We start from the raw sequence: 55,445 nt of genomic DNA on the forward strand, positions 1-55,445 counted from the left end.
GGTCCGTATCAACGGACTCGGGGCCCTTTTCAATATCGCGGACGATGCCGTAGAAGCTGTACTGGTTATCCGGGTGGACGGTGACTTCGAGCTCACCGGCGTTCGCTGCGGCAACGACCTCCTCCCAGGTGGAAACCTTTGCTAGGTCGTGGTCATCGTTTTCCATGATCCAGCGCACCAGCACCTTGGAGCTGGGGAAGGTGAAGATTTCGCCCCACTTACCCAAGAAAACCGGCTTGCCGTCGAGGTAGGTGCGCAGAGTGTAGACCGTCCTTTGATCAGCGGTGATCTTTACCGGGTCGATGCCCGCGGCGGCCCAGGGGGAGCTGTCATAAGGATCGGCGGATTCCGCGGCGGCCTTGCGCTCTTCCTCGGCCTTCTTGCGTGCTTCCTCCGCTGCTTCGCTGGCGGCGGAGATGCGGGTGGCGGCGTTCGTGGTTGCATCCTGGGTGAAGTCAGAGGAAGGAACGACCTTGACCACCTTGTCGAGGTCTTCGATGACCGAGCGCCAGTTGCTGTGGATAACGCGGCCCACGCCGGACCACTCGCTCATGCCCTGTTCACCGGCGTAGTGATCGGCTCCGCGGGCTGGGTTGCGCAGGATGGAATGCGATGCGAAGAAGATGACGGTGTGCTCTGCGGCGCTGACCTCTGCCAGCGCCTGCGCAATCTCGAGGCAGCGTGCGACGGTGGACACGTTCTCGTGGCTGGGACGGCCGGCCAGGTGCTTCGGCATCCCGATGAGGTCGTAGACGTGCTTCTTTTCTGGCACGACGCGGTCTGCCGCCTGGGAGTTGAAGACCTCCCACTTCGGGTGATCGAGCAAGTCATGCTTCGTGCCAGATTCGAGGAAGCAGAGCATCTCGGCTTCGGTGTTAAAAAGCAGGACCGACTCATCATCACCGAGAAAAGCCTGCCACTCGGAACCGTTTTGGCGCCACTTTGGCGCCCACAGGGTATAGAAATCGCCCTCAGAAAGGGAGAGCTTGATGGGGACAATAGCGCGGGTGTTCATGGGCAAATAGTCTACCCTGTAGGCCTCCAGAAGCCTTTGAAAGCCATCCCCATGTTGTTGGTGCGCAGCGGATTGGTTTGTACGGGGCTACCGGCTTCCACCATCTGCCCGTCACCGGAGTACATGGCCACGTGCCCATCCCACACGACGAGGTCGCCGGGCTGCAGCTCATCCGCGCTCACCTGGCGGCCCACAGTCTGGTTTTCAGCGGTGCGCGGCAGTTCCACCCCAGCTTGGCGCCAAGCCCATTGGGTCAGCCCCGAGCAATCGAAGCTACCGTTGCCGGTGCCGCCCCAGCCATAGGGTGTTCCCAGCTGGGAGAGTGCGGCTTGCACCGCGGCCTGGCCTTGCGCACTTCCTTCACCGCCAGAGGAGGATGAGGAAGCTGTGAGCGCGTGGCGAGCCCCGCCTTCCTCCTGCGGACCGCGCACTGAAGGGCGTACCGCGCGTTGAGCAATGGGCACGAGGGGTGCGGCCGACTGAAGGAGCTCCCCGGCCAGTTGCTTTACGCGCAGCATCGTCTTGCCGACGTACTCCATTGCCAAAGCCTGCAAAGCAGAGCGGGCCGCGGCCTGTGCCGCTGGGTTGGGGATGAGCAAGCCCAGGGCTAAAGGCAGCCCGCGCTGGAGCAGCTCGAAGCCCAGCCCGATGAGGTCCTTGACGGCCGCCGAGATGAGCCCGCGCGCGGAATCTAACGCAGAGCGCGCCGTGGAAAGGTCCTCGGTGGCCTGGCGTGCAGTGTCGAAAAGCGCCTGCGGATCTCCGTGCGCTATCTCCGCTAAGGGTCCGGCAGCAGTGAGATCAGGCACAGTGGGCAGGGAGACATCGGGAAGCTGCGCCGGTTGCATCCGGGCGATGTGGGTGAGTGCTGACTCCAACATCACAGACTCCCACAGGCGCTAGCAAGAGCACCGTCAGCGTCTTCGGCCTCGCGGGCCATGCGGAAGCTGGACTCCGCCACGGCACCAGCATCCGCCCTGACCTGGGCAAGGCGGGCAGAAAGGTTCTCCATGGCGGAGTTAAATGCTCCGGTGAAGCCGCCTAGAACGGGGTCCGTCGGTAGCTCGGGAGGGGGAGTGGTGGAGGTTTGGGAGACGGTGGCCAGCTCGTGTGCCAGCCGGCGGGTGTACTCGGTGTCAATAGTGAATGTTTCAAAGCTAGTCATGCCTTATTAGACTGCACCGCCCGCTGATCGGTTCCCGCCGGATTCTTATACAGTGAAGGGCATGGATATCCACGTAGTAGACCACCCCCTCGCCGCCTCCCGGCTCACGCTGATGCGTGATGCCCGCAGCGATAACACCGCTTTCCGTGCCGCCCTGCGAGATCTGGGCACCATGCTTGTGTATGAAGCAGCCCGTGACCTGCCCGTCGAGCATTTTGATTGCGTTACTCCCGTCGCCACGGCGGAGGGCACCCGCCTGCAGAATCCGCCGATTATCGTGCCCATCATCCGTGCTGGTCTGGGCATGATTGACCCGGCTCTGTCCATGATTCCGGATGCCCAGGTCGGCTTCATCGGCATGGCGCGCGATGAGGAAACTCACGAGCCGGTGCCTTATCTGGAGGCCCTGCCGGAGGATCTCAGCGGCCGCAGCGTCTTCGTAGTCGACCCGATGCTCGCCACGGGTGGTTCCCTCCTGCACTCCCTGAAGCTCCTCGCGGACCGCGGCGCTACCGACATCACGGCGATCTGCATGGTCTCCGCTCAGCCGGGCGTTGATGCGTTGGCCAATTCGGGCTTGCCGGTTCGCTTGGTTACCGCAGCGATTGATCCTGCCCTCAACGAGGACGCTTATATCGTGCCGGGGCTGGGTGACGCCGGCGATCGCCTCTACGGTCCCCGCAATATCGACCTGTAGCGAAACCGTCGGGCAGGCAGACCGCTCAGTATATCTAGCGTGTGACCTGCCCGGCTAACTGAACCGCATGGTCTAGTTGTAGACTCTTCCCAAGAGAAAACCACGGAGGAGGAAGCAGTGATCTCGGACTACGTCAGTGAGTGGTTCAGCAACCACCGCGCGGAGGTCATCGCGTGGCGCCGCCATATTCACCGCCACCCGGAGACCTCCAATAACGAGGTGGAAACCACCCGCTTCCTGTCCCGCACCCTGCGCGAGTACGGCTTGGAGCCGCATCTTTTTCCCGAAACCGGCCTCATGGTGGACATTGGTCCCGATACCGAACTTGGGCGCTTGGCCTTCCGTGCCGATATTGACGCGCTTCCCGTCACCGAGGTCACCGGCCTCGAGTACACCTCTGAGGTCCCAGGCGTCATGCATGCCTGCGGGCATGACATGCACACCACCATTGCGCTGGCCACGGCCTGCGCCTTGGCGGACCTTAATCGCGAGCATCCGCTAGATTTCGGTGTTCGTGTCATCTTCCAGCCCGCTGAAGAGGTGTGGGTGGGCGGCGCCACCGACGTCATTGAATGGGGTGCGCTCGAAGGCGTGAACTCCATCTTCGCCGTCCACGTTGAACCGAAGCTGCGCGTCGGGCGCATCGGCGTTCGCGCTGGAGCGATCACCTCGGCCACCGATGTCGTGGAAATCAACGTCTCCGGCCCGGGCGGGCATACCTCGCGCCCGCACTTGTCTGCGGACGTCGTCTATGCGCTGGGCAAGCTGCTGACGGACCTGCCAGGTTTGCTCTCACGCCGCGTCGATCCGCGCACCGGCACCGTCTTGGTCTTTGGCCAGGTGAATTCCGGCTATGCCCCGAACGCGATTCCGGAGACCGGTTCTGTATCCGGCACCATGCGCACGGCAGACATCGGAATCTGGCGGGATATGCAAACGCTCTTCTCCGAGTTGGTGGAACAGGTGCTAGCGCCCCTGGGTGTGGAACATGAGCTGGTCTACCACCGCGGGGTTCCGCCCGTGCTTAACGACGACGTCTCCACCGCCCTCCTCGCCAGCGCTGCCCAGGCCATCGACCCGCAAGCCGTGGTTCAGGCACCGCAGTCCTCGGGCGGCGAAGATTTCTCGTGGTACCTGGAGAAGGTCCCCGGCTCCATGGCTCGCCTTGGCTGCTGGTCCGGTGAAGGCGAACAGCACGATCTCCACATGGGAGATTTGGCACCTGATGAGCGGGCTATCGGCGTGGGCGTCAAACTCTTTGGCTCCGTAGCAGAACAGTTTGCCAACGTGGAGGATTAAGCGCCTAAGCATTACACTGTGACAAGGATTTCCCCAGAGTTCTTATAGGCAGAATTTTAAAAAGGAGCGACAGTGTCACAGGAAGCCCCCCGCATCGTAATCATCGGCGGTGGCCCCGCAGGCTACGAGGCTGCGACCGCCGGCGCCAAGTACGGCGCGCACATTACGTTGGTTGAGGAACAGGGCCCCGGTGGCTCCTCCGTTCTCTTGGACTGCGTGCCCTCGAAGTCCTTCATCGCTGGTGCGAACATTCGCACCGATTTCCGCCGTGCGGATGACATGGGCCTGAACCACCAGCTCAGCTCCTTGCAGCTGAGCCTGGAGGCCCTCAACGGCCGTGTGCAGGCGCTGGCTGCTAACCAGTCCCGCGACGTCCGTGCGGGCCTAGAGAAGATTGGCGTCAAGGTCATTGATGGGCGTGCCGCCTTTTCTGAGGATCAGCATGGCGTGAAGGGTGCAGCACACAAGGTTGATGTCACCCACAAGGATGGCACCACCGAAACCCTCGACGCGGACCTCGTCCTCGTTGCCACCGGCGCTACCCCGCGCATTCTGCCGGGCGCGCAGCCGGACGGCGAGCGCATCCTCACCTGGCAGCAGGTTTATGACCTCAAGGAGGAGCCGGAGCACCTCATCGTGGTGGGCTCCGGTGTGACCGGTGCGGAGTTCGTGTCCGCCTTCGCGGAGATGGGCGTGCGCGTGACCATGGTGGCGTCCCGCGACCGCATTCTGCCGCATGACGACGCCGATGCTGCCGACGTCCTCGAGACCGTCCTGGCTGAGCGTGGCGTGGAGCTGGAGAAGAACTGCCGCGTGGAGACGGTCTCCCGCACTGAGGACGGCAACGTGGTGGTCAAGACCCAGGATGGCCGCGAGATCCACGGTTCCCATGTCATCATGTCCATCGGTTCCATTCCGAATACCAAGAACCTGGGCCTTGAGCACGTTGGTGTGGCCACCACGCCATCTGGCCACATCGAGGTTGACCGCGTTTCCCGCACCAATGTCGCTGGCATCTATGCCGCCGGTGACTGCTCCGATCTGTTCCCGCTGGCTTCCGTTGCTGCGATGCAGGGCCGTATCGCCATGTACCACTCCCTGGGTGAGGGCGTGTCCCCGCTGCGTCTGAAGACCGTGGCAACCGCCGTGTTTACCCGCCCGGAGATCGCTGCCGTGGGCTTTACGCAGGCGGAGATTGAGGCCGGTGAGGTTGCCGCCCGCACCATCATGATGCCGCTGAACACCAACCCGCGCGCCAAGATGCGCTCCCTGCAGCACGGCTTTGTGAAGCTCTTCTGCCGCGCTACCTCCGGCCGCGTCATTGGCGGCGTAATCGTCGCGCCGACTGCCTCCGAACTCATTCTGCCCATCGCCGTGGCCGTGACCAACCAGCTCACCGTGAACCAGCTCGCGGATTCCCTGGCGGTCTACCCGTCCCTGTCGGGCACCATCACGGAGGCAGCCCGCCGCCTCGTTGCTCACGACGACCTTGAGTAAGTAGGCTCTAACTCCGATTTAGTTTCGGCTCGTCCTTATAAGCCCAGTGTGCTCACCGCATGCTGGGCTTCTTCCATGGTGAACTGCTTACCGTATTCGCTGGTGAGCTGCTCTAACAGTGCCGGGCCGGACATGGGAGAGAACCTCCTGCGTAGGCGAAAATGAGAGAACTACGAGGTGGCATAGGCCGAAACCGGCGTTGCATTGAGGTCGAGGCTGACGGGCCGGCCCGCCTGCGGGAAGGCGCGCTGTGGGCACGCCGGGCGCGGGCAAGCAGCGCAGCCGGGGCCGATGGGGGTTGCCTCGGAAGGGGAGAGGTTGAGTGCATCCGCGTAGACCACGCGATCCGCCTGTGCGATATCGCAGCCTAAACCCACCACGAATTCTTTGCGCGGCGTGCCCCAGGCCTGGGCCTGGCCTTGGACGAAGCGCGCAATCCACAGGTAGGTGTGGTCATCGGGCATGGAGGCCACTTGGCGCGTGATGCGGTTGGGCGTTTCAAAAGCGCGGTGCACCACCCACAACGGGCAGGAGCCACCGCTGCGGGCGAAGTGGAAAGCGGTGGAGGACTGGCGCTTGGAAATATTGCCCGCGCGGTCGGTGCGGATGAAGGAGAAGGGAACACCTTGGTGGCCGGGTCGCTGTAACGTCGACAAGCGCTGCGCGGTGGTTTCGAAACCAGTGCCAAAGGCCGTCGCGATGACATCGATGTCATAGCGCGTTTCCTCCGCGGTGGCGAGGAACTGGGTATAAGGCATGGTCACGGCGGCGGCAAAATACTGCGCGAGGCCCAGCGTGCCAATAGTCTGTGCTTCCTCGCCCGGTAATTCGGCGACGAGTTCCGCGCAATGCTCTGGGTATGCCAGCAGGCAGTACTGGAGCGCCATTTCGAAGACGAGCTGGGATTCCGTAAGTCCCGCGCGCAGGTGCAGCTCCCGGTTGTGGAAGGCGCGGCGCCGCGGGGACGAGGAGGAAAAGCGCGTCGTAACACCGAACTCTTCCTGTAAGACGGAGGCCAAGCGCCCGCGGCGCAGGACTCGGTCCCCGAGCGAATCGGAAAGCTCCTCGGCGGCGATGTCGAGACTGTGGACGTAGTTGTGCGCGTCATAGAAGAAATCACGGACCGCCTCGAAGGGGCCGGGTTCCGCGGGGGTGTGCGCGGCGGCGTCGACAAGCCGGGGCACAAGTTCGGGGAAGCGCCCGCTGAGATCGGTAAGAGTTGCCTCAGATGCTTCGGGGAAGAGCTGGCGCAGCTCGGCGAGGGCACGCAGGTCACGGTCCCCGGCGAAATAGGTGGCATCAACGCCGAAGCGTTGGGTCAGCTGCATGAGGACGGTGACGGTGAGGGGGCGCTGGTCATTTTCCAGCTGGTTGAGGTAGCTGGTGGATAGCCCTAGCTGCTTCGCCATGGCGGCTTGCGTGAGTTTGCGTTCCTTGCGTAGTGCGTGGATTCTCGCCCCCGCGTAGTGTTTGCTCACCGTCTGACTCCTCCTAAAAAGCCTCCCTGCCTGGGAATTCCACAAGTTTCGCAAGGAACGCAAATCCCTGCAACAGATAGTCACAGTTTACACATGTGGCAGGGCGCACGGGGCGTGGTTAGTGTGAGCTCTATCGCAATCGTTGTTCTTGTCTAGGAGGGAATCCCGTTGATTAACCACGAAGTACGTATCCACAAGTCCGCCGAGGACTTTCCTATCGAAGAGCACCTGGCCTACAAGATTGCCAAGGTTGCAGCGGATCCCGTCGAGGTCCCGGCCGAGACCACCGAGATGATCATCAACCGCATCATCGATAACGCCTCCGTGGCCGTGGCCTCAGCCACCCGCCGCCCAGTGACCTCCGCCCGCGTTATCGCGCAGGCCCACCCGGCTCAAGAAGGCGGCGCCACCATCTTCGGCGTTGACGGCACCTACTCCGCCGAGTGGGCAGCCCTGGCCAATGGCACTGCCGTGCGCGAGCTGGACTACCACGACACCTTCCTCGCCGCCGAATACTCCCACCCGGGCGATAACATCCCGCCAATCCTGGCCGTGGCACAGCACAAGGGGCTGACCGGCAAGGAGCTCATCCGCGGTATCGCCACCGGCTACGAAATCCAGGTCAACCTGGTCAAGGGCATTTGCCTTCACGAGTGGAAGATCGACCACGTGGCGCACCTCGGCCCCTCCGTCGCCGCGGGCATCGGCACCATGCTCGGCCTCGACGTCGACACCATCTACCAGGCCATCGGCCAGGCGCTGCACACCACCACCGCTACCCGCCAGTCCCGCAAGGGCCTCATTTCCTCCTGGAAGGCTTATGCCCCGGCCTTTGCCGGGAAGATGGGCATCGAGGCAGTGGACCGCTCCATGCGCGGCGAGGGTGCCCCGGCCCCGATTTGGGAAGGCGAGGACGGCTTCATCGCCTGGATGCTCCACTCTCCGGAGCGCACCTACACCGTCCCCCTGCCGGGGGACGGGGAGCCCAAGCGAGCCATCCTGGACACCTACACCAAGGAGCACTCCGCGGAATACCAGGCACAGGCCCCGATCGACATGGCCTTCGCTCTCAAGAAGACCCTGGCAGAGAAGGGCCTGAAGACCGAGGACATCGAGTCCATCGTCCTGCACACTTCGCACCACACCCACTACGTCATCGGCACCGGCGCCAACGACCCGCAGAAGATGGATCCGAACGCCTCCCGCGAGACCTTGGACCACTCCATCATGTACATCTTCGCCGTGGCCCTGCAGGACGGCGAGTGGGATTACGAGACCTCCTACTCCGACGAGCGCAAGCACCGCCAGGACACCATCGACCTGTGGCACAAGATTTCCACCGTCGAGGACCCGGAATGGACCCGCCGCTACCACTCCAACGACCTGGAGGAGAAGGCCTTCGGCGGCAAGGCAGTCATCACCTTCAAGGACGGCACCGTGATTGAGGATGAGCGCGCGGTGGCCGACGCCCACCCGCTCGGCGCCCGCCCCTTCGGCCGCGAGGAGTACATCAACAAGTTCAAGAAGCTCGCCGCCGGCAAGGTTTCGGAGGAGGAGCAGGAGCGCTTCCTCGCCGCTGCTCAGAACCTGGAGAACCTCACTGACCTGAACGAGCTCAACGTTCGCCTCACCGACGAGGCCATCGCCACCGCACCCGAGACCCCGAAGGGACTGTTCTAAATGGCTGGCCTATTTGGCTCCACTATCAGCAATGCAGACAAGCGCAAGAGCTTCCGCGAGGCGCTGAACGCACCGGAAATCACCACGCTGCCGGGCGCCTTCAACCCGTTGACCGCGCGGCTTATCCAGGACATCGGCGGCTTCGGCGGCGTCTACGTCTCCGGCGCGGTGCTGGCTAATGATCTGGGTCTGCCGGACATTGGTCTCACCACCCTCACCGAGGTGGCGCAGCGCGCCGGGCACATCGCCCGCGCCACGGACCTGCCTGTGCTTGTCGACGCCGACACAGGCTTCGGCGAACCGATGTCCGCCGCCCGCACCGTCGCCGCGCTGGAGGACGCCGGCCTGGCCGGCTGCCACCTGGAGGACCAGGTCAACCCGAAGCGCTGCGGACACCTCGATGGCAAGGAAGTGGTGCCGACGGATCTCATGGTTCGCCGCATCACCGCTGCCGTCAACGAGCGCCGCGATGAGAACTTCATCATCTGTGCCCGCACGGATGCCGCTGGCATCCACGGCATCGATGAAGCCATCGAGCGCGCCAAGGCCTACGCCGACGCCGGTGCGGACCTCATCTTCACCGAGGCCCTGTACTCGCCGGAAGACTTCGAAAAGTTCCGCGCCGCCGTGGATACCCCGCTGCTGGCCAACATGACGGAGTTCGGCAAGACCGAGCTGCTGTCCGCCAAGCGCATCGAGGAGCTGGGCTATAACGCAGTCATCTGGCCGGTATCCACCCTGCGCGTAGCTATGGGCGCTACCGAAGAATTCCTTCGCGACATGCAGGAAACCGGCCTGCAATCCCAGGAGTGGCTCGACCGCATGCAGCACCGCTCCCGCCTGTATGAGCTGGTGCGCTACGACGAGTACAACGCCTTCGACCAGAGCGTCTTCACCTACTCCAAGGACAGCTACAAGCCCACCTTTGGCTAAACCCCACCTTCCAGAACTCACACCAACCCCCACTTAAGGAGAAACACCATGTCTGAAACCCCAGAGATCCGCAAGGGCCTGTACGGCGTTGTCGTCGACGAAACCGCCGTGTCCAAGGTTGTCCCGGAGACCAACTCCCTGACCTACCGCGGTTACCCGGTCCAGGAGCTGGCTCGCTACTGCTCCTTCGAAGAGGTTGCCTACCTGCTGTGGAACGGCGAGCTGCCCACCCAGGATGAGCTGGTTCGTTTCTCCGCTCGTGAGAAGGCGCTGCGCCACCTAGACCGCCACCTCATTGACCTGATCACCTCCATGCCGAAGTCCTGCCACCCGATGGACGTGCTGCGCACCGCAGTCTCCTTCATTGGTTCTCAGGACCCGGAGGAGTACACCAAGGACTCCGAGCACATCCGCCGCACCGCGCTGGAGCTCATGGCGAAGCTGCCGACCATCGTTGCCCTTGACATCCGCCGTCGCCGCGGCGAGGGCTACCTCGAGCCTTCCCGCAAGAAGGGCTTTGCGGAGAACTTCCTGTGGATGGTCTTCGGTGAAAAGGAAGGCTCGCCGGCCCTGTCGCGCTCCGATATTGAGGCCTTTGATAAGTCCCTCATCCTCTACGCTGAGCACTCCTTCAACGCCTCTACCTTCGCTGCCCGCGTGGTGACCTCCACGATGTCGGATACCTACTCCGCCGTCACCGCCGCCATCGGCGCGCTGAAGGGCCCGCTGCACGGTGGTGCTAACGAGGCCGTGATGAAGAATTTCCTGGAGGTCGGTGACCCGGCCAAGGCGGAGGAGTGGACGCTCAACAAGCTCAAGAACAAGGAGCTCGTCATGGGCTTCGGTCACCGCGTGTACAAGAACGGTGACTCCCGTGTTCCGACCATGGAGGCTGCCTTCCGCGAGCTGGCCAAGGACCACGGCCAGGAGCAGTGGGTGGAGATGTACGAGAACATGGCGAAGACCATGTACGAGAACACCTCCATCAAGATTCAGCCGAACCTGGACTTCCCGGCTGGCCCCGCGTACCACATCCTTGGTTTCGACATTGAGTTCTTCACCCCGATCTTCGTGATGGCCCGCATCACCGGCTGGACCGCACACATCGTTGAGCAGAACGAGAACAACTCCCTGATCCGCCCGCTGTCTGCCTACAACGGCAAGGAGCAGCGCTCCGTTCCGCCGAAGCAGATCTAAGAGAAGCGGAACTAATCAGCCTAAAACCAGCGCACGAAACTTTCTTCTTGTGCGATGGTTTTTTCTTTGTCCGACTTAAGTGCAGCGCGTGGATTTCTGTTGACCTATATGTTGATTCTCGCCCGCGTTGTCGCCTCGGACACTATCCTTGACTCCGTATTGTTCCTATCTGAAAGGATCACTCCTAGTGTCTGATACCGCCCACAAGTCCTTCTCCAAGATCTTGGTGGCCAACCGCGGTGAGATTGCCGTGCGTGCCTTCCGCGCCGCCTTTGAGGTCGGTTCCAAGACCGTTGCAATTTATCCCAAGGAAGACCGCAACTCCTTCCACCGTGCCTTCGCGGACGAAGCCGTGCGTATTGGTACTGAGGGCCAGCCGGTTAAGGCTTATCTCGATATTGACGAGGTTATCCGCGCCGCCAAGAAGTCCGGTGCGGATGCCATTTACCCGGGTTATGGCTTCCTTTCGGAGCGTGCCGATCTGGCCCGCGCTTGCCGTGACAACGGTATTAAATTCATCGGCCCCACCGCGGAGACCTTGGACCTGACCGGTGATAAGGCCGCCGCAGTGGCCGCAGCTGAGGAAGCAGGGCTGCCGACTCTGAAGGACTCGAAGCCCTCGACGGACGTCGACAAGCTGGCGGAATACGCCAAGGACTTTGAGTTCCCCGTCTTTGTGAAGGCAGTGGCCGGCGGCGGTGGCCGCGGCATGCGCTTCATTGAGAACGAGGCGGAGCTGAAGACCAAGTGCGCTGAGGCATCGCGCGAGGCAGAGGCCGCTTTCGGTGACGGCAACGTTTACCTCGAGACCGCGGTCATTCGCCCGCAGCACATCGAGGTGCAGATTCTGGCTGACTCCCAAGGCAACGTCATGCACCTGTACGAGCGCGACTGCTCCGTGCAGCGCCGCCACCAGAAGGTCGTGGAGATCGCCCCGGCGCCAACGCTGGACCCGGAACTGCGTGACCGCATCTGTGCGGACGCCGTGAAATTCTGCGAGCACATCAACTACGAAGGCGCCGGTACCGTCGAGTTCCTCGTCGATGAGAAGGGCAATCACGTCTTCATCGAGATGAACCCGCGCGTGCAGGTGGAGCACACCGTGACCGAGGAAGTCACGGGCGTGGACATCGTGAAGTCCCAGATGCAGATTGCCGCGGGCCTCTCCCTGGAGGAGCTGGGCCTGAAGCAGGAGGAAATCCACATCACCGGCGCGGCGCTCCAGTGCCGCATCACCACCGAGGATCCCTCCAATGGCTTCCGCCCGGATACCGGCACGCTGACCCAGTACCGCTCACCGGGCGGCGCGGGCGTGCGTCTCGACGGCGCGACGGCCGTCGGCGCGGAGATCTCCCCGAACTTCGACTCCCTGCTGGTGAAGATGACCTGCCGCGGTGTCAACTTTGAACAAGCCGTGGCACGTGCACAGCGCGCGCTCAACGAGTTCACCGTGGCCGGCGTGGCCACCAACATCGGCTTCCTGCGCGCCCTGCTGCGTGAGCCGGACTTCGTCAACACCCGCGTGGACACCAGCTTCATTCCGGAGCACCCGGACCTGCTCAAGGCCCCGCCGGCCGTGGATGAGTCCGGCCGCATCATCGACTACATCGCTGATGTGACCGTCAACAAGCCGAACGGCGAGCGCCCGACCACCCTGCGCCCCTTCGACAAGCTGCCGGATCTGGACTTTAACTCTGAGCTGCCCCGCGGTTCCCGCGATGAGCTGTTGGAGCTGGGCCCGAAGAAGTGGGCGGAGAAGATCCGCAAGCAGGACGCCCTGGCCGTCACCGATACCACCTTCCGTGACGCCCACCAGTCCCTGTTGGCTACCCGCGTGCGCGGTACCGCCTTGGTCACCGCCGCTGAGGCCGTAGCCCGCATGACCCCGGAGCTCTACTCCGTGGAAGCATGGGGCGGTGCGACCTACGACGTCGCCATGCGCTTCCTCAAGGAAGACCCGTGGGTGCGCCTGGATCTGCTGCGTGAGGCCATGCCGAACCAGAACATCCAGATGCTGCTGCGCGGCCGCAACACCGTGGGTTACTCGCCGTACTCCAATGACGTGTGCACCGGCTTCGTGCAGGAGGCTGCCAAGTCGGGCGTGGATGTCTTCCGCATCTTCGATGCGCTGAACGACGTCACCCAGATGCGCCCGGCTATCGACGCCGTCCTGGAGACCAACACCACCGTGGCTGAGGTTGCCATGGCTTACTCCGGCGACATGTGCTCCCCGGATGAGAAGCTCTACACGCTGGACTACTACCTCAAGCTGGCCGAGGAGATCGTGAACACCGGCGCTCACGTCCTGGCTATCAAGGACATGGCGGGCCTGCTGCGCCCGGAGTCCGCATCCAAGCTGGTTATGGCTCTGCGCAAGGAGTTCGACCTGCCGGTTCACGTGCATACGCACGACACCGCAGGCGGCCAGCTGGCCACCTACTACGCGGCAGCGCTTTCCGGAGCGGACATCGTGGATGGTGCCTCCGCACCGCTGGCGGGTACGACCTCCCAGCCTTCGCTGTCCGCCATCATCGCGGCGTTCTCCAACTCCTCGCGCGATACTGGTATCTCCCTCAAGGCAGTCTCCGACCTGGAACCGTACTGGGAGGCAGTGCGCCAGCTCTACCACCCGTTCGAGAAGGGTATTCCGGGACCGACCGGCCGCGTCTACCGCCACGAGATTCCGGGCGGCCAGCTGTCCAACCTGCGTGCGCAGGCTACCGCGCTGGGCTTGGAGGACCGCTTCGAAATCATCGAGGACACCTACGCAGCCGTCAATGAGATGCTCGGCCGTCCGACCAAGGTGACCCCGTCCTCCAAGGTGGTCGGTGACCTCGCACTGCACCTCGTGGGTGCCGGCGTGGACCCAGCTGACTTTGAGGCCAATCCCACTAAGTACGACATCCCGGATTCCGTCATCGCCTTCCTGCGCGGTGAGCTCGGTACCCCTCCGGGTGGCTGGCCGCCGCTGCGCGACAAGGTCCTGGAAGGCCGCGCGCCTGGCGACGTCACCGTCAAGCCCGTACCGGAGGAAGAGAAGAAGCACCTGGCCTCGGATGATTCCACTGAGCGCCGTGCTTCCCTCAACCGCCTGCTATTCCCGAAGCAGTTCGAGGAGTTCAACGAATTCCGCCGCACCTACGGCAACACTGAGGCGCTGACGGACACTGTCTTCTTCTATGGTCTGGAAGAAGGAAACGACTACATCGTTCACTACTTCCCGGAGGGTTCCAACGACCGCGCGGATCTCAAGCCCATCACCTTGCGTCTTGACGCGATGGGCGAGCCGGATGAGAAGGGCATCCGCAACGTCGTTCTCAACGTCAATGGCCAGATCCGCCCGCTCAAGGTGCGCGATAACAACGTGGAGTCCACCGTTGCCACCGTGGAGAAGGCCGACCCGTCCAATGAGGGCCACGTGGCCGCACCGTTCGCTGGCGTGGTGAACCCGACCGCCAAGCCTGGCGACGAGGTCAAGGCCGGCGACCAGATCGCCGTCATCGAGGCCATGAAGATGGAAGCCTCCATCTCCGCCACCAAGGATGGCACCATCGAGCGCGTCGCCATTGGCGCCGCCACGAAGGTGGAGGGCGGCGACCTCATCGCCGTTATCAACTAAAAGTCGACTTAGGTCACGGATCGGTGAGCAGCGTCATTCTTGGCGCTGCTCACCGGTGGTTTCGGCGGTGGGGTGGGATTTATCCGCACTGCGTTGGCCTAAGTCAGGAGGGCGTCTCGCAAAAGGCATCTGGTAGAAGGCATCTTTGGGTCTAAAAACGCCCTGAGCAAAAGGCGTTTTTAGTCGTGAAAACGCTTTTTGACTGATGCCTTTTGCCAGGCGCCCTTTGTCAGATGCCTCCAGCATCTCGATGGAGGCATGCAGACGTTGCGCGTTGCTAGGGGATCGAAGAAGCTAGTCGCGTTTCGCGAAGATACGTGCAGCGTTCTACGGAAACGGTCGTTGTGACCCGACCTAGGTTGTAGGTGGGTGAGCAACGTCGCTCTTGGCGCTGCCGTCGGCGCGCCGCCGAAGGCGTCGAGTATAGTCGACACTTTTAGAAGAAACCGAGGAAGTGTCGGGTATAGTCGACACTTTTTGTCGGCTTGCGGTACTAGGGCGTGTCTCTTATATGCGTAACCAGACCAGAATCGCCGCAAGCACCACTCCCGCGCGATACGTGACCGCGAGCTTGTCATAACGCGTCGCAAGCCCGCGCCACTGCTTCATCAACCCAAAGGCCCGCTCGACCACGTTGCGGTCTTTGTACAGCTCCGCATCAAACCCGGGCGGTCGCCCGCCAGCACGACCCTTACGCTTCCTGGCAGCGATCTCATTAGACTTCTCCGGAATCACCGCGGCGATGCCGCGCTCACGCAGATACGCGCGGTTCACCCGTGACGTGTACCCGCGATCAGCAAGCAACGCATCAGGGCGCGTCCGCGCCTGCCCGCACCCAATTCTCGGGACCCGAATATCGCCGAGGACTTCCTGCAACATCGCGCCATCATGGCGTTGCCCGCCCGTCACCACAATCGACAGCGGCCGGCCATGCCCCTCGACAGCAAAATGTACCTTCGTGCTCAACCCTCCGCGTGATCTCCCGATCCCGTGACCTGCCGGTTCAATCTCGCATAACGGCAGATTCTTGTAATTCGATAGAGCCCCCTGTGTCCTGATCAGGGCGCGGCAGGTTCGTACCGTGCTGATGAGCACGGTTGATCGTCGCGTCGATTGACACGTTCCAGTCAATGTCGCCCACTGCATCGGCCTCGGCGAGGATGTGCGCGAATACGCGGTCCCAGGTGCCGTCGGTTGCGTAGCGGCGATGCCGCTTCCACACCGTCTGCCAGGGACCATACCGGTCGGGGAGATCTCGCCACGGGATTCCGGTGCGGTACCGGTAGATGATGCCCTCTACAACGCGGCGGCTATCACCAAACGGGCGGCCTTTACGGCCCTCATTCGTTGGCAGAAGTGGTTCAACTCGCTCCCACTGTGCATTCGTGAACTGCGTAAATCTAGACCGTTGTGACACACCTCAATCATGCTCGAGCACAGGCCCACAATTAGGAGACACGCCCTAGAAGCGCTTGAGCATCACGTGGGCATCCGGGCGGCCGGGGACGTCGATGTCGATGAAGCCTTCGGATTCATACAGCTTGCGGGCGCCGGTATTCTCTGGCTCAATCCACAGCGATACCGCAGGAGCCTCTTGGGCCTCGGCCAGGTCGCAGGTGTTGCGCAGGAGGCGTCGTCCAGCGCCCAAGCCCCTGTAGCGGGACTCCACAGCAATGAAGAGCTCGGGGATCTCTTCCGGGTCGAGGTCGGTGGCCCACTGGGACTCATCAAAAGGATCGGCCTCGGGGTTGCCGGTGTAGGCGGCACCCTTCGCTTCAGTGGTGTAGTAGCGCAGCCACGCACCACCGACGGGGACGCGGTGGCTGGAGACTGCGATGACGCCGCCGTCGACGTGCGGGGACCATTCGTCGATGTACAGTCCCACGTCAGGCGTGTGGAAATCCCCGATATGGGCCTCCTCATCACCGAGGACATCGGCGAGGAAAAGGAGACGGGAGAGGTAGGTACGGTCGTGCTCCTTGGCCAACCGTACGCCGAACTCGGAATCGTTAACGCTCATGCCTTTCGAGGCTACTTGATCTCCAGAATCGGCTCGCCCTTGTTGATCTGCGTGCCGGTGGACACCTTGAGGTCGGCCACGGTGCCGGATTTGTGGGCCTTGACGGGGTTTTCCATTTTCATGGCCTCGAGGACGACGACGACCTCGCCCTCTTCGACTTCCTGGCCTTCTTCGACGGCGACCTTGATGACGCTGCCCTGCATCGGCGCGGTCACGGCGTCACCGGACACGTTGGCTGCTGCGCCTTTACCGCGGCGCTTCTTCGACTTCTTGCGCTTGGTGCCGCCACCCAAGAGCAAGTTGCCCGGCAGTGCCACCTCGATGCGGCGGCCGCCAACCTCGACGACGAACTTCTGGGAAGCTTCCTGCTCCTCGTTCTCGGGTGCTTCGGCGGTGTCGGTGTACTCGGGCAGCTCGTTGACCCACTCTTCCTCGATCCACTTGGTGTAGACCGTGAAGTTGCCGTCCTCGGCGGTGAAGGCAGGATCGGTGAGGATTGCCTGGTGGAAGGGGATAACCGTGGGCAGGCCTTCGATGCGGTACTCGGACAGCGCGCGGCGTGCGCGCGCGATGGCGGCCTCGCGGTCTGGGCCCCAGACGATGAGCTTGGCCAGCATGGAATCGAACTGTCCACCGATGACGGAACCCTCGCGCACACCGGAATCCATACGCACGCCCGGGCCGGAAGGCTCGGAGTAGGAGACGATGGTTCCAGGAGCCGGCATGAAGCCCGCGGCGGCGTCCTCGCCGTTGATGCGGAATTCGATGGCGTGGCCGTGCGGAGTTGGGTCCTCGGAGATGGAAAGCTCGCGACCCTCGGCGATGCGGAACTGCTCGCGAACGAGGTCATAGCCGGTGGTTTCCTCGGTAACGGGGTGCTCCACCTGGAGGCGTGTGTTGACCTCAAGGAAGGAAATGAGTCCATCCGCACCTACGAGGTACTCCACCGTACCGGCGCCGTAGTAGCCAGCCTCGCGGCAGATACGCTTGGCTGACTCGTGGATGGAGGCGCGCTGCTCATCGGTGAGGAAGGGGGCAGGGGCCTCTTCGACGAGCTTCTGGAAGCGGCGCTGTAGGGAGCAGTCGCGGGTGCCCATGACGACGACATTGCCGTGCTGGTCAGCCAGAACCTGGGCTTCGACGTGGCGGGCCTTATCCAGATAGCGCTCGACGAAGCACTCGCCGCGGCCGAAGGCAGTGACGGCCTCGCGCGTGGCGGACTCGTAGAGATCCTTGATCTCCTCGCGGGTGTGGGCCACCTTCATGCCGCGGCCACCGCCACCGAAGGCAGCCTTGATGGCAACGGGCAGGCCGTGCTCGTCGGCGAAGGCCTCGACCTCCTCGGCGCTGGCGACGGGGTCCTTGGTACCGGGTGCCATAGGGGCGTCGGCACGCTCGGCAATGTGGCGGGCGGTGACCTTGTCACCCAAGTCTGCGATGGACTGCGGGGAGGGGCCAATCCAGGTCAGGTCGGCGTCGATGACGGCTTGGGCGAAGTCGGCGTTCTCGGAGAGGAAGCCATAGCCGGGGTGGATGGCGTCGGCGCCGGACTTGGAGGCGGCGTCGAGAATCTTGCTGAAGTCGAGGTATGACTCCGCCGAAGTTTGACCGCCGAGTGCGAAGGCTTCGTCGGCAAGCGTGACGAATGGGGCGTCAGCATCGGGCTCGGCATAGACCGCTACGGATGCGATGCCAGCGTCGCGAGCCGCGCGGATGACGCGGACCGCAATCTCACCGCGGTTGGCCACGAGGACCTTGGTGATGTTCTTGGTTTCAACTGCCACGGCAGGAACCCTCCTCCATTTTTTCTGATAGGACTGCGTACTATTCTTGCACACCAAAACATGAGGATACCGTCATATCTTGGTTTCGTGTCAAAAAATAAACCCGCACCAGCGTGGATGCGGGCTTATTTCGGCGTGTTGCTAGCGCTCAACGGGCATACGAACCATGTTGCCCCATTCTGCCCACGAGCCATCGTAGACGCGCGGCGCCTTAAAACCGAGCAGGTACTTAAGGACGAACCAGGTGTGTGCTGCCTGGGCGCCGACGTGGGAATAGAGGACGGTTTCCGTGTCCGGCTCCAGCTCGCCGTAGTTGACCTTCAGTTCGCTCAGCGCGCGGAAGCAGCCGTTGGGGTAGACCGCGCGATCCCATTCCAAGTTGATGGCCCCGGGGATGTGGCCGTGGGTCAACGTGGTGCCGTAGGCGGACTCGCCGGTGCCGTTCTTGAGGGCGGCTTCGCCGCAGAACTCGTCTGGGCTGCGGGTGTCGACCACCGTGGCGGTGGATTCGCGCAGCTCGTCGACGAAGATGCGTGAAGATTCCTCGCGAGAGACCTCGGGGTAGGAGGAGGTAGATGGTTCGGGGACCATGAAGGAAGTATCGCGCTCTTCGGACATCCAGGCGTCCCTGCCACCGTCGAGAAGCCGCACGTCTTCGTGGCCGTACAGCTCAAAGATCCACAGGGCGAATGCGGCCCACCAGTTGGATTTATCGCCGTAGAGGACCACGGTGTCCTCGCGCTCGATGCCCTTGGAGCGAAGGAGGGCTGTGAAGTCTTCCGCACGGATGATGTCCCTCGTTGTGCTATCGAGCAGTTCCGTCTGGACGTTGATGCGGATGGCAGTGGGGATGTGGCCGATATCGTAGAGGAGCGAGTCCTCATCGACCTCGATGACGTGGAGGCCGTTAATGCCCAGTCGCGCGGATAGCCACGGTGCGGACACAAGACGCTCGGGGTGCGCGTATTCCTGGAAAGGGGGATTCGGGTCGAATTCGGCCACGGTCCACCTGCCTTTCTCGTTAAGGGGGAACGTTCGCTTCAACTCTAGCGTGCTCGGCCGAAAAGTGGTCACGGGGGAGAGTCTTTTGTGGTGTTGGATACAGTTTTATGCAGTAGGGTGGCGGCTCGCATGGACTGGTTATAACAAGTGTGCAGGTCAGGGGCCGAAAACTGGGTTAAGCTTGTCTTTTATTGCATTGTGGGGTCGCTTCTTCAGGTGAGCGAGCGGGCCCAACCTGGGTTATTTTAAGAAGTGACACTCATTAACCCCCTAGCGAAAGGGAAGCACTGTGCACAAGGCAATCGTCGTCTTCGAGGTTGAAGGCGGATCCGACAAGCAGATCAATGGACACCGTAAGGACACCATGCCGATCGTCGACTGCATCAAGGATGCCGGTTGGCACGCAGAGGTTGTGTTCTACCGCCCTGAGTGGTCCGAGAAGCTCTTCGAGTACGTATCTGAGAACTTCGATGCCTACATTTCCCGCGTGAATCCGGGCAACATCCCGGGCGGTGAGAAGGGCTACTTCGACTTGCTTACCAAGCTTTCCGACGCCGGCCTGGTCGGCATGTCCACCCCGTACGAGATGATGGCCTACGGCGCCAAGGATGCCCTGGTCAAGCTCAATGACACGGACCTGGTCCCGTCCGATACCGCCGCCTACTACGACGTCGAGTCCTTCCACAGCACCTTCCCGACCTCCCTGTCCTACGGCGAGCGCGTGCTCAAGCAGAACCGTGGCTCCACCGGCTCCGGAATCTGGCGCGTGCGCCTTGCCGACGAGAAGCTGGCGGAGTCCGTGGAACCGGGCACCGCACTGCCTCTCGACACCAAGATCAAGTGCACCGAGGCTGTAGATAACCACACTGAGGAGCGCGAGCTCGGCGAGTTCATGGACTTCTGCGATCAGTACATCGTGGGTGACAACGGCATGCTCGTGGACATGCGCTTCATGCCGCGCATCGTTGAGGGCGAGATTCGTATTCTTCTCGTGGGCCCGGATCCGGTCTTCGTGGTGCACAAGAAGCCGGCCGAGGGCGGCGACGCTTTCTCCGCAACCCTGTTCTCCGGTGCCAAGTACACCTACCAGAAGCCGGAAGAGTGGCAGGAGCTCGTCGACATGTTCGCTGAGGTCCGCCCGGTCATCGCTGAGAAGCTCGGTGGCGACAACATCCCGCTGATCTGGACCGCGGACTTCATGCTGGCTGACGGTGAAAACGGCGAAGATACTTACGTCCTTGGTGAGATCAACTGCTCCTGCGTGGGCTTCACCTCTGAGCTGGACATGGGCATCCAGGAGAAGGTGGCCGCTGAGACCATCAAGCGCGTGGAGGCCAAGCACGCATAAGCGATTATTTTCGCGCTAGTCTTGACAAGTTTCCCCTGCCACGGCAGGGGAAACTTTCTTTCTTCTGGGGCAAGTTCCCCACGCCGAGCTGCCGGTGAGCGAGATCTCAGGTACGTTCGAAGGGGTAAAAAATTACGCCAGTGTAGCGCTGTAGCGTACTGCGAAAATCGATGATTCTCCGAAAGGTCTAAGGAATAATGACGAACCCCAACCAGTTTGGTGAGAACGCCGACAACAGCGATAACAACGTGGGCGATAACAACTTTAACGGTTCCAACGGCGACAACGCTGGGAACGACAATTTCGGCGGCTTTGGTGGCTACGGCAGCGCCCAGTCCAACAACGATAGCTCGGAGTCTGGCTGGAATGCCCAGGAATCGAACTCTGGCTTTGGCTGGGGTGGTCAGGCAGGCTACGGCGACTACTCCGAGAGCTCCGCTGAGACCTCCTCGTTCGGAAGCGCGTCTTCCCAGAATTCGCAGCCGGAGTCTGAAGGTGAGGCCAAGGACAGCACTCTTGGCTCCAGCTTTGCTGCGTCTGAGTCTGCCTCTGGTTCTGCCAACGCGGAGTCAGCTGACCGCAAGTCTGAAAGCCATGACACCCGCGCTAACCATGACTCTTTTGGTACCTCCTACGCTTCCTACAACACCGATAGCAGTGCTGGTGCCGAGCACTCCGCTGAGTCGGCGAACTCGAATCAGGGCTACGGCAACCACGGTTACGGCAACAGCGGCTTTGGCAACGAAGGCTTTGGCGGCACTGCGCAGGCAGAATCCAACCAGAGCCAGGGTTTTGGGCAGCAGTCTGGTGATGGCTTCGGCGCCCAGGCTTCTCACTCCAACTCCACGTCCGGTTTTGGTAGCTACCAGCAGCAGAACCAGGGCTTCGGTGCCCAGGAGCAGCAAGGTTTCGGCTCCCAGGGACAGCAGGGATTCGGGGCGCAGGAACAGCAGGGTTTTGGTCAGCAAAACTCGCCCTTTGCAGCCTCCCCGCAGAATCAGTACCCGCAGCAGGCAGCGCCGAATGGCGGTTCTTCCAAGGGCACGGGCTTCTTCAAGGCGCTGTTTGACTTCTCCTTCAGCAACTTCGTCACCCTGAAGTTCTCCTCCTTCATCTACATTCTGCTCGTTATCCTGGCAGGTGCAGCATGGGCGGGAATGATCCTCTTCTCCTTCTTTGCTTTCGCTGACAGCTTTCTCATCGGAATCTTGACGTTCCTGGGCGCTGTCATTTTTGGTGGAATTGGGTTCCTCTTCTACGTCATCCAGTTCCGTTTGATCCTGGAGTTCTTCGTGGCGAACATCCGCACCGCGCAGAACACCGGTGACCTTGTTGCCAAGGCAGACGGCGACAAGGCTTAATCGCATACCAATCCCTGCGCTGCTTTAAGTTAGACAGACTAATCCCGCGGCCTCAGTATTCGAGGTCCGCGGGATTTTTGTACGTAATGCGCCGTGCCCGTCTGAGAGGTCCGCTAGCTGCCACGGATGGTTCCAGTCATATGGTTCGGGTCAGAAGGTTCATGTGCCCCCAAACAACCCTTCTTTGGGCACCTAGATGGTTCACCTGCCCCCAGCTAAACCTTTTGAGTAGAACCAGGTTGCCAGAACCATGTGGTGGGCCGGGGGGAGGCGGGCCAGCGCGCAACGGCGCTACTGGCTGCCTAGTCCAGCAGCGTGGCGACGGACTCGGGGTCGGCGTCGGAAAGCATTTGGCGGATGCGGTCATACTCCGCGTCCTCACCGATGGCCTTCGCAGCATGGCCCAGTGCGGCAATCGCGCGCAGCACGCCCTGGTTGGGCTCATGGGAGAAGGGGACCGGGCCCCAGCCCTTCCACCCATTGCCGCGCAGGCGGTCGAGGCTGCGGTGGTAGCCGGTGCGCGCATAGGCGTAGGCGGTGATGAAAGCGGTGGGCTCAGCGCCCTTGTGCTTGTCTAGTTCCTGCTCCGCTAGCAGTGCCCACAGCAGCGGGGAATCCGGGTGGGCGACAATTCCTGCGGTGAGATCGGAAGTGCTGTCAGCACCCGGATCGGCCGGCAGCTTGATGGGCGGGGGAGCGAGCATATCTTTCATTTCCATGCCGCCCCACTCTAGCCATGTGGCGCTACGGCCACCAGAGGGGGCGAACCTGGGAAGGTTCGCCCAAAGATAGAAGAATTAGCCCGCAGCTGGATGGATTCGCCCGAAACTAGGACTGGGCCCAGAAGTCGGAGACGTTGAGCCCAAAGGAGTACAGCGCGCGGCGCAGCACCGGCAGCGAAAGGCCGATGACGGAGGAAGGATCGCCCTCAATGCGGTCGATGAACCAGCCGCCGAGGGCCTCCAAGGTAAAGGCGCCGGCGCATTCCAGCGGCTCGCCGGTGCGGGCATAGGCCTCGATATCGGCGTCCGAGGCCTGGGCGAAGTGCACCGTCGTGCGCGAGGCCTCCACGAAGCGCTCGTCGCCGCGCAGTACGCAGTGGCCGGTGATGAGCTCCGCGGCGCGACCGGCCTGCGCGTGCCAGCGCTCTACGGTGGCCTCGGGGGTGTGGGGTTTGCCTTGGAGGGAGCCGTCGAGAAGCAGCATGGAATCCCCGCCCACCACGACATCCTCGGGATAGTCAGGAGCAATGGCCTCTGCCTTGGCAGTAGCCAAGGCGCAGACGATCTCGGCGGGCTCAGCACCCGCTAGGCGCTCCTCGATGGCCCGCTCATCCACGTGGGCGGGGGCGATGACGGGTTCCACGCCCGCACCCCGCAGGATGGACAGGCGGGACGGGGACTGGGAAGCCAGAACCAGGCGCATGTGCTTAGTAGTAGCGGACGTTGCGGAAGGCGGACGGGTTAAACACGTCGCCCGGCTGGCCCCACAGGTCGCGCTCGGAGCGGGTATCGGCGGCCTTGGCGCGCGCCTCGGAGTCGAGCTGGCTGAGCACCGTGGTCAGGGCCGCCACCTCAGCATCGGTGGGGTTGCCGTTGAGAACGGTAAACAGGGAAGCGGTCATAGGAAACCTCTACAAAACGATATTGCCGTGTTTCTTCGGCAGAGTCGGAATAATCTTGCGATCCAGCAGGCGCAGGCCCTCAATGAGGGAACCGCGGGTGGCTGCTGGGGTAATGACAGAATCGACGAGACCACGCTCAGCGGCCTGGTACGGGGTGAGGTAGGCGGCGGCCTCCTCCTCACTCAGCTCCAGCTCGGCGGCCAGCGCAGGGGCATCGGCCACGGCGATCTCGGCGGTCGGCCACGCATAGGACAGGTCCGCGCCGAGCTCCTTGGAACCGAAGGCGATGTATCCGGTGCCGTGCGCGCGGCGGACGATGACGCTGATTTTTCCCACGCTCGCCGCGGAGTAGGCGTGCACGAGCTTGGCCAGCGCTGCCTTCTCCACGTCCAGCGCCGGAGTGTCGACGAACTCGATGATGGGGGTGTTGAAGGCATCGCAGAGGCGGATGAAACGCGCGGCCTTAGCGGCAGCTTCCGCGTCGAAGGAGTCGCGGTTGGCGATGATGCCCACCGTGCGGCCCTCCACGCGGCCGAAGCCGGTGAAGACACCGCGCACCTGGGCACCGAGCTCGAAGACATCCTCACAAGTGGCGGTGACCACGTCGGCGAGATCGACGGCGCCGTCATCGCCCACGAGGACATCGAGCGCGTGGTCGGCCTCGCTGATGTTGTCTTCCACCGAACCCGAAACGATGGTGGCCTCGGTGCGGGGAGCTGCAGCACGGTTATTGGAGGGCAGGTAGGAGAGCACGCGCTTGGCGACGTTCACCTCGTGCTCCCCGTGCGCCTGCAGGTCACCGTCCGGAGCGATGACGACATCGGACAGCGCGGCCACCAGCGAGGCCTCCTTGGAGTCCGCGTAGACCGCCGTGACCTGCGGGATGAGGCCGGAAGCGGTGGTGGCGCGGGCAAGGATGCGGGCCTGCATGGCGGAGGAGACAATGCCCTCCTGGGCGCGGGGCTTGTCGCTGGCGACGAGTGCGACGATGGGCACGCCGGTCTTAATGGCCAAGTCATAGAGCTTGGTGACCTTTTCGCCATAGACCTCGCCCATGGTGCCGTCGAACAGCGAGGCGTCCTGCGCATAGGCGCAGACCTTGCGGCCATCGACGGTGCCGAAGCCGGTGACGACGCCATCGGTGTAAGGGCGGATGTGCTCGCGGCCGAACTCGGTGGAGCGGTGGCGAGCAAGCGCGTCAGTCTCTACGAAGGAACCGGCGTCAAAGAGCGCCTCGATGGCGCTGCGGGCCGCCGGGACTTCGCCCTGCGGCGCCCGGGACTCGGTGAGCTTGGAGCTCAGGTCCTCGATCTTGCCAGCGGTCGTCTTCAAGTCAGTCATGGGACACTAGTGTAATACAGTGCTTCTTCTGCACTAATCTGTGCTTGATCCGAGCGCGGCCTAGAGCGGGATGTTTCCGTGCTTTCGCGAGGGGCGCGCAACATTCTTGTCCGTGAAGAAGCGCAAGTTTTTGGCGATTGCACTGCGGGTTTCGGAGGGGAGAATGACGGCGTCGATAAGCCCGCGCTCCGCTGCCTTATACGGGTTGAGCATGTGGTCTTCGTATTCGCGCTCGAAGGATTTGGTCAGCTCAGCCACGTCGAGGCCCTTCTCGTGGGCGGCCTTGATCTCCTTGCGGTAGATAAAACCGACGGCGCCGGCAGCACCCATGACCGCGATCTGGGCAGTGGGCCATGCCAGGTTGACGTCCGCTCCCAGGCCCTTGGAACCCATCACGCAGTAGGCGCCGCCGTAGGCCTTGCGCAGGGTGACAGTGATCTTCGGGACGGTGGCTTCGGCGTAGGCGTAGAGGAGCTTGGCGCCGCGGCGCAGGATGCCGTCATGCTCTTGGTCGGCACCGGGAAGGAAGCCGGGGACGTCGACCAGCATGATGATGGGGATGTTGAAGGCATCGCAGGTGCGCACGAAACGCGCGGCTTTCTCTGAAGAATCGATGTCGAGGCAGCCGGCAAAGACCTGGGGCTGGTTGGCAACGAAACCAACAGTGCGGCCCTCGATGCGCCCGAAAGCGGTGACCACGTTATCGGCGCGATCGGCCTGGATCTCTAGGAAGTCGCCGTCATCGGTGAGGGCCTCGATGACCTCCTTGACGTCATAGGGCTGGTTCGGGGAGTCCGGGATGATCTCATCCAGCATGAGGTCGTCGGCGGTTTCTTCGCCCAGGTCTTCGTAGGGCTCAACCGGGGTCAGCTGCCGGTTGTTAGAGGGCAGGTAGGTCAGCAGATCGTGGACCCAATCGAGCGCTTCTTCGTCGCTCGAAGCGGTGTAGTGCGAGGTGCCGGACTTGTGCATGTGGACGCCAGCGCCGCCGAGTTCTTCCTGACTGACTTCTTCGCCGGTGACGGTCTTGATGACGTCCGGTCCGGTCACGAACATCTTGGACTTCTCATCCACCATCACCACGAAGTCGGTCAGCGCGGGGGAGTAGGCGTTGCCGCCGGCGCAAGCGCCCATGATGACGGAGATCTGCGGGACGACGCCGGAGGCCTTGACGTTCTGGTAGAAGGTCTTGGCAATCCAGTCCAGGGACACGGCGCCATCCTGGATGCGAGCGCCGGCGCCCTCGTACAGGCCAATGAGTGGGCGGCCGGTGGTGATGGACAGCTCCATGATCTTGATCATCTTCTCGCCGTAGACCTCGCCGAGCGCACCGCCGAAGACGGTTCCGTCCTGGGAGAAGATGCAGACCTCGCGGCCGTCGATGGTTCCCCAGCCGGTGACGATGCCATCGGTGAGCGGGCGCTTCTTGCCCATCTCGAAGTCCGTGGTGCGGTGCACGGCGAGCATGTCGGTCTCTACGAAGGAGCCTTCGTCGAGGAGGTAGTCCAAGCGCTCACGCGCGGTGAGGCGGCCTTGGGCGTGGACCTTTTCGTGGGCTTTTTCGCCCATGGGCTGCGCCGCTGCTTCGCGACGCCTCTTCAGTTCAGCGATCTTGCCTGCGGTGGTGTCGGTGCTCAGGGAGTCAAGCTCCGACAAATGTGAGGAAATAGTCATGTTTCGACAGTGTAGAGAAGTTTTGTATAGGAATGTATAGCGGCAAGCGGGTGATTTCCCTCACAGCCTGCGTTTGTGCAGGTAGGCGGGGTGGGAAAGGTGAGGGTTTCCTCGCAAACGGCGTGTTGGATGCATGGCTGTCAGTGTAGTGACCGCGGTTTTCGAGTGTTTGGGCGGTAGGGGTCAATAAAAAGCCTCGCCCCTAGGGTGTTGGGGCGAGGCTTGGATTATGCGGTTTTATTCGGAGGTTGGGGCTAGCCAACCCAGGCTGTAGAGGAAGAGTTCGGCGTCTACGAGATCCTCTTCCTTGGGGAAGGTGCCCGTGAGCGTGGCGTAGGACTCTTCAATGTCCTTGTGGGTGGCTGGGATGAGACCGTGCTTGAGCAGGTCTTCGGCGATGTGCGACACCAGCGGCGCCGAGTGCACCGTGTCAAGGTTGATTCCGGTGGCGCTCTTGAATTCGTTAGTGATGGCGGAAAGGAATCCGGTCAGGGTATTCATTTGGCTCACCTCTCTATTTCTTGTCGTAATGATGCGGCCGTCCGCATCATGGGGTTGAACCAACTATATAGGTAAAATCCCCCAAAAGCTAGCTTTCGTTCACGGCGAGTTAACTTTTAGTTAACCTAGCGCGAAATGTGAGGTGAGGAACACGGCGCCTTCTAGACCTCAACTGGCAGCCAGGCGTAGCCATATGGCCCGAGCTCCACAGGGCCCAGGTCGACGGTCTGATCCGTGAAGTTGTGCAGGCACAACAACTCACCGCGCTGGAATCCCAGCACGCCCGTCTGACCGGTTTCCACGGCTTCGAAAGGCGCGGTGCCGAGTTCCGGATGCGCCTTACGCTGCTGGATTAGGCCGCGGAGGCGGTGGAGGAGCGAGGAGTCGTCGGCAAGCTGCTCTTCCACCGAAACTCCAACGCCACCGACGATGGGCCGGCGCGTCTGGGCAGAGGTGCTGAACCCTGCACCCTCGCCAGGCTCCCACTGCATGGGTGTGCGCACGGCATCGCGGTCGGGCAATTCAGGGGCATCGTTCATGCCAATCTCATCGCCGTAATACAAGAAAGGTGCGCCCGGCAGAGTCATGAGTAGTGAATAAAAAAGCTCAATCTTGCGGTAATCATTCCCCAACAGCGGGGCAAGGCGCCGCGCGATGCCCACGTGGGCACGCATCTGCTCATCCGGCAGGTAGTGCTGATACATGATCGCGCGCTGGTCCTCGTCGACCATCTCGAGGGTCAGCTCGTCGTGGTTGCGCAGGAAGGTGCCCCACTGGCAGCCCTGGGGAAGCTCTGGAAGTTCCGCCATGATGTCGTAGACCGGTGTGGCGTCCCCCAGTGCGAGGGCTTGGTAGAGCCGCGGCATCACAGGGAAGTTGAACACCATGTGGAAGCGATTGCCCGTGCCATAAAACTCCATGGTTTCTTCGGGCGGCTGGTTAGCCTCCGCGATCATGATGGCCTCGGGGTAATTCTCGTCGATGAAGGCGCGGACCTTCTCCACAAAGTCGACGGTCTCCGGCAGAGACTCGCCGCCCACCCCATCACGCTCGTACAGGTAGGCGATGGCATCGAGGCGGAAGCCGTCCACACCTTTATCCAGCCAGAAGGAAAGAATCTTGAATACTTCCTCGTGGACCTTCGGGTTGTCGTAGTTCAGGTCCGGTTGGTGCGAGTAAAAGCGGTGGAAGTAGTACTGCTTGCGCTCCGGGTCCCACGCCCAATTCGAGGTCTCCGTATCGGTGAAGATGATGCGGATCTCCGGGTAGCGCAGGGGATCATCGCCCCACACGTAATAGTCGCCGTAAGGTCCTTCCGGATCGGTGCGCGAGGCTTGGAACCACGGGTGATCGGTGGAGGTGTGGTTGAAAGCCAAATCCGTCATGAGGCGCATGCCGCGAGCATGGAGCTCGGCAACGAGCTCGTCAAAGTCCTCCATCGTGCCGTAATCAGGGTGGATGGCGTAGTAGTCGGCGATGTCATAGCCGTCATCGCGCAGCGGGGAGGCATAGAAAGGGGAGAGCCACAGGCAATCCACGCCGAGCCACTTCAGGTAGTCCAGCTTCTCAATAACTCCGCGCAGCGTGCCAACGCCTTCGCCGTGGGTGTCCTTGTACGAGCCCACGAGGGCCTGGTAGAAGATGGCGTTGTCGTGCCAGGTCATCGGAGATCCTTCCGTTTGGCCCGCCACAGCAGATACTCCGCCAGGCACAGCGCGCCCGCGAGGAGCCCCGGCCAGATGGCGGGGGAGGGGTGAAAAAGATTGAGGACTGCTTGCACCAGCGCCAGGAAGGCAAAGAAGCCAACGAATCCCAGCGCGGTGTCCCACAGCAGTTCACGGCGCATTAGGCCTTGACACCTCCGGCGGTGAGGCCGGCGACGATGCGGTGCTGGAAGATGAGCACCATGATGATGAGCGGAACCGTCACCAGCGCGCCTGCGGCCATGGTGGCGGCGTAGGGGTACTCGAAGGCCGAGGGGCCCGAGAAGCGCGCGATAGCCACGGTCACCGGCTCAGTAGCAGTGGTGGATAGCTGCTTGGCCAGCATGAACTCGTTCCACGTTGTGATGAAAGCGATGATGGCGGTGGTAAACAGCGCGGGCGCGGCCAAGGGCAGGAGTACGAGGCGGAAAGCTTGACCGCGGGAAGCGCCGTCCACGCGGGCAGCCTCCTCTAGCTCCCAGGGCAGCTGACGGAAGAAGCTCAGCAGCGTATAGACAGTTAGGGGCAGCGCGAAGGAGATATTCGGAATGATCATCGCGCGGTAGGTGCCAATCCACTCGAGGTTGCCAAAGAGCTGGAAAAGCGGGGTCACCAACGCGATGGCCGGGAACATCGAGGCGGCCAGGATAATGCCGGTGACAATACCTTTGCCCGGGAAGTCATAGCGCGCCAGCGCATAGGCGGTGAACACGCCGATGAGGACCGCCACCGCGGTCGTGACCAGGGAGATGATCAAAGAGTTCCCCAGCGCGTTGAGGAAGTCATTGCCCTTGTCCGTTGCCAGCGCATCCCGGAAGTTATCCAAGGTTACGTGCGTGGGCCACGGGGTGGTGTCGAAGGTATGGGACTTGTGCCGCAAGGCGGTGACAACCATCCAGTAGAAGGGCGCGAGTCCCCAGAACATGATGAAGAGGATGCCGAGGTAGTGGCCAAGCTTTTTCATGACTTCTTCTCCTTCTTCTGGCGAGCAGTACCGGAGACATCAGCGCCGAGGAAGCGCACCAAGATGAACGCGACGGTGAAGATAAGCAGGAAGATAAGGGTGGACAGCGCGGAGGCCGAGTTGAAGTGGCCCTGGCGCATGTCCTCCACGACGAGCTGGGAAATGGTGGCCGTGGGCGAGTTGGAAGAGGCGGAGATCATGATGACCGGCAGGTCGTACATGCGCAGCGCGTCCAGCGTGCGGAAGAGGATAGCCACCATGAGTGCTGGCCGCACCAGCGGCAGGGTAATGGTGAAGAAGGTTTGGATGCGGGAGGCGCCGTCCACGCGGGCCGCGTCATAGACATCGCGCGGAATCATCTGCAGGCCCGCCAGGATGAGCAGCGCCATGAACGGGGCTGTCTTCCACACGTCGGCGATGATGACCGCGAGGCGGGCATAAAACGGGTCTGTGGTCCACGCAATGCGTGAGCCGATGAGCGCGTTGACGATGCCGTCCGGCGCGAACATGAACTGCCACAGCTTCGCAGTGACTGCGGTGGGAATGGCCCAGGGGACCAGCACCGCCGCGCGCACGAGACCGCGACCGCGGTATTCGCCGTTCATCACCAGCGCCATGAACATGCCCAAAATCGTTTCCAGGGTCACCGTGACCACGGTGAAGAAGAGCGTGATCTTGAGCGCGGGCCAGAAATCAGTGGCAATGACGCCGTCCGGGCACGCGGTGGCCTGGCCGGTGGCAGACATACAGCGATTGGTGATCCAGTACAGGTAGTTCTCGAGGCCTGCGAATGCGCCTTCCTCGAATACACCCGTAGTCGGGTTAAGCCGCTTGTTGCCCTGGAAGGACAACATCACAGCGCGCACGATGGGATAGCCGATGACCACGGCCAGCGCTATCAGCGCCGGTGCGATGAGCGCAGCAACGCGCAGATACTGTCTGCGAGGCTGCGCGGTAGCCGGTGCTCCAGCCATGCGGTGCCTGCCTTTCTGATTTATAGGGGGAGGGGTTATCGGGGGTTGGGGAAAATCATAGCGGGTGGCTTAGACATTCATTAGAACAAAGCCAGATCAAAGAAGGAGGCGCGGGCAAGTCACGTGGACTTACTCGCGCCCCCATTTCACGCTGGGAAGATTAACCCTGGGAGGCTGCCTCGATGGCTGCCTTCATGTCCTTCGTAGCGTCATCGACGGACTTGTCAGCGGTCAGTGCCGCGTAGGCGTTATCCTGCACGGCCTTGGAGATGGCGGTGTAGAACGGGGAGACCGGACGCGGAGCGGCGTTCTCCAGGGACTCCTTGAGAGCCGGAAGGTACGGGAACTCCTCGACGAGGGACTCATCGTCGTAGATGGAGGCCAGTACCGGCGGGAAGGAAGCCTCGGCGAAGGACTTCTGGTTCTCCTCGTTGATGATGAACTTCATGAAGTCCAAGGCCGTAGCCTTGTGCTCGGAGTTGATGTTGATGCCGTTGTTGTAGCCACCGAGGGTGGAGACACCGACGCCGTCCTTACCCACCAGCGGCTGGACCTCAAACTTCACGCCAGCCTCTTCGGCATTGGTGTACATGTACGGCCAGTTGATGGCAAAAGCGGTCTTGCCCTCGGTGAAGGCCAAGTTGGTCTCCTCCTCCGTTGTGGCGGTGGAGTCCTTGGAGATGGTGCCGTCCTCGTAGGCGTCGACAAGCGCCTGTAGGCCTTCCTTGGCCTCGTCGGAGTCAACGGCGACGTTGCCCTCGTCATCCAAGATGGAGCCGCCCCAGCCCTCGATGAAGCCGGCGGTGTTGACGGTCAGGCCTTCGTACTGCTTGAGCTGAGTGGTGAGGCAGGAAGCATCATCCTTAATAGCTTCGCAGGCAGAAGCGATGTCCTCGAACTTCTCCGGAGCCTTCTCCGCCAACTCGGTGTTGCGGAAGAGCAGCTGGCCGTTGGTGTTCTGCGGCAGCGCGTAGAGGGTGTCGTTGTAGGTGGCGGATTCCACGGTGGGCTCCAGCAGCCCGGAGGTATCCACCTCGAGGTCACCGGTCAACGGTGCCAGCCACTGGTTAGCGGCGAAGTCCGCGGTCCAGACCACGTCCAGCGCCATGACGTCGTAGTCGGAGTTGCCCGCCTGCAGGGATTGTACGAGGGTCTCGCGCTGAGCGTCGGCCTCGCCGGCGAGCTCCTTGAGCTCGACCTTCTCGTCCGGGTGCTCGGCGTTCCATGCCTCGATGATGGGCGTGATCTTGTCGGTATCGTTCTTGCCCATGGCAAAGGTGATGGGGCCGCGGCCGTCACCATCAGTCGAGGAGGCATCGGAGCCAGTGCTTGACGACGATCCCTCGTCGCTCGACGAGCAACCTGCCAAGGTCAGTGCGAGGGCAGCGGTGGTGACGACAACGCCGCGGCGGACGGAACGCAGCGAGCTGGGGAGAAACGGCTTCTTCATTGAATATTCACCTTTCGGAAAACTTCTGATGACTACAAAATAGGGGATCATCCCCACATCGCACGTGGTTTTGGCTTTTAATTCACTCCAAGCGGGGGTGAAATCACCCCTGTTTGTGTTGCTGCTTAAGTTTCGATGCGCTGGCCGGTCTCCGGATCGAAGCGGTGTGCCTCGCGGGGGTTAAAGGTCAGCACGACGTTCTCACCGCGTTGCGGAACGTCGTCGCTCGCGCGAGCCACGAAGCGCTGCTCGCCCACCATGACGTAGACGAAGGATTCGGAGCCCAGCTCTTCCACGAACTCCACCGTGCCCTGGAAGCCAATCGGCCCCTTGTTAATGAACATCTTCTCTGGGCGTACGCCGACGCGTCCGCCGTTGTAGTCGAAGATGTTCATCGCAGGGGAGCCAATGAAGCCGGCGACGAATTCGTTAGCAGGAGCGTCGTACAGCTCGCGCGGTGGCGCGACCTGCTGCAATTCACCGTCCTTGAGCACGGCGACGCGATCTCCCATGGTCATGGCCTCCACCTGGTCGTGAGTGACGTAGACAGTGGTGGTGCCGAGGCGCTGTTGGAGGCTGGCCAGCTCCGCACGGGTTTGTACGCGCAGCTTGGCGTCGAGGTTGGACAGGGGTTCATCCATGAGGAAGGCCTTCGGCTCGCGCACGATGGCGCGGCCCATGGCCACGCGCTGGCGCTGACCACCGGAGAGGTCTTTGGGCTTGCGCTGCAGGTACTCCGTGAGCCCAAGGGTCTTCGCGGCTTCCTCTACTTTGGCTGTGATTTCAGCCTTGGGCTTCTTGGCCAGCTTGAGGGCAAACCCCATGTTCTGGGCCACGGTGAGGTGCGGGTAGAGCGCGTAGTTCTGGAAGACCATGGCGATATCGCGCTCGCCGGGCTCCAGTCCCGTGACGTCTTTGCCGTCAATAAGGATGCGGCCGCTGGATACCGGCTCCAGCCCCGCGAGGGCGCGCAAGGTGGTGGACTTACCGCAGCCGGACGGGCCGACGAGGACTAGAAACTCGCCATCCGCAATCTCGATGTTGAGGTCTTTGACCGTGGGTTTCTCGGCACGGGGATAGGTGATGCCGACGTTCTCAAAAGTGACCTTTGCCATGGATTCACACTAGCACCTGGCGGCAGGTGCATTAGGCTGGAATTCGCTATGAAGAAGTTCGCCCCTCTCCTCGCGCTGCTCTTGGTCGGTTGCTCCAGTACGGAATCCACTGAGTCCTTTGCGCCACTGACAACCGTTTCTATTAGGACCGTTGATGCGTCTTCGGCATCTTCAGAGACCACTACGGAGTCATCGACCTCCACTACCAAATCTTCTTCGGAAGAGCCTTCCCCGACGATGCCCTCGAAGGAGTCCGCGACATCGCCGACCACCTCGGCTGCAGAGGCGCAGCGCGATACCGTGTTCCGCGCTATTTTTGCCGATACTGTCGACGCATCTGAAGTCCGTTCACAGTTGGTGGACAATGGCCGTGTAGATCGCTCCACCATGCGCGCCAGCATGAAAGGGATGGGGCTGGAGGTCTCGGACTCGGAATTGCAGGAATATGGCGAGTGGGTCTGTGAGTGGGTCACCCCAGCAACCCGCTATGTGCTGGTAACTGAAGGAAAGCCGGATAGCCTCGGGGCGCAAGACCGCGCGGACTATGACAAATTGATTGGGGATACTGTTTCTTTCTTGGCGGATACGCGGCAGATCACCGTGACACCTGAGCAGGTTACTCACGCGTTGCCCCAGGCGGTGCTGACTACCTGTCTTGACGATGCCACCGCTCGCACAATTCTGGCCAACCCGGATTACTTTTAGTTACTTCTAGAAGGCCACTGCTCGGCGGGTAACCTAGGGTGCATGACTGCACTTGATATGGACCGAATTCGCGAGGCGCTGGGCGGCGACTTCGCTGTTATCGATTACACCGAGTCCACTGGCTCCACCAATACCGATCTCATGCAGGCGGAGAAGGTGGCTGATGGCACCGTACTGCTGGCCAACGAACAGGTTGCCGGCAAGGGCCGTTTGGGTCGCCAGTGGGTGAGCCCGGCGGGGGCGCAGCTTATCTTTTCCGTGCTGATTCTCCCGGATTCGCTTGATCACCTTGGCACCCTGCCCTTGGCCGCCGGCTTGGCCGTGACCGACTCGGTGGAGAAAGCAGTACTCAAGTGGCCGAATGACGTGCAGATTGATGGCAAGAAACTGTGCGGCATTCTCGCCGAAGCCGGACCGGTGGGGGAGGCTTTCAAGTCTGCCCCGAAGACGGAAGTTTCGAAGGCCGAGGTCAACAAGGCCGAAATCAACAAAGCTGAGATCAACAAGGCTGAAGTTAATAAGGCCGAGATCAACAAGGCCGAGGTCGCGCCCAAGACGCAGTCTGCGAACCCGCCTTCAGCCCGCGTGGTCGTGGGCATGGGCATTAACGTCACCCTGACCCGCGAGGAGCTACCCATCGAGGCCGCGACATCGCTCGCGCTCGAAGGTCTTGAGACCGACCGCACACAGCTGGCCATCACCGTGCTGAAGAACCTGCGCCACCGCATCACCCAGTGGGAGCGGCAGGATCCACAGCTTATGGCCGATTACCGCAAGGTCTGTTCTTCCATCGGGCAGGAGGTCCGCCTCGAAGCCCCGACCGGCGACGTCCACGGTACCGTCGAGGGCGTGGCCGATGATGGCCGCATCAACGTCGGCGGTGAGTACTACTCCGCGGGTGATGTCATCCACCTGCGCCCAGCTGATAATTAGCCGTCCGAGCTGCATTGCGTCTTGGCATCTACCGGCGAAGCACCATAGAAGGCGCTGCACTCAACAAGGGCACTCAGCTACGGTGCTTTCCACATGGCATCTATCAAATGGCATTAGTCAAAAGGCGTCTTTGCCCCTGAAAACGCCATCTACAGGCCCGCAAAAGGTGTCTTTGACCCCAAAGACACCTTTTGACTAATGCCTTCTGTGAGATGCCATTTGTGGGGCTCGGCTCTAAAGCACCCCAGAGCCTGCCGTGGGCAGGGGAGGCCTCGGCAAAGAACGGTGTTTCCGGGGCAGTAGGTACCATGAGCCCCATGAACCTCATGCAGATGGGCCGCGGCGAAGTTGTTCGCGCGGACATGACCGCCCCGTTTCGCACGCTGCTCTTTCCTTTTCTAGAGCTCGTCGTGATTACCGGGGTGTGCTGGATCGCCATCGGCTGGTGTGACTATAACGGCATTGACCTGGCGCTTCGCAATGGTCTGGTAGCCATATGGGCCCTGCTTGCTGCCTGGCGCTTCGTCCTTCCCTTGGTGAAAGCCCGCCGTAAGCGCTTCATCGTGACCAACCTGCGCGTCATCGCCCGCGAAGGCAAGCGCGTTGATTCGATCCCGCTCACCGATATTCGTGGTGCCCGCCGTCGCCGTGGCGGGATCTCATTGGCACTCCACGGCTATGACAAGCCGATGTATTTCCCCTCCATCCCCAAAGCAAAGCGCGTCGAGGACATTCTCAACGAGCAACCGGTGTGGGGTTAGTCCTTAATCTCCGTCGTGTGCAGCTGCTGGTCCAAGTCATCGGGGGCCAGGTTGGCGGAGCGGAACTCGTGGGTCAGCGGCAAGCGCAGATCGAGGTCCGTGCCGGGGCAGAGTTCAATGGTGGCCTCATCCACCGTGTAGTCCAGCACGTGGCCACCGGAGGTGCGCGCAGCGTCGATGAAGTGCACGTGGCAGCCCGGCACCGAGATGCCTTTTTCAAAGACCGGGGTGCGGAAACCGCCGATGATTCCCTCGACGTCGCTAAAGCGCAGCTCCTTATCGCCGCCCACTGCCTGCGCCATCGGCGGATAAGGCTTGCTCTGCTTGACCACCGTGCGGGTCACCACGTTGCTGAAGCGGCCGGTGATACGCACCGCGTACATGTAGTTGGCGGAAGGCTCGATCTCATCGATGAAGGCCGAAAGCTCCTCGCGCTTCAATCCTTTGGGCGCGGCCACCTTAATACGGGGGACAAAATTCGTGGCCACCGCGAAGGGAGTTCCCTGGTCCAAGTCCGCCACCGTCGCGGTGCCATCGCCGCGTAGCTGGTAGCACACGCCGTCGAGGATAATCATCTCCCCGTCCAGCGCATCGAAGGTGCCGATGCCAAAATTGCCTTTGCCCAAGAGTTCGCCGATGGTCATTTCGCCGTCGTAAATGCCATCCAACAGCGCGGTCATGAGGGAGTTCTGAAAGATGGTATGCCGGACGATCATGGCCCCAAGGCTAGTATTGAAAGAGTGAGTGAACAACACAAACCCCTCGTTACTGTTTATGGAGACGGCCAGCTTGCACGCATGATGCAGCCGGCCGCCGCTGAGCTCGACATCCACCTGCGCGTGCTGGCTTCCGCGCCGGACAAGTCGGCCGCACAGGTGATTCCGGATGTGGTGCTCGGTGACTACCACGATCTCGACGTGCTCACCGCCGCCGCGGAAGGCGCGGATGCAATTACCTTTGAGCACGAGCACGTACCCACGGAGCACGTCGAGCGTCTCATTGCCGACGGCCTCAACGTCCAGCCCCAGCCTTCCGCTCTCCTCTACGCGCAGGACAAACTGTTCATGCGCCAGAAGCTGTCCGAGCTGGGCGCCCCGGTGCCGCGCTTTGCATCCATCGAATCGGTGGAGGATGCACGGGACTTCGCCGCGCTTGTCGACGGTTCCGTGTGCCTCAAAGCCCGCCGCGGCGGCTACGACGGCCATGGCGTGTGGTTCCCGTCCGCGGAGGAGCTGGAGCCGCTGGTAGCTGAGCTTCTTGCAGCTGATACTCCGCTTATGGCTGAGGAAAAAGTTGCCCTTACCCGCGAGCTGTCCGTGCTCGTTGCCCGCCGCCCTTCCGGCGAGGTAAAAGTCTGGCCGGTCACCGAGTCCGTGCAGCGAGATGGCATCTGCGCCGAGGCTTTTGCTCCTGCCCCGAACCTGTCCCCAGAGCTGGCAGAGCGCGCCATGCAGGTAGGCATCAAGGTGGCCACCGAACTTGGCGTTACCGGCGTGTTGGCGGTGGAGCTCTTCGCCTTTGCCACGAAGCAAGACGCCGGCTGCATCATCGCGTCCGCTTCAGGCGCGCCAGGAGCGGTCGTGGAGGAAGATATCGCGGTCAACGAGCTGGCCATGCGTCCGCACAACACCGGCCACTGGACCCAGGATGGTTGCGTGACCTCCCAGTTCGAGCAGCACCTACGCGCCGTGCTAGACCTGCCGCTCGGGTCCACCGCAGCCCTGGCCCCGGTCACGGTGATGGCCAATGTGCTGGGTGCCGAAGAAGATCCGCAGATGCCCATGTCGCAGCGCGTCCGCGAAGTGATGGAGCGCTACCCAGAGGCGAAGATCCACCTCTACGGCAAGGACCACCAGCCGGGCCGCAAGATCGGCCATGTCAACGTCGTTGGTGAGGACGTGGAGGAAACCCGCGGCATCGCCCACGATGCCGCCCACTTCCTCGTCCACGCGCGGTGGACTTAAGCCCGCAGCGAGCTCTAGGCCCTAATTAAGAAGGAGATTTTTCATGCAACCACTCGTCGGCCTGATCATGGGATCCGATTCCGATTGGCCCACTGTCAAGCCCGCCGCAGAGGTGCTCGCCGAGTTCGGTGTGCCCTTCGAGGTAGGCGTTGTCAGCGCGCACCGCACCCCAGAAAAGATGCTTGCGTATGCCAAGTCTGCCCACGAGCGCGGGCTCAAAGCCATCATCGCTTGTGCCGGTGGTGCGGCCCACCTGCCGGGCATGGTTGCCGCGGCCACGCCGCTACCGGTGATCGGCATCCCGCGCGCGTTGAAGGATCTTGATGGACTCGATTCGCTGCTCTCCATCGTGCAGATGCCGGGGGGAGTTCCGGTGGCCACCGTATCCATCGGCGGAGCGAAGAACGCCGGCCTGCTCGCCGTGCGCATCCTCTCCGCGGGCGACCCAGCACTGGTGGAGAAGATGGCTGCTTACCAGGAGAACATGGCCGCCGAAGTAGAGAAGAAGGACGAGAACTTGCGTTCCCAGCTCCTCGGGGAGTAATTAGCTGGGGAGCTTGCTCCCGAGATCGGGGTAGGACGCCTGCGCGCCTTCTCCGGTGACGGCGTAAGCCCCGACTCGAGCGGCATAGGTGGCGGCCTCCACGAGGTCGTCGCCGTGAAGTAGTCTCGCGCACAGCGCGCCGGCGAAGGCATCGCCCGCGCCCGTCGTGTCGACGGCGGTGACTTGCGGAGAGGGGACTTCGATAAGCTTGGTGCCTTCAGACACGAGCGCGCCGCGCGCTCCCAGCGTGAGAACCGCCGAGGCAAAACCGGCCTCTGTTAGACGCCGTGCCAGCTCCTCCGGTGCGCCCTCGCCGCTCAACCCCAGCTGCTCCAGGATGAGCCCGGCTTCGTGCTCATTGGCCAGCAGCGGATCAGCGCGCAGGAGCGCTTCCTTTTCAACCTCGATGACCGGTGCGAGGTTAACCACGACTCGGCCCGTGGCCAGCTCGATTGCCTTGGCAAAACCTTCCGCCGGTATCTCGCCTTGGAGCAGGATGAGCTCTGATTCGGAGATGGGGGAGGAGTGCGTGGTGACGAAGGGAGCGTCGACAAGCGCATTAGCGCCCGGCACCACGATGATGGTGTTTTCGCCCTGCTCATCCACGGTGATGACCGCCAGCCCCGTCACCTCCTCGCTGGCCTCAACGTGCGTGAGGTCCACACCGCTGGCCTGCAAGTAGTGCATCGCGGGCTTGGCGTAGGCATCGCTGCCCACCGCGCCAACGAAGCTGACCTGCGCGCCAAGGCGGGCGGCCGCGACCGCCTGGTTCGCTCCTTTGCCGCCCGCGGTGATGGTGCCGCCGCTGCCCAGCAGGGTTTCGCCCGGTTGGGGATGCCGCGCGGTGTGGACCACGAGGTCAGCGTTGATGGAACCGACTACGCACATGCTCATGCTGACCAGTATGCACGCTAAGCTAGCGGGCATGCAGTTTCCGCTTCTGGTGTTGGGCGCGCGCGTGGAGGGTGGCGAGCCCGGCTCGTTGCTGCGCAGCCGGTTGGATCGCGCGGTGGTGATGGCGCGCGTGCTGCCGGAGGAGCCGATCATCGTCTCCGGTTACGGGGAAGCAGAGCCGATGGCGCGCTACCTCATTGAGCGGGACGTTAATCCGGAGCGGATTTTCCTCGAACCGCTGGCCACCAGCACCAACGAGAACCTCGAGCGCTCCCACGCGTTGTGCTCGGACTATAGCTACTTTCGCGTGGTGACCAATGATTTCCACGTGCTGCGCACCCGCCTGTGGGCCTGGCACCTGGGGATTCGGATTCGCATGCATGGTGTTGGCACCCCGCGGAAAGACCGCCCGTGGAACTACCTGCGTGAGGTAGTGGCGACTCCGCATTCGCTGCTGCGCATCGTGTGGCGGCGGGTCATTGCGCGGCGGCGGCTTGTGGCCTAGGCGCCGAAGAACATGAGCACGATGGCGATGAACCAAATGACAAACCAGTGGCGCTTTTGCGGCGTGGTCGGGTTGGCCTTCTGCTGCAGCGTCTTGAGGAAGTACCACGCTCCGGGCAGCGCGAAGCCGATGCCCATCGCCACATCGCCATCAGTAATTCCGGTGAAGCCTACGAGGAGCGAGAACAGACTCAAAAGCCCCTTGAAAAGGGAGAAGCTGTGGATCGTGCCATTCATTGAGTGTTGCTCAAGGGAATAGTCCGGCATGGGCGCCGGGGCGTAGGCGCGCTCGGGCTCGGCAAAAGACTCGGAAAAAGGCTCCGAGATGCGATCCGCGAAAGGTTCTACCGAAGGATTCGCAGAGGGCTCCGCATAGGACTCGCGCGCAGGTTCCGCGAAGGGATTAGCCCCACGGCCGTTGAAAGGCTTGGCCGGCTCCTCGAAAGGATTGGAGTCAAAGGGATTGCTCATGCGATTTACCCTAGGCCACCAGTGCACCGAACCCCGAATTAGAGCTTGGCCAACGTCTTCCTGATTCCTTCTTTCAGCGTGGCGCGTGATTGTTTCATCGGATGCGCAATCGCGCGCAGGCCCATGTACGCAATCTGGTCCGCCGCCCGGTTCAGCGGGTCGCCCGCATGCCCCATCACGCGGCGAATGGTCACTTCGCAGACTCCCTCCACGTCATGCCACGCTTGCTGGAAGCGCGAGCGCGACCCCGAAGACAACCCCCTCCACACGCCCCGCGAGCGCATTGCCTTTGAGCCCTTTTGCCGAATCTGTTCTACCGCTTCTAATGCGGCGACGGAGTCCGATTCGATGATCGCCTTGGTCGCACCGACCTTGAGCAGGTACTTCAACGCCAACGTGAGGGATTCGAGCTCAAGCTCATCAGTGCTGGCCGTCGTCTTGCGCGTGCGCAACCGGTAGTCACCATTGCTGGCCACGAAGCACATCGAGCCCTTAAACACCGTGTCCGAGGAGGCATCCGTGGCTATGCGCACGGTGGCGCCTTCGGGCCACGAGGAGGCCGTCGAGAAGTTCGGCCACCAGTGTGCCTTCGGTGTCTCCACTTTGACCACCTGCTTCTTGCGCGGAGCCTCGCCTTCCTTCTTCGCGCGGCGCGCGGTGATTCCGGCCTGCTTGCGTCGCACGGAGCTGGCGCTTTTCGACGCCCTATTCTCCTCCGCAAAACTCCCCGTCACGGTATAGCCGCGTTCCTCCAGTGCGGCGCGCAGTGCCGCTTGCCGGCGCCCGGTGACGATCCATTTGCGCCCCCGAATATTCTTCGTGGCCTTCTCGAATTCGCGGACGGCTACTTCAACGATGTCGCCCTTCTGAATCTGGCCCTTGCGCACGAAGCGCGTTTTCTTGGTATTAACGGCGATGACCCAGCCGTCAATCGTGCCGTTCTCGGCGGAATCCCAGCGCTCATCCCATAGTGCAATAGCCACGTGCACGGGTGCTGAGATCATATCCTTGGTGATCTTGCGCGTGCCGTAGGTGCGCGATTGCGTGCCCGTCAGGGCGGAGAGCTCGAGTGGTTCCATAGCTCTACTAGTAAACCATTTCAGTGCCTATCTGTAACGCTCGGCTGTCTGATGCAACATACTCAGTGAGTCCACGAACAATATGGAGTTATTTAGTGTCTGTCCTTACCTTGCTTGGTTCGCGCAAACGGGAGTTCTCCCGTCTGTTCCGCGAGCATTACCCGGCGGTGATGGCCTACCTGCGCCGCCGCGTCCCACCGAGCCATGCCGAAGAGCTGGCGGCCGACGTTTTCGAGCGGGCGTGGGCCGGCTTCGACTCCTTGCGCGGCACGCCGCTGCCGTGGCTCTATGGCATCGCCCGCAACGTGATGCGCGAGTTCTACCGCACCCGCCGGGAGACGGAGAACCTCGACGACCATGAGCTGGAATCCTATGCCGGCTATGACGCTGTCGATGCCAATCTCGACATCACTCGCGCGTTGATGCAGTTGCCGCATGCCGAGCGCGAAATCCTCACCCTCCATGCGTGGGAGGGCCTCGACCACCCCGATATCGCCGAGGTCCTCGGCATTTCCCGCAACAACGTGCGCGTTCGCCTGCACCGCGCACGCACCCACCTTTCCGAACTCACAGGAGAAACCGATGTCTAACTCTCTCGACAAACTCCGCGCCGCCAACCCCGTTCCCGACACCGCGCTTGACGACGCCTCCCTCACCCGCTCCGAAGACACCCTCGCGAAGATTACGAAGGGCCGCCCCACGTGGACCATAGCTGCAGCGTCCGTTGCGGTGCTCGCTCTCATCGGCGGAGCCTTCCCGCTGCTTAATAACTCGGAACCCGTGGCTTCGGCGGCAGAAGTTCTGACCCAGGCGGGCGAAGCCGCCGCTACTCAGCCTGATGCGGTGGATAAAGGCGTGACCGCGAAGGACTACATGAAGCGCGTCGACACCCTCGGCGATGCCACCGCGATCACCGAATATGCGGTGGATGCTGGCGGTGCCGTGGAGGTTTCCTCGCAGGGCGAGGTGCCAGGCTTTGATCCGCAGCCTTCCATCAGCCCGGAGGACCTGGTTATCGCTTCCGACCGTGCCGGTTTGGAGAAGTTGGCGGATTCCTTCCCCAATCGCGCACTGGGCGCGCTGGAGCTGCTGCTCCAGCCGGGCTTGAGTAGCGCGCAGCAAAAGATTGCCTATGACATGTTGGCGGAAGCGGATGGCAATGAGGTCGGCACCGTTGAAGGGGAGGGCGAAGACCAGCTGGTGACCGTGATTCGCGATGCCGACCAGGTCAGCTTCTCCGTCCTGCCCGCCACTGGTCAGCTGGTACGCGTAGTAGGCCTGGTGGGGCCAGACGTAGAAACCACCATCGATGCCACCGCGATCTTGGACTGCGTATCCGTCACGGGCCTGGAGGGTCCCGACCGCATCTCGCTGGCCTGCGCGGACAATAACTACCTAGTCAACGAACTGGACTGGCAGCGCTGGGGAGCCGATTCCGCGGAGGCGGACGGCGTGGCCATAGAGAATGACTGCGACCCCAACTGCGCGGAAGGAAAGTTTAACGAGGAGAAGGTAAAGGTGGTCGTCGATAAGCGCGTGGCCTGCGGCTACCATGCCGAGGTCTACTCTCGCGTGCGCGTGCAGTACCCAGATGGGCGCGAGGAAGAGCAGCAGATTGGCTGCGCGCCCTAGGTAAGTTGGCGCAGGGCGAACTGGCCGTACATGTCACCCAAAGCCTCGGCGGTATAGTCACCGTCGGGGCTGAACCATTGGGCCACGCCGATGCCCATATCGATGAGCGCCCAGCAGGCGATTTTGAGGTTTTCGGCGTGGAAATCGCCCTCGTTGACCACGGCCATCCAGCGCGCGACATAGTCACGGCGCAGTTGCAGGACGACGGACTTGTGAGGCTCTTCGAGGTTGGTGAGCTCGTTGTTGACCACGCGGACGCGCCGGGCGTGGGTGGCGTGGTAGATGACGTGGGCTTTCATGGTGGCGACGAGCTTGTTGCGGGGATCGCTCAGCCCGGCGAGGCAGGCGGCGTTGGCGCGCAGCAGGTCCTCCATGGCGGTGATGGTGACTTCGGCGAGGAGTTCCTGCTTGGAGGAGTAGTGGTTGTACAGGCTGGAGGCGCGCATGCCGACGGCTTTGGCGATGTCCTCCATGCCGGTGGCGTGGTAGCCGCGCTGGTCAAAGAGGTCGAGTGCGGCGGCGGCGATTTGGTCGCGGCGTCTTTGGTTGGCCATGGCGGGCGTCCTCCTCAATGAGCTAATGGCGGTTAGTATACCTGCGGGGGCAGGGTGAAGGTTGGCTGGGGGAGATACTGGCCCTGGAGTCTGGTTATCGTTCCGAATCCCGGCTGTGCCGCGCGTTGTGATGAGACACTTGACAGCCTGGGGAGAGTCAGGTCACAATTAACACTAATCGCCATTCGTATTGCCTGTTAGTTGGAGAATTGACCATGTCCCACAACCTCTTCGAGTCCACCACTGATTTCCTGGGTGTCTTTGACAGCCTTTCTGAGGCCGATGCTGCGGGGTGGAAGCGCGCGGCGCAGTTCCGCGACTACTCCGACCCGGTGATTAACCGGCACTGGCAGGCCGCGGAGTATCCGCTGGACTTGGTTCAGCGTCTGGGGGAGCTGGACGTGATGACCGATGGGCTTTCGGTGGAAGGCCATGAACAGATGTCCACGCTTGGCGCTGGCTTGACGCTCATGGAAGTCACGCGTGCCGATGCTTCGATGGGCACGGTGATTGCGGTGCAGGCGGGGCTGGCCATGCGCTCAATTTCGATGCTTGGTTCTCCGGAACAGCAGGCTTCGTACTTGCCGCAGATGGCATCTTGTTCGCTGCTCGGTGCTTTTGGGCTGACCGAACCGGACCACGGCTCGGACTCCATCGCTTTGGAAACTACCGCGGTTCGCGATGGCGACGAATGGGTCCTCAACGGCGAGAAGAAGTGGATTGGCAACGGTGCCTCCGGCGGCATCACCATCATCTACGCCCGTATGGAAGACGGTAACGTCAGCGGTTTCATCGTCCCACAGGAAACCCCCGGCTACTCCGCTACCGTGATTGAAGGCAAGCTCTCCCTGCGTGCCATCCACCAGGCACACATCACGTTGACCGATTGTCGCATTCCCGCCGCCAACCAGCTTCCAGGTTGTCGCAGCTTCAAGGACGTTTCCCGCGTCCTGACCTCCACTCGCATTGGCGTGTCCTGGATGGCGCTTGGCTCTGCGGTGGCCTGCTATGAGACTGCCCGCTCGTACGTGCTCGAACGCGTCCAGTTCGGCCGCGAGCTGGCCAAAGCCCAAATCATCCAGCAGCGTCTGGCCAACATGGTCCTCGACCTCAGCCAGATGATGCTCACCTGCCGTGAGGTTTCCCAGCGCGAAGATGCTGGCACCTTGGCCCCGGAACAGGCCTCGGCGGCCAAACTCCACAACACGCGTGCCGCGCGGCGCATCGCCGCTGACGCCCGCGACATGCTCGGTGGAGTCGGCATCCTGCTGGAAAACGATATCGCTCGCCACTTCGCGGACATTGAGGCCATGCACACCTACGAGGGCACCGACACTGTGCAGTCCCTCATCATGGGCAAGAAGATTACGGGCTTCTCGGCCTATAAGTAACCAGCCGGCCGGGGATGTGGAAAGGCTCGCTTGGTGGTCCTTCTAGTTTGGTCCTCTTACTTTGGTCCCTTTGCCCTCGATCGGCGCCTGCCTTTGAGTTGTGAACATCCCCCTGTTTGACGTGGTTGTTACTTTACGCGCTCGATGTCTCGGGCGCTAGGGGTTTGCCGTTGTTGATTTCTACCGTTTTAGGTGGTGGCTTGTAGACGGATTTCCGGGGTCTGGGTCTGCGGTGCGGGTGCGTCGCGTAGTAGACGGTTTCCTTTGCTCGGCGATGTTCAAGGATGTCACGCCACGTGCCTGAATACACTTCACTAGGTGTGTATCCATTCAGCCCGCTGTGGCGGTCACGGTTATTGTATTCGTCGATAATCCTGCCGATGACTTTCTGCGCATGCTGGATATCATCATAGGTTTCTAACGCATAGCGGTGATGCTTGATTGTGCGATGTGATGACTCTTCAAATGGGTTGTCATTCGAAACATTCGGCCGAATTAATGACAGCTGCACGCCGTGTTCATCCAGCATGTCCTTCATCATGTGTGAGGTCATGACTTTGCCGTTGTCGGTGTGTACGACTTCAACGCTGTGACCGTTGAGCTCCTGGTCAGCAATGACTTGTTCAATCAGGCGTGTAGCGATGGTCTTTTCCTGTCGGTGTTGGACAGTCCATCCCACAACCTTGCGCGAGTACAAATCCAACGCTGTGTAAAGATGAAAGCCTTTAGCTGGCATGTACTATATATGATAGGTGCTGTTGCAAAGTTGGGCGGAGAGCCGAGACGACCCAGTTTCTCATTTCCTGATGGCCGCTGCGTGCTGGCGTTCTCAGGCCGTCTCGAAGACCCGGTTGACGATCACCGCGTCCGGATTGGGGTGCCCATAAGCAAACATCGTGCCCTGACCTTTCCGTAATGAATGCATCGCTTCCATCCCTTTCAACGTCCGGTAGGCGGAAATTCGGTTTTTGAACGCCCCCTTCGGTCCCAGGATTCTTTTAAGTCGGCCATGATCTCCCTCGAGAACGTTGTTCAGGTATTTCACCTGCCGGTGCTCCACCGTCTGAGGGCAGATTCCCTCCGCCTTCAGCTCGGATATTGCCTTGGCCAGAGCTGGTGCCTTGTCGGTGTTGATGACCCGCGGGGACCCGGCTGTCGTATTCGATCGTAGCGTCTTGGCCAGGAAACGCTTGGCCGCAGCCACATTCCGTTTTGGTGAGAGGTAGAAGTCTAAGGTCTGCCCACCGGCGGTAATAGCCCGGTAGAGATAGCACCACGTGCCGCCGACCCGGATATAGGTCTCATCCACCCACCAGGACCGGGCCTGCCAGTCGGGTACCTGCCGGTACCAGCGAGTGTGCTTATCCAGCTCAGGGGCGTATTTCTGCACCCAGCGGTAGATCGTGGTGTGATCGACTGGCACACCCCGCTCGGTCATCATTTCTTCGAGGTCGCGGTAGCTCACGCCGTAGCGGCAGTACCACCGCACCGCCCACAGGATGATGTCACGGGGGAAATGCCGACCGGAGAAGATGCCCATGGCTCTGATTATTTCACGTCGGTCTTTCTACTGCCCCAACTTTGCAACAGCACCACTTCGAGCCAATTCGGTTGCCTTCGGCGCGGCACAAATCGCACATGGGCCGATCATCAGAAACGAGCGTGGTTCAGCTGTTTTCGCAACTTTGCCGGAATCTGCGCCATCTCTGCTACTTTCACTGTCTGCTTCAGCAGCGCACACAGCTGCACCGCTACCCGGAACTTGACTAGTTCAGCGATCGCTGTATAGTTCAGCGCATGCTGACTATTGCTTCGCGTCTCGACGTGATGAACCGCCTGGGTCGTGCACTGGCCGACCCCACTCGATCCCGGATCATCTTGACCCTGCTCGACCATCCCGCCTACCCGGCGGAACTATCCCGAGATCTGGACCTGACACGCCCGAACGTGTCCAACCACCTGACATGCTTGCGCGATTGTGGGATTGTCGTCTCCGAGCCCGAGGGGCGTCGGACACGATACGAGATCGCCGATCCGCACCTGGCGCAGGCGCTGACCACATTGGTCGATGCCACCTTGGCAGTAGACGAAGACGCCCCGTGCATCGATCCCGCCTGCTCGCTTCCCGGGTGCTACGCAGCTGGGGAGGACGCATGATCCTCACCTCGGTCTTGCAGGCGATAGGCCTGTTCGCAGCTACCAACATCGACGACATCATCGTGCTCTCCCTCTTCTTCGCGCGAGGGGCAGGCCAGCGCGGCACTACCGCCCGCATTCTGGCCGGCCAGTACCTCGGATTCGCGGGCATCCTCGGTGCCGCGGTTCTAGTGACCATGGGCGCCGGAGCATTCCTGCCCTCGACAGCCATCCCGTACTTCGGTCTAATCCCGCTGGGCCTCGGCCTCTGGGCCGCATGGGAGGCCTGGCGCGGAGACGATGAGGACGATGACGACGAGGCCAAGATTGCCGGCAAGAAGGTTGGCGTGGGGACAGTCGCAGGCGTCACCTTTGCCAACGGTGGCGACAACATCGGCGTCTACACCCCTGTATTCCTCAGCGTGGAGCCTCTCGCAGTAGTCGCCTACTGCGTTATTTTCCTCGCGCTCGTTGCGGTCCTGGTGGCCCTGGCAAAGTTCGTCGCAACCCGCCCCCCGATCGCGGAAGTGCTCGAACGCTTTGAGCACATCCTCTTTCCCATCGTTCTCATCGGCCTCGGTATCGTGATCCTCGTCAGCGGCGGAGCCTTCGGGCTCTGACGTAGCGGCAGCGTTCCAAACGGCCCCGACCGGGCGTTATCGGTGGCTCCTATAACGCCCGGAAGGTCTTTTTGAAGCGCTGTCGGGGCGTGTGAATCTAATCACACAGAGTTTACAGAATCCCAGCAATTAAACTTTCGGCTATCCAATTTCACCCGCGGACGCAATGAGACTAGCACCGACGCTTTCCCCAACGCGCCACCGCTTGCGGCGTAGCCCGACCAAGGCCACCGGCTGGTTCTCAAACGAGGACGAAGCCCGTGGCCTAGAGCTCGTGGTCGAGAGCCGAAATTCGGCCTAAAACCGCGTTTAGCCAAAGAAAAATGACCCCTAGAATCCGCCCCTTCCAGCCTTTCTTTGAGGCTGGTGGCTAAGTCTAGAAGTTCGTCGGGATTATCTGCGGGTCGTTGTTGAGACAGATTTCGTTGTGCTGCGCGCACGAACTTGGCGAGCATGCCGGCGTCGCGGTCCAGTGGGGAAGTGGAAGGCAGCTCCGCTTGTATTGCTTGCAGGTGTCCGGCTGCACTGTTGGCGGCGTCTAGTGCGTACTCGTAGTCTCCAGTATCCCCGTGCGCTCCAATAAACAAGGCGCACAGGTGCGTGTCCTAGGCTTTTGGTTAGTGAGCTGACACACAGAAAAACAAGAAATTAGTCGTCGGTTTTGCAGATGTGAAGCACTCCCCTAAGTCACAAACTCTGGTGTAGTTTTACTGCTTCTACAAAAAGGGTAAGTGCGCTTTTAGATTGTTTGAATTACTGGAGTTTGAACTCTACGAGGTCGACTTCGTCATCGGCAGCTAATCCGGGATAGTGAGTATCTAGCGCTTCCTGAAGCTCGGTGAGAGAGCCAAAACCGTCATTTCTAGCTTGCTTTTCCGATAATTCACTTCGCTGGGTCGAGACAACGGACGTGACCTGTGCAGGAATGGTGACGACCTCTCCGGATTCTTTCTCGAAGACAATTTGGGCACTTCCTTCATGGAAAGGATCATCTACTCGGATGGTTTGTTGCTTTTCTCCGCTACGAATTGATTCCTCGTAGCCTTCCCACATGTAGATGCGCTGCTCTTGTTCTATGTCTCGCCAGTTGAATGCGAATGGTAAGAGTTCTTCTACGGTAGGTGCTTCAAGTCCATTGCTTCCGCGCACGATGCACCGGATGGACGGATCAACATCAAAAAGCACCTGGCGGCATTTACCGCAGGGAGGAATAACTTGACCAGTAGGTCCGTATACGGCGGCTACTGCTTGGATTGGGTCCTCTGGATAACTAGCAGCATGGTTGGCTAAAGCCGAGACTTCCCCGCAAGGACCACCGAGGAAGTGGTGCGCGTTCAAACCGAGTACGTGTTTGCCTGATTTGGTGAGGAGTGCTGCGGCTACAGTGTGGTCTTCTCCGTCTTGAAAACGCTGTGCATGGGTGGTTGCTTTGGCCAGTAAATTTCGAAGTTCGTTGGTAATCACTCTTTAAGGGTAATAAATGCTAACGCGCTTGATCTATGCGAAGACAGAGATCGGGAACACCCCCCCGGATCATTTTCAGACAGGGACGAAAATAAGCCATACCGAAGCCAGCGACTAGTTCCACTGCCACAAGGCAGAAGGAACGCAGATAAACATAGCCTGCCCCAGCATGGGGCTAGGAGTACGAATCCTGGGCTCCTTCAAGCGGAACTGCCAACAACGTAATGGGATTAGGCTGGGATCTGGCGCGGGTCAGGAGGCGCAGCAGGAGAGTTTGGAGACGTCGGTGGTGAAGGACTGTGCGGCGATTTTGATCCCTTCGGCCATGGTCAGGTATGGGCACCAGAGGTTCGCGACCTGGTCAACGGTCATGCCGGCCTCGAGGATGTAGACTCCGGCGGCGGCCAGGTCACCGGCCTCCTTGCCGACGGCGGTGATCCCCACAATCCGTCCGGTGTCGGCGTCGGCGACGATTTTGATGAAGCCGCGGGTGTCCCGGTTCACCAGTGCCCGGGGAACGTATTCCAGGGGCAGGACCCGGCATTCACACCGGATGCCCGCCTCGTTGGCTTCCTTGTCGGTCATGCCGACCGCGGCCAGTGACGGGCTGGTGAACGTCACGCGGGGCAGGTGCCGGTAGTCGACCTCGCGCCCGGCGTTGTTGAAGGCGTTCTCCACCATCAGGGTTCCGTGGGCGGACGCGACGTAGACGAATTCTCGGTGCCCGGTCACATCCCCTGCGGCCCAGATCCTGGGGTTGGAGCTGGCGAGTGTGCTCTCGACCAGGATCTGGCCGGTGTCGCCGGTCTTGACGCCGACGGCGTCCAGGTTCAGTCCGTCGGTGACGGCGCGTCGGCCGGTGGCTACCAGCAGCTTTGCGGCGCGGAATTCCTCCTGGCCCCCGGCGACCGTGGCGGTGACAAGGACCTCTGCGCCGGCGGGATCTGTGCGGACCGAAGTTACGGCTGCGCGGCGGACCACGCGGATGCCCTCGTCGGCGAAGACGCCCATCAGCGCACGGGAGGCTTCCGGTTCCTCGTGCAAGGCAAGCCTGGAGCGGACCAGCAAGGTCACTTTGGATCCGAGGCGGGCAAAAAGCTGCGCCTGCTCCAGGGCCACGTACCCGCCGCCGAAGACGATCAGGGACTCGGGCACCTCGTTCAGTTCCATGGCGGTGGTCGAGGTCAGGTAGTTGACTTCATCCAGTCCCGGCACCGGGGGTGCCCACGGGGTCGAACCGGTCGCGACCAGATAATGGGCGGCGGTCAGGGAGTCGCGGGTGCCGTCGGGTCCGGTGATTTCCAGGACCGGTTCCTCCGGGGTGCCGGCGAACACCGCGGTGCCCTGGCGCAGGTCCCATCCGTAGTCGGCGGCCAGATCCACGTATTTATCCGAGCGCATTCCCTCGACCAGGGAGCGTTTCCCGTCTATCAGTACACCCATGTCCACCGGGGCGGCGGAAGTGCTGATCCCGGGGAACCTTCCGGTCGCATCCACAGCTACATGCCGGGCTTCGGCGGCGGCCAGCAGGGCTTTGGAGGGAACGCACCCGGTGTTCACACAGGTCCCGCCCACCGTGGAGCGTTCGATCATCACGACCCGATTGCCCAGCTTGGTGGCCCGGATGGCGGCGGCGAAGGCGCCGCCTCCGGAACCGATCACGGCTAAATCAAAATCTGGTGCTGCCTCAGGCATTAGTCCTCCATGGAGTCTCGAATGAACACCCCGGGGGCGTTCCTTTTTGCATGCTGTCCCCAGTCTGCACCTTCCCCTGCACGGGAAGGTCAAGAACGGGAGCGAAGAGATCGGTGTTGCTACGGAAGTGTTGTGTCAAGAAATGCCTTCAGGGCATCGGCCTTCATGGGCCGGGAATCGGCCCGGCCCAGGATGTCACCGTCAGGTGCGATGACGACGGTACTGTCCAGGGATGTGACCGCGTACTTTTGGGTGAGTTCCCCGGTCCGGTCGACAACGAAGGGGTATCCGGGTGTGCCGGCCAGTTCGCGGAACTGGTCCACTTGGGTTTTTGTGTTCTCCGGCGTCACGTCCACGGCGACGAAGTCTGCCTTATCGGCATATTCCTGTTCCAGTTCCTTCATCGCTTCTGCCTGCGGAACGCAGGTATAGCACCAGCTCGCCATGAAATACAGCACTGTCGGGCGGGTGGAAGGGACGGTGAGGGCCTTGCCGTCCACAGATGTGATCTCGATCCTGTCCACGTTGTTTGCGCCCGCTGGCCCGGCGGCGGGAGCGGTTTCGCTCCCGCGGTTCAACGCAGTGAGGGCCAGGACCAGGATGAGGGCCGCGGCCGCTACGACGGCAGTAATGGTGAAGATCCGCCGGTGGTTTCTGGTCGTTGTCATGGGTTTCCTTTCTGGTTGGTGCGCCCTGGCGCCGTGTCGGGAAGAAGATGTTCCGGGCCGCAGCACGCTTCGGTGCTGTCGCTGCTCTCAGCCCCGTCCGTGATTGCGCTGTTGTCCTGTGCCTTGCTTTTACTGCGGCGCCGCAGGGCCAGGGCCGCGGCGGCGAGGACGGCGGCCACCGCGGTGAGGGTGATGATGGGCCAGTTGCCCGAGATGAAACCGGACAGCGCCGCGCTGGCTTCGGTGACCGTCCCGCCCATGATCTCCCCGGCCTGCCCGCCGGACAGGGCCGGAACCCAGTAGAGCAACAGGTAGATCCCTGCGAGGATAAGCGCGGCTCCGCCGAGACGATTAACAAACGGCAGGATCCTTCGGACGTGGCGTGCCAGGGCGTCCCGCGCTACCGCTGCACCGAGGGACAGAAGGACCAGCACCACCGAGGAGCCCAAGGCGTAGGCGGCGAAGACCGCCAGCACGGTGGACACAGCCTGGGCGACAACAGCCAGCAGCACGGCCAGGCTGCAAGAGAGCGCAGCCACCGCATAGGCCACCCCGTAGCCAAAGACCGCCCTGAGGCCCGAACTGGTCCCGTCCGTCTTCAGAATCCGGGGCAGGTTCAACCTCGCCCCGGGCAGCTGCCATCCGAACACCATGCCAAGGCCGGCAACCACAATAACCGCTCCGATCAGCGCCGCCGCCCAGGGAAGCGCCGACGCCACCGACCGCAGGCCTACAGCGGCGAGCAGGCCGGCCGTAACAAAGACAGTGGCGAAACCGGCGCTGAGGGCAACCCCGGCCTGAAGACCTGCAAGCAACGGCCGCTTCCGTCCCGCACCGGGGCCTGAACCAATGAAATACGCCAGATAGGTTGGCAGCATCGCAAACCCGCATGGATTCACCGTGGCAAGCATTCCGGTCAGAAAGGCCAGACCCAAAACACCCGTCATCCCTGTGACCCCGCATCCTCAGAAGCACCGGCCCGGGACTGCCCGGACCGCTCCTGCTCCGACGATGAATGAGGTGTTGGAGTAGAACCCGCGGACAGGCTGGCCCCCGGGCGGGAACGGGCGCAACAATCCGTCCCCGGGCTGCCCCGACGCTGCGCCCGCAGGAGCAGGGCCCCCGCGGCAAGGGCTGCGGCGGCAAGGGCTGCGGCGGCAATGAACCAGAGGTTGCCGGCCATTGCGCCGGCCGCGGCGAAAACACCGGCTGCAGCCGTCAGAACGGGTACCCCGCAGCACACCAGCGCCACCATCACAACACCAAGGAAGGACAGCAGAGTGCCTGCCGCAAGCACCAGGCCAGAGCGCTCCCGGCCCTTCACTTTTATTGACATGATCATCCCTTCATATGTCCGGCTCGTGTCCGGGGCCCCGACAGGGGACCCCAACACGAAACCAGACGGCCAGTAGTACGTCACACCCCATCATCGACCTTCCACTAAGGGGGAAGGTCAAGCTGGCGACGGGACCTGTTGGTTTGCGGGTGCCGATGCGGAACGTTCCAGTACGATGGAAGGGTCATATGCGATTTTTGGAACGAGATGAGGACCCGAAATGCGAATCGGTGAAGTTGCTGATGCTGCCGGTATAACAACCAAGACGATCAGGTTCTATGAGGACCGGGGCCTGCTCCCACCGGCTGAGCGCTCGGCCAACGGCTATCGTGACTACGCCCACGACACCCTCAGCCGCCTCGAATTCATTCGCCGCAGCCAAATCGCCGGGCTGACCCTGGCGCAGATCCAGGGCATTCTGCGGATCCGCGATAGCGGTTTGACGCCTTGCACCCACGTACGGGATGTCCTGGGGAAACAGTTGCAGGACCTGGACCGGAAAATCGCGGAGCTCACCGCGCTCCGGGTGACCGTGGCCGAACAATATGCAACCGCCGAGGTGGCCGACCCTCAGCGCTGCGATGCTGAACAAATCTGCAGTTACATCTGAGCCCGCCGCAGGCTAAGGGGCTTCACTGAGCCGGCTCCCGCCGCGGCCAGTGCCGTCCGCAGTTACGCAGCACCCGGCTCCACGGCACGGAAGACCTCCGTGCCCGCGGCGTCCAGGATTACAGCGGTGCTTAGCTGGTTTATCCGGTAGGCGGTGATGAGCCGCGTATCGGTATCAGAGGCAAAGGCCAGGGATGACGCCCCATTTCCGGCCAGGAATTCCCTGATTTCATCGGCCGTCTCGTAGGACGCGATGTCCACCGCGACATAGTTCACGGCAGCAGGAGAGCTTCGCTGGACCTTGGCAAGCACCCGGGCTCCCGGCTCGAGGGTCAATCCCCATGGTGATGCCGTGGCCCGGCGAGTGAGCGAGGTCAGGCCGGTTGGCGGCGGCTTTCGGTGGGAATGATCTGGGGTAGGAACCGGACGTAGAGGATCATACTCTGATTCTTATTCTCTCCGAGACAGATAACACTTGCAAAAGTTGATTACACCCCACTTTTACAATAAGGTACATGTTTGAATTTCGCGTATATTCGCCGACTTTAAAGACAACGTTCTTCTACGGTAGGGAGCCAAGCTTTGAGCAGGCCTGGGACAAGGCCGTGGTCTACATTTTGAATGATGCCCGTTGGAAAGACCAAAGCAATATCATTGATGCCATAGCTGCAACGGAGACAAAGTCAGAACATGCCACAAATGGGTGGATAGACGTCAGCCTTGGCCGGAATATGCAAAATGTTTACGAGCAACACGAAGTTGCGGTCATGATTGATAAAACTGCACGTGTCATGAACAATTTAGGACACTGAGTTAAGTCGGTTAGGGTACACCACGTTACGAGATAATCTTCCAACTCTTGCTCAAGCAGTCAGTCCGGTAGAAGTGATAACTCACGTCCCCCCTACCAACCGCAGTCCCGGACGCGACCGTGGGGCACTTGCTAGTGCCCTCAATTCTGCTCTCGGTCATATATCCGAAATCGTCTCACACCAGCGGCTTTAGAATCTTCAGGTGATAACACCGGCGCGTCCCACAATAAGCCCAGATCGTTTTTCAGTGATAGATCCTGCTGCAGTCGCCGGTCGGCACGTGCTGCTAGTGGAGGACACTTGGGTCAGCGGAGCCAGTGCGCAATCAGAAGCGGTATCTCTGCACCGAGCAGGCGATCACCATGTCACTGTCATGTGTATCGCCAGGATGCTGAAAGCCAAGTGGGAAGACGGGACTTACTTGGCATCTCAATACGCCACCTTGCTGCCTCCACAGCAAGACACTACAGTTTTCAATCCTTAAACAAGGAGATCTGAACATACTTTTAGACGGCGCTGTTGCAAAGTTGGGCCAGGGCACGATGTTTACCTACGGGCACCCGAACCCAGACGCGGTGATCGTCAGCCGGATATTCGAGACAGCTTAAGCACCCCGGAGCAAGGACAACTAATGTCTTGAGGGTAGGCTTTTCGACCCTGGCCCAACTTTGCAACAACACCGCGTAGGTAAAATAACGGGTTAAGTGACAATTTTCGATTATGTGACCTTGGATGACTGTGTCGTTTTGAGGAGTCGTCTGCACGGATTTCAGAAGTCCTCTGCACTATCGCCATCCACTCCGGAGAGGCCGCGGGCGTTCGTCCACTTCATCTGGAACGCGACTCGACAGAGCGCATTCAATCGGATGGTCTCTTTCTCCCTGCGAAGGATGGGGGCACTTTAGGGTGCCAGGGTGTTGACCAGATCGAGGAATTCCTCAGCGTAGGCAATTTGCTTGCGTAGCTTTTCGTAGCGGGTGCGCGTCTCCTCACGAATGTCGGCAAGGGTGGCCTTGGCATTACTCCGTGCCTGCTGTGCGGGATCACTGTCCTGCCCGCCATCTGAACTATGAAGAATCTCCGCAGCTTCCAGGAATTCTCGCATCTGATCCAGAGTAAACCCCAGCGGTTTCATCCGTCGCACCAGCAAAACACGACGTACATCAGCCTCACTATAAAGCCTGAACCCACCAGGGCTACGCCCCGATGGGGTAATCAGGCCGACGTTGTCA

Annotated in this window: 56 protein-coding genes and 2 pseudogenes (2 of these 58 running past the window's edge); 23 read left to right on the forward strand and 35 right to left on the reverse strand. The window is 61.6% G+C overall.

The features are described from left to right. The 3 genes in view from HMPREF2537_RS09155 to HMPREF2537_RS09165 are tightly spaced (at most 11 nt apart) and all read right to left on the reverse strand, a layout consistent with a single transcriptional unit that may run on beyond the window. Positions 1-1,015, reverse strand: partial view of a hypothetical protein gene (locus HMPREF2537_RS09155; RefSeq protein ID WP_070528056.1) — the 5' portion only. 224 nt of this gene lie to the left of the window's left edge; the window shows 1,015 of its 1,239 coding nt (coding positions 1-1,015); it begins with the start codon at positions 1,013-1,015; the stop codon falls past the left edge of the window. Between the two features lie 11 nt (positions 1,016-1,026). Beyond that, entirely contained in the window at positions 1,027-1,896 is an 870-nt protein-coding gene (locus HMPREF2537_RS09160; RefSeq protein ID WP_070528060.1) for a C40 family peptidase, read from the reverse strand. Then, on the reverse strand, positions 1,896-2,180 hold the full coding sequence (locus tag HMPREF2537_RS09165) for a hypothetical protein (protein WP_070528063.1): 285 nt from the start codon (positions 2,178-2,180) through the stop codon (positions 1,896-1,898). The genes HMPREF2537_RS09160 and HMPREF2537_RS09165 overlap by 1 nt, the downstream gene beginning before the upstream one ends. Positions 2,181-2,241: 61 nt before the next feature. Between HMPREF2537_RS09165 and upp the strand changes: the two genes are divergently transcribed. From upp to HMPREF2537_RS09180, 3 genes are all read left to right on the forward strand, one after another. After that, positions 2,242-2,877 carry a uracil phosphoribosyltransferase gene (gene upp, locus HMPREF2537_RS09170; RefSeq protein WP_010189385.1) on the forward strand — a complete coding sequence of 212 codons (636 nt, stop codon included), beginning with the start codon at positions 2,242-2,244 and terminating at the stop codon, positions 2,875-2,877. A 117-nt stretch (positions 2,878-2,994) separates the two neighbouring features. Then, positions 2,995-4,176: a M20 family metallopeptidase gene (locus HMPREF2537_RS09175; RefSeq protein ID WP_010189384.1), complete on the forward strand. Its 1,182-nt coding sequence runs from the start codon at positions 2,995-2,997 to the stop codon at positions 4,174-4,176. 72 nt (positions 4,177-4,248) lie between these two features. Next, positions 4,249-5,673, forward strand: a complete 1,425-nt coding sequence (locus tag HMPREF2537_RS09180; protein WP_010189383.1) for an NAD(P)H-quinone dehydrogenase — start codon at positions 4,249-4,251, stop codon at positions 5,671-5,673. A 35-nt stretch (positions 5,674-5,708) separates the two neighbouring features. Here HMPREF2537_RS09180 and HMPREF2537_RS12505 read toward each other — a convergent pair whose 3' ends face one another. Further along, a complete protein-coding gene (locus HMPREF2537_RS12505) occupies positions 5,709-5,807 on the reverse strand; it encodes an Ltp family lipoprotein (RefSeq protein ID WP_246818770.1) in 99 nt (32 codons plus the stop codon). Positions 5,808-5,843: 36 nt separating this feature from the next. Then, complete coding sequence (locus HMPREF2537_RS09185) at positions 5,844-7,151, reverse strand: short-chain fatty acyl-CoA regulator family protein (RefSeq protein ID WP_070528067.1); 1,308 nt, start codon at positions 7,149-7,151, stop codon at positions 5,844-5,846. 168 nt (positions 7,152-7,319) lie between these two features. Between HMPREF2537_RS09185 and prpD the strand changes: the two genes are divergently transcribed. The 4 genes from prpD to HMPREF2537_RS09205 all read left to right on the forward strand — a co-directional run bounded on the left by prpD (position 7,320) and on the right by HMPREF2537_RS09205 (position 14,580). Then, positions 7,320-8,831: a 2-methylcitrate dehydratase PrpD gene (prpD, locus tag HMPREF2537_RS09190; protein WP_070528070.1), complete on the forward strand. Its 1,512-nt coding sequence runs from the start codon at positions 7,320-7,322 to the stop codon at positions 8,829-8,831. After that, positions 8,832-9,764 carry a methylisocitrate lyase gene (gene prpB / locus HMPREF2537_RS09195; protein WP_070528073.1) on the forward strand — a complete coding sequence of 311 codons (933 nt, stop codon included), beginning with the start codon at positions 8,832-8,834 and terminating at the stop codon, positions 9,762-9,764. It abuts the gene before it with no gap. 48 nt (positions 9,765-9,812) lie between these two features. Then, a complete protein-coding gene (locus HMPREF2537_RS09200; RefSeq protein ID WP_070528077.1) occupies positions 9,813-10,961 on the forward strand; it encodes a bifunctional 2-methylcitrate synthase/citrate synthase in 1,149 nt (382 codons plus the stop codon). Positions 10,962-11,148: 187 nt separating this feature from the next. Then, on the forward strand, positions 11,149-14,580 hold the full coding sequence (locus HMPREF2537_RS09205) for a pyruvate carboxylase (RefSeq protein ID WP_070528080.1): 3,432 nt from the start codon (positions 11,149-11,151) through the stop codon (positions 14,578-14,580). A 507-nt stretch (positions 14,581-15,087) separates the two neighbouring features. Here the strand turns inward: HMPREF2537_RS09205 and HMPREF2537_RS12675 are convergent. The 4 genes and pseudogenes from HMPREF2537_RS12675 to HMPREF2537_RS09230 form a co-directional block, all read right to left on the reverse strand. Further along, positions 15,088-15,997, reverse strand: a pseudogene (locus HMPREF2537_RS12675) (IS5 family transposase). Positions 15,998-16,042: 45 nt separating this feature from the next. Next, the gene (locus tag HMPREF2537_RS09220) at positions 16,043-16,600 is read right to left on the reverse strand and encodes a GNAT family N-acetyltransferase (protein ID WP_070528083.1); all 558 of its coding nucleotides are present in this window, start codon (positions 16,598-16,600) and stop codon (positions 16,043-16,045) included. An 11-nt stretch (positions 16,601-16,611) separates the two neighbouring features. Then, complete coding sequence (locus HMPREF2537_RS09225; RefSeq protein WP_070528086.1) at positions 16,612-18,384, reverse strand: ATP-binding protein; 1,773 nt, start codon at positions 18,382-18,384, stop codon at positions 16,612-16,614. A gap of 141 nt (positions 18,385-18,525) precedes the next feature. Further along, positions 18,526-19,386, reverse strand: coding sequence for a sulfurtransferase (locus HMPREF2537_RS09230; protein ID WP_070528088.1), 861 nt, complete (start codon positions 19,384-19,386; stop codon positions 18,526-18,528). A 289-nt stretch (positions 19,387-19,675) separates the two neighbouring features. Here HMPREF2537_RS09230 and HMPREF2537_RS09235 point away from each other — a divergent pair, with 289 nt between their 5' ends. Together HMPREF2537_RS09235 and HMPREF2537_RS09240 are read left to right on the forward strand one after the other, a co-directional pair. Next, positions 19,676-20,734: a Cj0069 family protein gene (locus HMPREF2537_RS09235; protein WP_070528090.1), complete on the forward strand. Its 1,059-nt coding sequence runs from the start codon at positions 19,676-19,678 to the stop codon at positions 20,732-20,734. Between the two features lie 197 nt (positions 20,735-20,931). Next, positions 20,932-22,095: a DUF4282 domain-containing protein gene (locus HMPREF2537_RS09240; protein WP_070528092.1), complete on the forward strand. Its 1,164-nt coding sequence runs from the start codon at positions 20,932-20,934 to the stop codon at positions 22,093-22,095. Between the two features lie 302 nt (positions 22,096-22,397). On the opposite strand, the gene HMPREF2537_RS09245 is transcribed toward HMPREF2537_RS09240, so the two are convergent. The 12 genes from HMPREF2537_RS09245 to HMPREF2537_RS09300 form a co-directional block, all read right to left on the reverse strand. Beyond that, positions 22,398-22,814, reverse strand: a complete 417-nt coding sequence (locus HMPREF2537_RS09245; protein ID WP_012714873.1) for a DUF3151 domain-containing protein — start codon at positions 22,812-22,814, stop codon at positions 22,398-22,400. Positions 22,815-22,923: 109 nt separating this feature from the next. Further along, positions 22,924-23,520 carry a Maf family protein gene (locus tag HMPREF2537_RS09250; RefSeq protein WP_070528097.1) on the reverse strand — a complete coding sequence of 199 codons (597 nt, stop codon included), beginning with the start codon at positions 23,518-23,520 and terminating at the stop codon, positions 22,924-22,926. Positions 23,521-23,524: 4 nt separating this feature from the next. Continuing rightward, positions 23,525-23,719: an acyl-CoA carboxylase subunit epsilon gene (locus tag HMPREF2537_RS09255; RefSeq protein ID WP_070528100.1), complete on the reverse strand. Its 195-nt coding sequence runs from the start codon at positions 23,717-23,719 to the stop codon at positions 23,525-23,527. 9 nt (positions 23,720-23,728) lie between these two features. Then, a complete protein-coding gene (locus tag HMPREF2537_RS09260; protein WP_070528103.1) occupies positions 23,729-25,060 on the reverse strand; it encodes a carboxyl transferase domain-containing protein in 1,332 nt (443 codons plus the stop codon). 60 nt (positions 25,061-25,120) lie between these two features. After that, positions 25,121-26,734, reverse strand: a complete 1,614-nt coding sequence (locus HMPREF2537_RS09265; RefSeq protein WP_070528106.1) for an acyl-CoA carboxylase subunit beta — start codon at positions 26,732-26,734, stop codon at positions 25,121-25,123. A gap of 237 nt (positions 26,735-26,971) precedes the next feature. After that, entirely contained in the window at positions 26,972-27,235 is a 264-nt protein-coding gene (locus HMPREF2537_RS09270) for a hypothetical protein (RefSeq protein WP_010189347.1), read from the reverse strand. A 161-nt stretch (positions 27,236-27,396) separates the two neighbouring features. After that, entirely contained in the window at positions 27,397-28,899 is a 1,503-nt protein-coding gene (gene treS / locus HMPREF2537_RS09275; protein ID WP_070528108.1) for a maltose alpha-D-glucosyltransferase, read from the reverse strand. After that, the gene (locus tag HMPREF2537_RS09280; RefSeq protein ID WP_070528110.1) at positions 28,896-29,081 is read right to left on the reverse strand and encodes a hypothetical protein; all 186 of its coding nucleotides are present in this window, start codon (positions 29,079-29,081) and stop codon (positions 28,896-28,898) included. The genes treS and HMPREF2537_RS09280 overlap by 4 nt, the downstream gene beginning before the upstream one ends. Continuing rightward, positions 29,081-29,902, reverse strand: coding sequence for a carbohydrate ABC transporter permease (locus HMPREF2537_RS09285; RefSeq protein ID WP_010189344.1), 822 nt, complete (start codon positions 29,900-29,902; stop codon positions 29,081-29,083). Before HMPREF2537_RS09285 ends, HMPREF2537_RS09280 begins: the two co-directional genes overlap by 1 nt. Continuing rightward, positions 29,899-30,876: a carbohydrate ABC transporter permease gene (locus HMPREF2537_RS09290; RefSeq protein WP_070528112.1), complete on the reverse strand. Its 978-nt coding sequence runs from the start codon at positions 30,874-30,876 to the stop codon at positions 29,899-29,901. Before HMPREF2537_RS09290 ends, HMPREF2537_RS09285 begins: the two co-directional genes overlap by 4 nt. 160 nt (positions 30,877-31,036) lie before the next feature. Next, entirely contained in the window at positions 31,037-32,326 is a 1,290-nt protein-coding gene (locus tag HMPREF2537_RS09295; RefSeq protein ID WP_070528114.1) for an ABC transporter substrate-binding protein, read from the reverse strand. 125 nt (positions 32,327-32,451) lie between these two features. After that, positions 32,452-33,441, reverse strand: a complete 990-nt coding sequence (locus HMPREF2537_RS09300; protein WP_070528117.1) for an ABC transporter ATP-binding protein — start codon at positions 33,439-33,441, stop codon at positions 32,452-32,454. Between the two features lie 48 nt (positions 33,442-33,489). On the opposite strand from HMPREF2537_RS09300, the gene HMPREF2537_RS09305 reads away from it, so the two are divergent. From HMPREF2537_RS09305 to HMPREF2537_RS09315, 3 genes are all read left to right on the forward strand, one after another. Further along, complete coding sequence (locus HMPREF2537_RS09305; RefSeq protein ID WP_246820283.1) at positions 33,490-34,146, forward strand: hypothetical protein; 657 nt, start codon at positions 33,490-33,492, stop codon at positions 34,144-34,146. 42 nt (positions 34,147-34,188) lie between these two features. Next, entirely contained in the window at positions 34,189-35,079 is an 891-nt protein-coding gene (locus HMPREF2537_RS09310; protein WP_070528119.1) for a biotin--[acetyl-CoA-carboxylase] ligase, read from the forward strand. A gap of 317 nt (positions 35,080-35,396) precedes the next feature. Then, complete coding sequence (locus HMPREF2537_RS09315; RefSeq protein ID WP_010189338.1) at positions 35,397-35,840, forward strand: hypothetical protein; 444 nt, start codon at positions 35,397-35,399, stop codon at positions 35,838-35,840. On the opposite strand, the gene budA is transcribed toward HMPREF2537_RS09315, so the two are convergent. Continuing rightward, positions 35,837-36,556: an acetolactate decarboxylase gene (budA, locus tag HMPREF2537_RS09320; protein WP_070528121.1), complete on the reverse strand. Its 720-nt coding sequence runs from the start codon at positions 36,554-36,556 to the stop codon at positions 35,837-35,839. The genes HMPREF2537_RS09315 and budA overlap by 4 nt on opposite strands. On the opposite strand from budA, the gene HMPREF2537_RS09325 reads away from it, so the two are divergent. After that, positions 36,542-37,804 carry a 5-(carboxyamino)imidazole ribonucleotide synthase gene (locus tag HMPREF2537_RS09325; protein WP_083299004.1) on the forward strand — a complete coding sequence of 421 codons (1,263 nt, stop codon included), beginning with the start codon at positions 36,542-36,544 and terminating at the stop codon, positions 37,802-37,804. The two genes, budA and HMPREF2537_RS09325, sit on opposite strands and share 15 nt — an antisense overlap. Before the next feature lie 43 nt (positions 37,805-37,847). Further along, complete coding sequence (gene purE, locus HMPREF2537_RS09330; RefSeq protein ID WP_070528126.1) at positions 37,848-38,348, forward strand: 5-(carboxyamino)imidazole ribonucleotide mutase; 501 nt, start codon at positions 37,848-37,850, stop codon at positions 38,346-38,348. Here purE and HMPREF2537_RS09335 read toward each other — a convergent pair whose 3' ends face one another. Next, positions 38,349-39,242, reverse strand: a complete 894-nt coding sequence (locus HMPREF2537_RS09335; RefSeq protein WP_070528129.1) for a ribokinase — start codon at positions 39,240-39,242, stop codon at positions 38,349-38,351. A gap of 31 nt (positions 39,243-39,273) precedes the next feature. On the opposite strand from HMPREF2537_RS09335, the gene HMPREF2537_RS09340 reads away from it, so the two are divergent. Further along, positions 39,274-39,747: a YdcF family protein gene (locus HMPREF2537_RS09340; RefSeq protein WP_070528198.1), complete on the forward strand. Its 474-nt coding sequence runs from the start codon at positions 39,274-39,276 to the stop codon at positions 39,745-39,747. Here the strand turns inward: HMPREF2537_RS09340 and HMPREF2537_RS09345 are convergent. Both HMPREF2537_RS09345 and HMPREF2537_RS09350 read right to left on the reverse strand, forming a co-directional pair. Next, positions 39,744-40,217, reverse strand: coding sequence for a hypothetical protein (locus HMPREF2537_RS09345; protein WP_070528137.1), 474 nt, complete (start codon positions 40,215-40,217; stop codon positions 39,744-39,746). The genes HMPREF2537_RS09340 and HMPREF2537_RS09345 overlap by 4 nt on opposite strands. A 38-nt stretch (positions 40,218-40,255) precedes the next feature. Then, positions 40,256-41,296 (reverse strand): RNase H family protein, encoded by a 1,041-nt coding sequence (locus HMPREF2537_RS09350; RefSeq protein ID WP_070528139.1) that lies wholly within the window; start codon positions 41,294-41,296, stop codon positions 40,256-40,258. 95 nt (positions 41,297-41,391) lie between these two features. Between HMPREF2537_RS09350 and HMPREF2537_RS09355 the strand changes: the two genes are divergently transcribed. Continuing rightward, positions 41,392-41,886: an RNA polymerase sigma factor gene (locus HMPREF2537_RS09355; protein WP_070528146.1), complete on the forward strand. Its 495-nt coding sequence runs from the start codon at positions 41,392-41,394 to the stop codon at positions 41,884-41,886. After that, the gene (locus HMPREF2537_RS09360; RefSeq protein WP_070528149.1) at positions 41,879-42,928 is read left to right on the forward strand and encodes a hypothetical protein; all 1,050 of its coding nucleotides are present in this window, start codon (positions 41,879-41,881) and stop codon (positions 42,926-42,928) included. Before HMPREF2537_RS09355 ends, HMPREF2537_RS09360 begins: the two co-directional genes overlap by 8 nt. Here HMPREF2537_RS09360 and HMPREF2537_RS09365 read toward each other — a convergent pair. Next, positions 42,925-43,482, reverse strand: coding sequence for a TetR/AcrR family transcriptional regulator (locus HMPREF2537_RS09365; RefSeq protein WP_070528152.1), 558 nt, complete (start codon positions 43,480-43,482; stop codon positions 42,925-42,927). The two genes, HMPREF2537_RS09360 and HMPREF2537_RS09365, sit on opposite strands and share 4 nt — an antisense overlap. A gap of 215 nt (positions 43,483-43,697) precedes the next feature. On the opposite strand from HMPREF2537_RS09365, the gene HMPREF2537_RS09370 reads away from it, so the two are divergent. Beyond that, positions 43,698-44,873: an acyl-CoA dehydrogenase family protein gene (locus HMPREF2537_RS09370; protein WP_070523109.1), complete on the forward strand. Its 1,176-nt coding sequence runs from the start codon at positions 43,698-43,700 to the stop codon at positions 44,871-44,873. A 133-nt stretch (positions 44,874-45,006) separates the two neighbouring features. Here the strand turns inward: HMPREF2537_RS09370 and HMPREF2537_RS09375 are convergent, their stop codons facing one another. Both HMPREF2537_RS09375 and HMPREF2537_RS09380 read right to left on the reverse strand, forming a co-directional pair. Next, entirely contained in the window at positions 45,007-45,609 is a 603-nt protein-coding gene (locus tag HMPREF2537_RS09375) for a DDE-type integrase/transposase/recombinase (protein WP_070523112.1), read from the reverse strand. Positions 45,610-45,702: 93 nt separating this feature from the next. Beyond that, positions 45,703-46,413, reverse strand: a complete 711-nt coding sequence (locus HMPREF2537_RS09380) for an IS6 family transposase (RefSeq protein WP_070523113.1) — start codon at positions 46,411-46,413, stop codon at positions 45,703-45,705. Between the two features lie 257 nt (positions 46,414-46,670). Here HMPREF2537_RS09380 and HMPREF2537_RS12520 point away from each other — a divergent pair, with 257 nt between their 5' ends. Both HMPREF2537_RS12520 and HMPREF2537_RS09390 read left to right on the forward strand, forming a co-directional pair. After that, entirely contained in the window at positions 46,671-47,030 is a 360-nt protein-coding gene (locus tag HMPREF2537_RS12520) for a Cd(II)/Pb(II)-sensing metalloregulatory transcriptional regulator CmtR (protein WP_070523117.1), read from the forward strand. Beyond that, positions 47,027-47,629: a cadmium resistance transporter gene (locus HMPREF2537_RS09390; protein WP_070528157.1), complete on the forward strand. Its 603-nt coding sequence runs from the start codon at positions 47,027-47,029 to the stop codon at positions 47,627-47,629. The genes HMPREF2537_RS12520 and HMPREF2537_RS09390 overlap by 4 nt, the downstream gene beginning before the upstream one ends. Before the next feature lie 753 nt (positions 47,630-48,382). Here HMPREF2537_RS09390 and HMPREF2537_RS09395 read toward each other — a convergent pair. The 5 genes from HMPREF2537_RS09395 to HMPREF2537_RS09415 form a co-directional block, all read right to left on the reverse strand. Continuing rightward, on the reverse strand, positions 48,383-49,093 hold the full coding sequence (locus tag HMPREF2537_RS09395) for an ASCH domain-containing protein (protein ID WP_070528163.1): 711 nt from the start codon (positions 49,091-49,093) through the stop codon (positions 48,383-48,385). Positions 49,094-49,345: 252 nt separating this feature from the next. Further along, complete coding sequence (merA, locus tag HMPREF2537_RS09400; protein ID WP_070528164.1) at positions 49,346-50,788, reverse strand: mercury(II) reductase; 1,443 nt, start codon at positions 50,786-50,788, stop codon at positions 49,346-49,348. A gap of 119 nt (positions 50,789-50,907) precedes the next feature. Continuing rightward, complete coding sequence (locus HMPREF2537_RS09405) at positions 50,908-51,456, reverse strand: TlpA family protein disulfide reductase (RefSeq protein WP_070528166.1); 549 nt, start codon at positions 51,454-51,456, stop codon at positions 50,908-50,910. Then, positions 51,453-52,403: a cytochrome c biogenesis CcdA family protein gene (locus tag HMPREF2537_RS09410; protein ID WP_070528172.1), complete on the reverse strand. Its 951-nt coding sequence runs from the start codon at positions 52,401-52,403 to the stop codon at positions 51,453-51,455. Before HMPREF2537_RS09410 ends, HMPREF2537_RS09405 begins: the two co-directional genes overlap by 4 nt. Next, on the reverse strand, positions 52,400-52,792 hold the full coding sequence (locus HMPREF2537_RS09415; RefSeq protein ID WP_070528200.1) for a hypothetical protein: 393 nt from the start codon (positions 52,790-52,792) through the stop codon (positions 52,400-52,402). Before HMPREF2537_RS09415 ends, HMPREF2537_RS09410 begins: the two co-directional genes overlap by 4 nt. A gap of 226 nt (positions 52,793-53,018) precedes the next feature. On the opposite strand from HMPREF2537_RS09415, the gene HMPREF2537_RS09420 reads away from it, so the two are divergent. Continuing rightward, entirely contained in the window at positions 53,019-53,402 is a 384-nt protein-coding gene (locus tag HMPREF2537_RS09420; RefSeq protein ID WP_370505896.1) for a heavy metal-responsive transcriptional regulator, read from the forward strand. Between the two features lie 62 nt (positions 53,403-53,464). On the opposite strand, the gene HMPREF2537_RS09425 is transcribed toward HMPREF2537_RS09420, so the two are convergent. Next, on the reverse strand, positions 53,465-53,713 hold the full coding sequence (locus tag HMPREF2537_RS09425) for a thioredoxin domain-containing protein (RefSeq protein ID WP_246820285.1): 249 nt from the start codon (positions 53,711-53,713) through the stop codon (positions 53,465-53,467). 203 nt (positions 53,714-53,916) lie between these two features. On the opposite strand from HMPREF2537_RS09425, the gene HMPREF2537_RS09430 reads away from it, so the two are divergent. Continuing rightward, entirely contained in the window at positions 53,917-54,213 is a 297-nt protein-coding gene (locus HMPREF2537_RS09430; RefSeq protein ID WP_005531125.1) for a hypothetical protein, read from the forward strand. Between the two features lie 530 nt (positions 54,214-54,743). Beyond that, a pseudogene (locus HMPREF2537_RS12840) lies at positions 54,744-54,821 on the forward strand (IS6 family transposase); the annotation flags it as partial. A gap of 293 nt (positions 54,822-55,114) precedes the next feature. Here the strand turns inward: HMPREF2537_RS12840 and HMPREF2537_RS09435 are convergent. Beyond that, positions 55,115-55,445 carry the 3' portion of a MerR family transcriptional regulator gene (locus HMPREF2537_RS09435; protein WP_005531126.1) on the reverse strand. 74 nt of this gene lie beyond the right edge of the window, so 331 of the gene's 405 nt are visible here — the last part of the coding sequence; the start codon falls outside the window, past its right edge — the gene reads right to left on this strand; its stop codon occupies positions 55,115-55,117.

The organism is Corynebacterium sp. HMSC074E01, assembly GCF_001808885.1.
Lineage (GTDB): Bacteria > Actinomycetota > Actinomycetes > Mycobacteriales > Mycobacteriaceae > Corynebacterium.

Coding starts and splice junctions, on each gene's coding strand:
- upp (WP_010189385.1), top strand. CDS start 2,242: ATGGATATCCACGTAGTAGACCACCCCCTCGCCGCCTCCCGGCTCACG.
- HMPREF2537_RS09340 (WP_070528198.1), top strand. CDS start 39,274: ATGCAGTTTCCGCTTCTGGTGTTGGGCGCGCGCGTGGAGGGTGGCGAG.
- HMPREF2537_RS09360 (WP_070528149.1), top strand. CDS start 41,879: ATGTCTAACTCTCTCGACAAACTCCGCGCCGCCAACCCCGTTCCCGAC.
- HMPREF2537_RS09300 (WP_070528117.1), bottom strand. CDS start 33,441: ATGGCAAAGGTCACTTTTGAGAACGTCGGCATCACCTATCCCCGTGCC.
- prpB (WP_070528073.1), top strand. CDS start 8,832: ATGGCTGGCCTATTTGGCTCCACTATCAGCAATGCAGACAAGCGCAAG.
- HMPREF2537_RS09255 (WP_070528100.1), bottom strand. CDS start 23,719: ATGACCGCTTCCCTGTTTACCGTTCTCAACGGCAACCCCACCGATGCT.
- HMPREF2537_RS09280 (WP_070528110.1), bottom strand. CDS start 29,081: ATGCGCCGTGAACTGCTGTGGGACACCGCGCTGGGATTCGTTGGCTTC.
- HMPREF2537_RS09325 (WP_083299004.1), top strand. CDS start 36,542: ATGCCGGACGATCATGGCCCCAAGGCTAGTATTGAAAGAGTGAGTGAA.
- HMPREF2537_RS09375 (WP_070523112.1), bottom strand. CDS start 45,609: ATGCCAGCTAAAGGCTTTCATCTTTACACAGCGTTGGATTTGTACTCG.
- HMPREF2537_RS09220 (WP_070528083.1), bottom strand. CDS start 16,600: ATGAGCGTTAACGATTCCGAGTTCGGCGTACGGTTGGCCAAGGAGCAC.
- HMPREF2537_RS09350 (WP_070528139.1), bottom strand. CDS start 41,296: ATGGAACCACTCGAGCTCTCCGCCCTGACGGGCACGCAATCGCGCACC.
- HMPREF2537_RS09415 (WP_070528200.1), bottom strand. CDS start 52,792: ATGTCAATAAAAGTGAAGGGCCGGGAGCGCTCTGGCCTGGTGCTTGCG.
- HMPREF2537_RS12505 (WP_246818770.1), bottom strand. CDS start 5,807: ATGTCCGGCCCGGCACTGTTAGAGCAGCTCACCAGCGAATACGGTAAG.
- HMPREF2537_RS09345 (WP_070528137.1), bottom strand. CDS start 40,217: ATGAGCAATCCCTTTGACTCCAATCCTTTCGAGGAGCCGGCCAAGCCT.
- HMPREF2537_RS09365 (WP_070528152.1), bottom strand. CDS start 43,482: ATGGCCAACCAAAGACGCCGCGACCAAATCGCCGCCGCCGCACTCGAC.
- HMPREF2537_RS09430 (WP_005531125.1), top strand. CDS start 53,917: ATGTTTGAATTTCGCGTATATTCGCCGACTTTAAAGACAACGTTCTTC.
- HMPREF2537_RS09265 (WP_070528106.1), bottom strand. CDS start 26,734: ATGACTATTTCCTCACATTTGTCGGAGCTTGACTCCCTGAGCACCGAC.
- merA (WP_070528164.1), bottom strand. CDS start 50,788: ATGCCTGAGGCAGCACCAGATTTTGATTTAGCCGTGATCGGTTCCGGA.
- HMPREF2537_RS09335 (WP_070528129.1), bottom strand. CDS start 39,242: ATGAGCATGTGCGTAGTCGGTTCCATCAACGCTGACCTCGTGGTCCAC.
- HMPREF2537_RS12520 (WP_070523117.1), top strand. CDS start 46,671: ATGCTGACTATTGCTTCGCGTCTCGACGTGATGAACCGCCTGGGTCGT.
- HMPREF2537_RS09410 (WP_070528172.1), bottom strand. CDS start 52,403: ATGACGGGTGTTTTGGGTCTGGCCTTTCTGACCGGAATGCTTGCCACG.
- HMPREF2537_RS09390 (WP_070528157.1), top strand. CDS start 47,027: ATGATCCTCACCTCGGTCTTGCAGGCGATAGGCCTGTTCGCAGCTACC.
- HMPREF2537_RS09160 (WP_070528060.1), bottom strand. CDS start 1,896: ATGTTGGAGTCAGCACTCACCCACATCGCCCGGATGCAACCGGCGCAG.
- HMPREF2537_RS09250 (WP_070528097.1), bottom strand. CDS start 23,520: ATGCGCCTGGTTCTGGCTTCCCAGTCCCCGTCCCGCCTGTCCATCCTG.
- HMPREF2537_RS09200 (WP_070528077.1), top strand. CDS start 9,813: ATGTCTGAAACCCCAGAGATCCGCAAGGGCCTGTACGGCGTTGTCGTC.
- HMPREF2537_RS09380 (WP_070523113.1), bottom strand. CDS start 46,413: ATGGGCATCTTCTCCGGTCGGCATTTCCCCCGTGACATCATCCTGTGG.
- purE (WP_070528126.1), top strand. CDS start 37,848: ATGCAACCACTCGTCGGCCTGATCATGGGATCCGATTCCGATTGGCCC.
- HMPREF2537_RS09295 (WP_070528114.1), bottom strand. CDS start 32,326: ATGAAGAAGCCGTTTCTCCCCAGCTCGCTGCGTTCCGTCCGCCGCGGC.
- HMPREF2537_RS09270 (WP_010189347.1), bottom strand. CDS start 27,235: ATGAATACCCTGACCGGATTCCTTTCCGCCATCACTAACGAATTCAAG.
- treS (WP_070528108.1), bottom strand. CDS start 28,899: ATGACCTGGCACGACAACGCCATCTTCTACCAGGCCCTCGTGGGCTCG.
- HMPREF2537_RS09405 (WP_070528166.1), bottom strand. CDS start 51,456: ATGACAACGACCAGAAACCACCGGCGGATCTTCACCATTACTGCCGTC.
- HMPREF2537_RS09370 (WP_070523109.1), top strand. CDS start 43,698: ATGTCCCACAACCTCTTCGAGTCCACCACTGATTTCCTGGGTGTCTTT.
- HMPREF2537_RS09245 (WP_012714873.1), bottom strand. CDS start 22,814: ATGGAAATGAAAGATATGCTCGCTCCCCCGCCCATCAAGCTGCCGGCC.
- HMPREF2537_RS09285 (WP_010189344.1), bottom strand. CDS start 29,902: ATGAAAAAGCTTGGCCACTACCTCGGCATCCTCTTCATCATGTTCTGG.
- HMPREF2537_RS09240 (WP_070528092.1), top strand. CDS start 20,932: ATGACGAACCCCAACCAGTTTGGTGAGAACGCCGACAACAGCGATAAC.
- HMPREF2537_RS09310 (WP_070528119.1), top strand. CDS start 34,189: ATGACTGCACTTGATATGGACCGAATTCGCGAGGCGCTGGGCGGCGAC.
- HMPREF2537_RS09260 (WP_070528103.1), bottom strand. CDS start 25,060: ATGACTGACTTGAAGACGACCGCTGGCAAGATCGAGGACCTGAGCTCC.
- HMPREF2537_RS09165 (WP_070528063.1), bottom strand. CDS start 2,180: ATGACTAGCTTTGAAACATTCACTATTGACACCGAGTACACCCGCCGG.
- HMPREF2537_RS09290 (WP_070528112.1), bottom strand. CDS start 30,876: ATGGCTGGAGCACCGGCTACCGCGCAGCCTCGCAGACAGTATCTGCGC.
- budA (WP_070528121.1), bottom strand. CDS start 36,556: ATGATCGTCCGGCATACCATCTTTCAGAACTCCCTCATGACCGCGCTG.
- HMPREF2537_RS09315 (WP_010189338.1), top strand. CDS start 35,397: ATGAACCTCATGCAGATGGGCCGCGGCGAAGTTGTTCGCGCGGACATG.
- HMPREF2537_RS09305 (WP_246820283.1), top strand. CDS start 33,490: ATGAAGAAGTTCGCCCCTCTCCTCGCGCTGCTCTTGGTCGGTTGCTCC.